Origin of the sequence: uncultured Ruegeria sp., from assembly GCF_947497005.1 — a bacterium.
GTDB lineage: Bacteria > Pseudomonadota > Alphaproteobacteria > Rhodobacterales > Rhodobacteraceae > Ruegeria.
Window position 1 is genome coordinate 1 of sequence record NZ_CANMFF010000022.1, and the last position, 56,921, is coordinate 56,921.

The 56,921-nt window shown below is 53.3% G+C and carries 52 protein-coding genes, 4 tRNA genes and 3 pseudogenes (1 of these 59 running past the window's edge); 35 read left to right on the top strand and 24 right to left on the bottom strand.

All coding sequences use genetic code 11. The features are described from left to right. Window positions 1-120: 120 nt before the first annotated feature. Window positions 121-765: a hypothetical protein gene (locus Q0816_RS22060; RefSeq protein WP_298854696.1), complete on the bottom strand. Its 645-nt coding sequence runs from the start codon at window positions 763-765 to the stop codon at window positions 121-123. Next, entirely contained in the window at window positions 762-1,934 is a 1,173-nt protein-coding gene (locus Q0816_RS22065; RefSeq protein WP_298854698.1) for a site-specific integrase, read from the bottom strand. The genes Q0816_RS22060 and Q0816_RS22065 overlap by 4 nt, the downstream gene beginning before the upstream one ends. 828 nt (window positions 1,935-2,762) lie before the next feature. On the opposite strand from Q0816_RS22065, the gene Q0816_RS22070 reads away from it, so the two are divergent. From Q0816_RS22070 to Q0816_RS22105, 8 genes are all read left to right on the top strand, one after another. Continuing rightward, the gene (locus Q0816_RS22070; protein ID WP_298854700.1) at window positions 2,763-3,152 is read left to right on the top strand and encodes a hypothetical protein; all 390 of its coding nucleotides are present in this window, start codon (window positions 2,763-2,765) and stop codon (window positions 3,150-3,152) included. Between the two features lie 535 nt (window positions 3,153-3,687). Next, on the top strand, window positions 3,688-5,730 hold the full coding sequence (locus Q0816_RS22075; protein WP_298854702.1) for an amidohydrolase: 2,043 nt from the start codon (window positions 3,688-3,690) through the stop codon (window positions 5,728-5,730). A gap of 436 nt (window positions 5,731-6,166) precedes the next feature. After that, entirely contained in the window at window positions 6,167-6,424 is a 258-nt protein-coding gene (locus Q0816_RS22080) for a hypothetical protein (protein ID WP_298854704.1), read from the top strand. Window positions 6,425-7,001: 577 nt separating this feature from the next. Then, on the top strand, window positions 7,002-10,313 hold the full coding sequence (locus Q0816_RS22085) for a hypothetical protein (protein WP_298854706.1): 3,312 nt from the start codon (window positions 7,002-7,004) through the stop codon (window positions 10,311-10,313). Next, a complete protein-coding gene (locus Q0816_RS22090; RefSeq protein ID WP_298854708.1) occupies window positions 10,306-11,190 on the top strand; it encodes a hypothetical protein in 885 nt (294 codons plus the stop codon). The genes Q0816_RS22085 and Q0816_RS22090 overlap by 8 nt, the downstream gene beginning before the upstream one ends. Beyond that, a complete protein-coding gene (locus Q0816_RS22095) occupies window positions 11,177-11,572 on the top strand; it encodes a hypothetical protein (protein WP_298854710.1) in 396 nt (131 codons plus the stop codon). The genes Q0816_RS22090 and Q0816_RS22095 overlap by 14 nt, the downstream gene beginning before the upstream one ends. 12 nt (window positions 11,573-11,584) lie before the next feature. Then, complete coding sequence (locus Q0816_RS22100) at window positions 11,585-12,076, top strand: hypothetical protein (protein ID WP_298854712.1); 492 nt, start codon at window positions 11,585-11,587, stop codon at window positions 12,074-12,076. A 757-nt stretch (window positions 12,077-12,833) separates the two neighbouring features. Beyond that, complete coding sequence (locus tag Q0816_RS22105) at window positions 12,834-13,340, top strand: M48 family metallopeptidase (protein WP_298854807.1); 507 nt, start codon at window positions 12,834-12,836, stop codon at window positions 13,338-13,340. 244 nt (window positions 13,341-13,584) lie between these two features. Here the strand turns inward: Q0816_RS22105 and Q0816_RS22110 are convergent. Next, window positions 13,585-13,659, bottom strand: a tRNA-Thr gene (locus tag Q0816_RS22110). Window positions 13,660-13,742: 83 nt separating this feature from the next. Between Q0816_RS22110 and Q0816_RS22115 the strand changes: the two genes are divergently transcribed. From Q0816_RS22115 to Q0816_RS22155, 9 genes are all read left to right on the top strand, one after another. Continuing rightward, window positions 13,743-13,898: a hypothetical protein gene (locus Q0816_RS22115; protein WP_298854714.1), complete on the top strand. Its 156-nt coding sequence runs from the start codon at window positions 13,743-13,745 to the stop codon at window positions 13,896-13,898. A gap of 6 nt (window positions 13,899-13,904) precedes the next feature. After that, window positions 13,905-15,173, top strand: a complete 1,269-nt coding sequence (gene murA / locus Q0816_RS22120; RefSeq protein ID WP_298854716.1) for a UDP-N-acetylglucosamine 1-carboxyvinyltransferase — start codon at window positions 13,905-13,907, stop codon at window positions 15,171-15,173. Continuing rightward, complete coding sequence (locus Q0816_RS22125; protein ID WP_298854718.1) at window positions 15,170-15,646, top strand: DUF2948 family protein; 477 nt, start codon at window positions 15,170-15,172, stop codon at window positions 15,644-15,646. Before murA ends, Q0816_RS22125 begins: the two co-directional genes overlap by 4 nt. Continuing rightward, window positions 15,647-16,168: a GNAT family N-acetyltransferase gene (locus Q0816_RS22130; protein WP_298854720.1), complete on the top strand. Its 522-nt coding sequence runs from the start codon at window positions 15,647-15,649 to the stop codon at window positions 16,166-16,168. Window positions 16,169-16,229: 61 nt separating this feature from the next. Beyond that, window positions 16,230-17,531 carry a histidinol dehydrogenase gene (gene hisD / locus Q0816_RS22135; protein WP_298854722.1) on the top strand — a complete coding sequence of 434 codons (1,302 nt, stop codon included), beginning with the start codon at window positions 16,230-16,232 and terminating at the stop codon, window positions 17,529-17,531. Window positions 17,532-17,629: 98 nt separating this feature from the next. Beyond that, entirely contained in the window at window positions 17,630-18,109 is a 480-nt protein-coding gene (locus Q0816_RS22140; RefSeq protein WP_298854724.1) for a UPF0262 family protein, read from the top strand. Window positions 18,110-18,112: 3 nt separating this feature from the next. Then, window positions 18,113-18,565, top strand: a complete 453-nt coding sequence (locus Q0816_RS22145; protein ID WP_298854726.1) for a low molecular weight phosphatase family protein — start codon at window positions 18,113-18,115, stop codon at window positions 18,563-18,565. A 2-nt stretch (window positions 18,566-18,567) separates the two neighbouring features. Next, a complete protein-coding gene (locus Q0816_RS22150; RefSeq protein WP_298854729.1) occupies window positions 18,568-18,966 on the top strand; it encodes a ketosteroid isomerase-related protein in 399 nt (132 codons plus the stop codon). Further along, window positions 18,959-19,552 carry a GNAT family N-acetyltransferase gene (locus Q0816_RS22155; RefSeq protein ID WP_298854731.1) on the top strand — a complete coding sequence of 198 codons (594 nt, stop codon included), beginning with the start codon at window positions 18,959-18,961 and terminating at the stop codon, window positions 19,550-19,552. Before Q0816_RS22150 ends, Q0816_RS22155 begins: the two co-directional genes overlap by 8 nt. 62 nt (window positions 19,553-19,614) lie before the next feature. Here the strand turns inward: Q0816_RS22155 and Q0816_RS22160 are convergent, their stop codons facing one another. Continuing rightward, the gene (locus Q0816_RS22160) at window positions 19,615-20,073 is read right to left on the bottom strand and encodes a hypothetical protein (protein WP_298854732.1); all 459 of its coding nucleotides are present in this window, start codon (window positions 20,071-20,073) and stop codon (window positions 19,615-19,617) included. 213 nt (window positions 20,074-20,286) lie between these two features. After that, window positions 20,287-20,589: a DUF1330 domain-containing protein gene (locus Q0816_RS22165; RefSeq protein WP_298854733.1), complete on the bottom strand. Its 303-nt coding sequence runs from the start codon at window positions 20,587-20,589 to the stop codon at window positions 20,287-20,289. 163 nt (window positions 20,590-20,752) lie between these two features. On the opposite strand from Q0816_RS22165, the gene Q0816_RS22170 reads away from it, so the two are divergent. From Q0816_RS22170 to Q0816_RS22200, 7 genes are all read left to right on the top strand, one after another. Then, window positions 20,753-21,061, top strand: a complete 309-nt coding sequence (locus Q0816_RS22170) for a helix-turn-helix domain-containing protein (RefSeq protein WP_298854809.1) — start codon at window positions 20,753-20,755, stop codon at window positions 21,059-21,061. 155 nt (window positions 21,062-21,216) lie between these two features. After that, window positions 21,217-22,092 carry a carbon-nitrogen hydrolase family protein gene (locus tag Q0816_RS22175; protein ID WP_298854736.1) on the top strand — a complete coding sequence of 292 codons (876 nt, stop codon included), beginning with the start codon at window positions 21,217-21,219 and terminating at the stop codon, window positions 22,090-22,092. 90 nt (window positions 22,093-22,182) lie between these two features. Continuing rightward, window positions 22,183-22,401 (top strand): translation initiation factor IF-1, encoded by a 219-nt coding sequence (gene infA, locus Q0816_RS22180; protein ID WP_005978431.1) that lies wholly within the window; start codon window positions 22,183-22,185, stop codon window positions 22,399-22,401. A gap of 11 nt (window positions 22,402-22,412) precedes the next feature. Continuing rightward, the gene (locus tag Q0816_RS22185; protein ID WP_298854738.1) at window positions 22,413-22,991 is read left to right on the top strand and encodes a nucleoside triphosphate pyrophosphatase; all 579 of its coding nucleotides are present in this window, start codon (window positions 22,413-22,415) and stop codon (window positions 22,989-22,991) included. Continuing rightward, the gene (locus Q0816_RS22190) at window positions 22,988-24,010 is read left to right on the top strand and encodes a ribonuclease E/G (RefSeq protein ID WP_298854740.1); all 1,023 of its coding nucleotides are present in this window, start codon (window positions 22,988-22,990) and stop codon (window positions 24,008-24,010) included. The genes Q0816_RS22185 and Q0816_RS22190 overlap by 4 nt, the downstream gene beginning before the upstream one ends. Next, complete coding sequence (locus Q0816_RS22195) at window positions 24,007-24,189, top strand: DNA gyrase inhibitor YacG (RefSeq protein WP_298854743.1); 183 nt, start codon at window positions 24,007-24,009, stop codon at window positions 24,187-24,189. Before Q0816_RS22190 ends, Q0816_RS22195 begins: the two co-directional genes overlap by 4 nt. A gap of 79 nt (window positions 24,190-24,268) precedes the next feature. Beyond that, window positions 24,269-24,343, top strand: a tRNA-Phe gene (locus tag Q0816_RS22200). A gap of 18 nt (window positions 24,344-24,361) precedes the next feature. On the opposite strand, the gene Q0816_RS22205 is transcribed toward Q0816_RS22200, so the two are convergent. Beyond that, window positions 24,362-25,126, bottom strand: coding sequence for a tyrosine-type recombinase/integrase (locus Q0816_RS22205; protein ID WP_367180561.1), 765 nt, complete (start codon window positions 25,124-25,126; stop codon window positions 24,362-24,364). Between the two features lie 423 nt (window positions 25,127-25,549). Next, the gene (locus Q0816_RS22210) at window positions 25,550-29,347 is read right to left on the bottom strand and encodes an AAA family ATPase (protein WP_298854747.1); all 3,798 of its coding nucleotides are present in this window, start codon (window positions 29,345-29,347) and stop codon (window positions 25,550-25,552) included. 1,132 nt (window positions 29,348-30,479) lie between these two features. On the opposite strand from Q0816_RS22210, the gene Q0816_RS22215 reads away from it, so the two are divergent. After that, the gene (locus Q0816_RS22215) at window positions 30,480-31,250 is read left to right on the top strand and encodes a DUF4102 domain-containing protein (RefSeq protein WP_298854749.1); all 771 of its coding nucleotides are present in this window, start codon (window positions 30,480-30,482) and stop codon (window positions 31,248-31,250) included. A 32-nt stretch (window positions 31,251-31,282) separates the two neighbouring features. On the opposite strand, the gene Q0816_RS22220 is transcribed toward Q0816_RS22215, so the two are convergent. From Q0816_RS22220 to Q0816_RS22265, 10 genes and pseudogenes are all read right to left on the bottom strand, one after another. Continuing rightward, window positions 31,283-31,543, bottom strand: a complete 261-nt coding sequence (locus Q0816_RS22220; protein WP_298854751.1) for a DUF4231 domain-containing protein — start codon at window positions 31,541-31,543, stop codon at window positions 31,283-31,285. A 42-nt stretch (window positions 31,544-31,585) separates the two neighbouring features. Then, complete coding sequence (locus Q0816_RS22225) at window positions 31,586-32,875, bottom strand: toll/interleukin-1 receptor domain-containing protein (RefSeq protein ID WP_298854753.1); 1,290 nt, start codon at window positions 32,873-32,875, stop codon at window positions 31,586-31,588. Between the two features lie 45 nt (window positions 32,876-32,920). Next, the gene (locus Q0816_RS22230) at window positions 32,921-34,609 is read right to left on the bottom strand and encodes a serine protease (RefSeq protein ID WP_298854755.1); all 1,689 of its coding nucleotides are present in this window, start codon (window positions 34,607-34,609) and stop codon (window positions 32,921-32,923) included. After that, the gene (locus Q0816_RS22235; RefSeq protein WP_298854757.1) at window positions 34,610-35,539 is read right to left on the bottom strand and encodes a hypothetical protein; all 930 of its coding nucleotides are present in this window, start codon (window positions 35,537-35,539) and stop codon (window positions 34,610-34,612) included. It abuts the gene before it with no gap. A 242-nt stretch (window positions 35,540-35,781) separates the two neighbouring features. Next, window positions 35,782-36,249 carry a TIR domain-containing protein gene (locus Q0816_RS22240; protein WP_298854759.1) on the bottom strand — a complete coding sequence of 156 codons (468 nt, stop codon included), beginning with the start codon at window positions 36,247-36,249 and terminating at the stop codon, window positions 35,782-35,784. After that, complete coding sequence (locus Q0816_RS22245) at window positions 36,249-36,842, bottom strand: 7-cyano-7-deazaguanine synthase (RefSeq protein WP_298854761.1); 594 nt, start codon at window positions 36,840-36,842, stop codon at window positions 36,249-36,251. The genes Q0816_RS22240 and Q0816_RS22245 overlap by 1 nt, the downstream gene beginning before the upstream one ends. Continuing rightward, on the bottom strand, window positions 36,839-37,549 hold the full coding sequence (locus tag Q0816_RS22250; protein WP_298854762.1) for a hypothetical protein: 711 nt from the start codon (window positions 37,547-37,549) through the stop codon (window positions 36,839-36,841). Before Q0816_RS22250 ends, Q0816_RS22245 begins: the two co-directional genes overlap by 4 nt. Further along, a complete protein-coding gene (locus Q0816_RS22255; RefSeq protein WP_298854764.1) occupies window positions 37,546-39,036 on the bottom strand; it encodes a toll/interleukin-1 receptor domain-containing protein in 1,491 nt (496 codons plus the stop codon). Before Q0816_RS22255 ends, Q0816_RS22250 begins: the two co-directional genes overlap by 4 nt. 99 nt (window positions 39,037-39,135) lie before the next feature. Next, window positions 39,136-40,314, bottom strand: coding sequence for a carbohydrate kinase family protein (locus Q0816_RS22260; protein WP_298854766.1), 1,179 nt, complete (start codon window positions 40,312-40,314; stop codon window positions 39,136-39,138). 200 nt (window positions 40,315-40,514) lie between these two features. Further along, window positions 40,515-40,674 (bottom strand): annotated as a pseudogene (locus tag Q0816_RS22265) (transposase); the annotation flags it as partial. A gap of 261 nt (window positions 40,675-40,935) precedes the next feature. Between Q0816_RS22265 and Q0816_RS22270 the strand changes: the two are divergent. Then, on the top strand, window positions 40,936-42,858 hold the full coding sequence (locus Q0816_RS22270) for a cation:proton antiporter (protein ID WP_298854811.1): 1,923 nt from the start codon (window positions 40,936-40,938) through the stop codon (window positions 42,856-42,858). A gap of 321 nt (window positions 42,859-43,179) precedes the next feature. Next, window positions 43,180-43,365, top strand: a pseudogene (locus tag Q0816_RS22275) (transposase); the annotation flags it as partial. A gap of 258 nt (window positions 43,366-43,623) precedes the next feature. Here Q0816_RS22275 and Q0816_RS22280 read toward each other — a convergent pair. Next, complete coding sequence (locus Q0816_RS22280) at window positions 43,624-44,256, bottom strand: TetR/AcrR family transcriptional regulator (protein ID WP_298854768.1); 633 nt, start codon at window positions 44,254-44,256, stop codon at window positions 43,624-43,626. A 227-nt stretch (window positions 44,257-44,483) separates the two neighbouring features. Here Q0816_RS22280 and Q0816_RS22285 point away from each other — a divergent pair, with 227 nt between their 5' ends. Further along, window positions 44,484-45,305 (top strand): enoyl-CoA hydratase/isomerase family protein, encoded by an 822-nt coding sequence (locus Q0816_RS22285; RefSeq protein WP_298854770.1) that lies wholly within the window; start codon window positions 44,484-44,486, stop codon window positions 45,303-45,305. A gap of 621 nt (window positions 45,306-45,926) precedes the next feature. On the opposite strand, the gene Q0816_RS22290 is transcribed toward Q0816_RS22285, so the two are convergent. Both Q0816_RS22290 and Q0816_RS22295 read right to left on the bottom strand, forming a co-directional pair. Continuing rightward, complete coding sequence (locus Q0816_RS22290; protein ID WP_298854771.1) at window positions 45,927-46,766, bottom strand: hypothetical protein; 840 nt, start codon at window positions 46,764-46,766, stop codon at window positions 45,927-45,929. A 1,062-nt stretch (window positions 46,767-47,828) separates the two neighbouring features. Beyond that, window positions 47,829-47,904, bottom strand: a tRNA-Thr gene (locus tag Q0816_RS22295). A gap of 176 nt (window positions 47,905-48,080) precedes the next feature. On the opposite strand from Q0816_RS22295, the gene Q0816_RS22300 reads away from it, so the two are divergent. The 3 genes and pseudogenes from Q0816_RS22300 (at window position 48,081) to Q0816_RS22310 (ending at window position 49,999) form a co-directional block, all read left to right on the top strand. Continuing rightward, window positions 48,081-48,950 (top strand): hypothetical protein, encoded by an 870-nt coding sequence (locus Q0816_RS22300; RefSeq protein WP_298854773.1) that lies wholly within the window; start codon window positions 48,081-48,083, stop codon window positions 48,948-48,950. Between the two features lie 180 nt (window positions 48,951-49,130). Continuing rightward, a pseudogene (locus Q0816_RS22305) lies at window positions 49,131-49,229 on the top strand (integrase core domain-containing protein); the annotation flags it as partial. 113 nt (window positions 49,230-49,342) lie between these two features. Further along, complete coding sequence (locus tag Q0816_RS22310; protein WP_298854775.1) at window positions 49,343-49,999, top strand: L,D-transpeptidase; 657 nt, start codon at window positions 49,343-49,345, stop codon at window positions 49,997-49,999. A gap of 39 nt (window positions 50,000-50,038) precedes the next feature. Here Q0816_RS22310 and Q0816_RS22315 read toward each other — a convergent pair whose 3' ends face one another. Next, complete coding sequence (locus Q0816_RS22315; protein WP_298854777.1) at window positions 50,039-50,302, bottom strand: hypothetical protein; 264 nt, start codon at window positions 50,300-50,302, stop codon at window positions 50,039-50,041. Window positions 50,303-51,089: 787 nt separating this feature from the next. On the opposite strand from Q0816_RS22315, the gene Q0816_RS22320 reads away from it, so the two are divergent. From Q0816_RS22320 to Q0816_RS26140, 3 genes are all read left to right on the top strand, one after another. Then, a complete protein-coding gene (locus Q0816_RS22320; protein WP_298854779.1) occupies window positions 51,090-53,096 on the top strand; it encodes a C1 family peptidase in 2,007 nt (668 codons plus the stop codon). Window positions 53,097-53,388: 292 nt separating this feature from the next. Then, on the top strand, window positions 53,389-53,679 hold the full coding sequence (locus Q0816_RS22325) for a recombinase family protein (protein ID WP_298854781.1): 291 nt from the start codon (window positions 53,389-53,391) through the stop codon (window positions 53,677-53,679). A gap of 199 nt (window positions 53,680-53,878) precedes the next feature. Continuing rightward, the gene (locus tag Q0816_RS26140; RefSeq protein ID WP_367180562.1) at window positions 53,879-54,295 is read left to right on the top strand and encodes an AAA family ATPase; all 417 of its coding nucleotides are present in this window, start codon (window positions 53,879-53,881) and stop codon (window positions 54,293-54,295) included. 88 nt (window positions 54,296-54,383) lie between these two features. Here Q0816_RS26140 and Q0816_RS22330 read toward each other — a convergent pair. The 3 genes from Q0816_RS22330 to Q0816_RS22340 form a co-directional block, all read right to left on the bottom strand. Continuing rightward, a tRNA-Gln gene (locus tag Q0816_RS22330) sits at window positions 54,384-54,458 on the bottom strand. A gap of 90 nt (window positions 54,459-54,548) precedes the next feature. After that, a complete protein-coding gene (locus Q0816_RS22335; protein WP_298854783.1) occupies window positions 54,549-55,538 on the bottom strand; it encodes an NADPH:quinone reductase in 990 nt (329 codons plus the stop codon). Between the two features lie 91 nt (window positions 55,539-55,629). Next, complete coding sequence (locus Q0816_RS22340) at window positions 55,630-56,091, bottom strand: SH3 domain-containing protein (RefSeq protein WP_298854813.1); 462 nt, start codon at window positions 56,089-56,091, stop codon at window positions 55,630-55,632. Between the two features lie 198 nt (window positions 56,092-56,289). On the opposite strand from Q0816_RS22340, the gene Q0816_RS22345 reads away from it, so the two are divergent. Then, window positions 56,290-56,921, top strand: the 5' portion of a protein-coding gene (locus tag Q0816_RS22345; protein ID WP_298854815.1) for a D-glycerate dehydrogenase. It continues 355 nt past the right edge of the window; only the first 632 of its 987 coding nucleotides appear in the window; its start codon is at window positions 56,290-56,292; the stop codon falls past the right edge of the window.

Here is a 56,921-nt window from a genome sequence, read left to right on the forward strand (position 1 = left end):
TTTCGCATTCGTTTGCTCCTTCGAAAAGTTGAGCAAACTCTACATCAGAGCGAGGGAAGTTTCGGGGGGCAGGTCAATTAGGTTAAAAATTGCTGAGATTTGTCGCAGATTATTTTGGCTTCAGTGTTCTTTGTTATCCACGTTCCTGATGGTGGGCTGAAACAGAGGAAAGTTAGCCGTATCGGCCTTGAGCAAAGCTTCCGCTCGGCCAGACTCAATCAGTTTTCTAACAGCGCGTTCACAAGGTTTTCGGGCCCCTACGTTCTTAATGCCTAATTCATCGAGCATTGCTTGAACTGCTTTAGTGTAGTCTCCACTTGGCTTACCATCGTCCCCTTTTCTAGCCATTCCATCGGGAACCCTACCCATTCCAAGAACATAAATCTCCGCCATTTTGTACGCTATTTCATCGGCCGCGTGATTTCTGCCGTATTTGTTTTCAAAGGGATCGACAATTGCAGTTTCGGCTTGGCTTTTGATTTCCAACAGACCATCGATTACGTCCGAAAGTGGACAGCGATTTGTGTCCCAGTCTACCGTCGAGCGGGAGTTATTTCCCCAAATCTCAAGCACAGATTCGGGCAGCTCGGCGAGAGCCTTTTCAACATCCTCGATCTTTTTCAACGCCTCGCGAGCTGTGGCCTTGTTGGAAAATGCTAGGCCACCGGTTTCATTAAACCCAGAACCGAAAAACAAGGACGCAGTTTTGCGCTTCGCTTGATTGTATCCAATCTTCTCCAAAATAGCTCGGACCTCAGGTTTCATACACGCACCATTCGAACAACTTCCCCCGCCTTGCCGGTCGCATAAGCGCCCCAAGCATCCATGACAGCACGACGTCTATCAAACAGGTCCGACCGCGCATATGCACGCTCAACCTGATCTCCATAGGTGTGATGCAACGCAGCTTCTGCCACAGCGCGATCCACCTTCGAGCTTTCGCTGCACCAATCCCGAAAGGTCGAGCGGAACCCGTGGGTTGTCAAACCTTCGCGCTTCATCCGGATCATCAAGGCTTTGAACACCGTATCCGACATAGGTTTTGATCGGCCGTCCTTCCCACGCTGGACGCTGGGAAACACCAAATCACGGTCAAGCCCCTTAACTGCTTCCAAGACGGTCAAAGCCTCCGCACAGAGCGGCACACGGTGTGGTAGGCGCCGTTTTGTCCTTTCGGAAGGTATGGTCCAAATTCCGTCTTGGATCTCTCCCCAGCGGGCACCACGTGCCTCACCTGATCTGACTGCGGTTAGTATGATGTATTCCAGACATCGCGCCGAAACTCCGTCGCGCTCACTCAGGTCTCTCATGAAATCGGGAAGCTTCCGCCAAGGCAGCGAGGCCATATGCTCGGGGCGCTGTTTAATCGTTGGCAGAGCCTTTGCGACGCCGTTGACCGGGTTCTCGTGAGGATAGTGACCGGCACCCTTGGCCCAATCGAATACCGACGCGATCCGTTGCTTAATCCGTTTAGCGGTGTCGTGTTTCTCCGCCCAGATAGGGGAAAGGGCGTTGAGAATATCCGCAGATCCAACCGCTTCAATAGGACGTTCACCGAAAACCGGGAAGACGTCATTTTCCAGTGACGCAATCCATTTCTTCGCGTGCTTTTCGTTGCTCCAAGTCGGCAACAATCCTTTGTGGACCCAGCGCGCGGCCTGTTCAAAGGTCATCGCACCACGCTTGCGAACCGTGTCTGGGTCGCCACCCTCACGCGCGATCTTCCTCAACTCCCGCGCTTGTTCACGCGCCTCCAACAGTGAGACAAGGTTAGCCGATCCCATACCGAGTTCACGGCGCCTACCGTGAACTACCGTACGCAGTATCCAGGACTTCGCCCCTGTTGGGCCAACGCGAAGGTAAAGCCCTTCGCCGTCACCATACATTCCGGGTTCTTGCAGGCTGCTGACTTTTTTGACCGTGAGCTTGGGCATCTGACTTCCTCAATCTGTCCCACCAACTTTTGTCCCGCCATTTGTCCCGCCAAGAGTGGTGGGACAGCGCGAAACTCGGTGATAACACTTGATAACGTATGAGAACGAACGTATCAATATTACAAGAGAAATTGAGACAATTAGAGAAATGGCGAGAACCCGGTTTGGTAGCCTCCTCCGCTACCAAAATCCCACATGAAATGCCTTAAAACAAAGGGCCTTTCAAAGGTGACCGGGGCCAGAGCCCCATATAGACCCCCACATATTCCGCGTATGAATGGTATTCAAGATTCGTCATAGCCGCGGTTGGTGATCTGATTTGCTTCCGAATTTGTTATCTCGTTGAGGAAGCGAAAGTTACGATGCAAATCGAACCCCGCACGTCCAAATTTGAGAAACGAGATTTGAGACTTGAGTGGAAGCATCCAAGGTGTATCGCCTGCCTAGGTTCAGGGGAACTGAGCCTTGAGCATGTGATATCAGACAGCCTTGAAGTCGTCCTCACGTCTCGATTTCTTTACCGGGGGTGCAACAGCCGATTTGGTCCCTCACTCGACGGAGCGGCACACCTCGCTCCTGAACTCAGTAACCCACGGGTCAAACCCCAAGACAGATGACAAGAACGCAAGGCCAGGTTATTATGTCAATATTATTGACATAAAAATGACGGTAATCACGGTTCAATGACTCACGACGAGCCAAAGCCCAAACGCGGTCCAGACGGGAAGTTCCTGCCAGGGCACAAACCGCCAAAGTCGCCCGGTCGACCACGAGGGTCGAAGGGCGTTCACGCGGGCATATAAACTGGCAGGCGAACGTCTTGAACAGATGCTTGGACGCGCCGCCGAAATTATTTCTGACGAACTGGAAGATGGTAATCCCACCATCGCGCAATGGCTCATCGACCGGGTTCGACCGCCAGGACGATCCGACTATGTGCAACTGACTGAAGACATTAGCTTAGATACCATCGAAGACATTGTCGTTACTTCAGAACGCATCGCCATGGCCGTATCCCAAGGTGAAATCAGCTTGCAGGATTCCAAGTGGCTGCAGGAAGCGCTGGGACGACACGTGCAGTTGAAAAGCATAGAGGAACTTTCTGTGTTTCGTGCTCAGGTGGAGAAGCTGCAGCGAACCCGCAGCGGACCACTGACAGTGAACAACTCCCTAGTGCCGAAATGGGGCCGCTTACGTGAGACTGATCAGCAAAACTAACCGAAGTTGGATATGGTGTCAGATGAATGATCTGTCTCGCAAGCTTGAATATCAGGCGAACGAATGGAACGGACAAATCCATGTCTGACTTTGCGGCAGTTACGGCCTCGCTGAAAGCCGCTCGAGATGCTGAAGCGAGACTGGCAGTCGCCATTCGGCATTCGGAGCAGATTGGTGCGCTTCCCCCTAAATTAATGTCCGCAAGGCGAGAACTCTATGAAGCAAGCCGATTGCTGTCTTCAGCCATAGCAAACTTTAAAGAACATGGCTCGTAACAACGGCGACCAAAAATACTGCAGCCGACGACTACTAAGTTTACCAATGGCCGCTTAACGCGACAAAGCTGCCATCTTTGAAGAATGCTCGAAAGCCGGCTCAGAGCCCAAAGCGGTCGGATTCAGTCGTCAAATCGGTGACTCATATTGTTTGGAAAACTAGGCGCTCAATCCAAGGCCGGCACCAATTTTCTTTTCCACCTGAGATCATCGCGATGCTAGGCTCAGATAAATTTCGCCTAACAGAGCATTGAAAAGCTATGACCAAACTGAATGTTACTCGCCGCACTGCAATGACTATCCTTGGCAGCGCGTCGATAATCGCGATTTCCAATGCCGCGTCTACTCAAGCGGCCTCGTCATTGCAGGATTTTGGAAGCCAGCTCCAAACACTGCCCGAGATCACTGTCTACTCAGCGCAGCGCGTAATCACCATGGAGGACAACGACCCGGCAATAAACGCTGTTGCCGTGGTCGGAGACCGTATTCTGGCCGCCGGTTCGCGCGACGAACTCGTTGATCGCATCGGCTCGCAGCCCTTTCGGTTGGACGATCGGTTCTCCGAGAAAGTTATTATTGCTGGTTTGATCGATCAGCATGTGCATCCTTTCCTCGCCGGATTGACCCTGACCTCCGAGATCATATCGATCGAGGATTGGAACATTCCGACTGGCTTTTCGGAGGCGGCAAAGGACGCGGAGGACTATCGATCGCGGTTAGAAGCTGCCGAAGCGGCTATGGACGATCCTGACGCCTTGCTGCTCACATGGGGGTACCACCACTTCTTTCATGGAGAAATCAGGCGTACACAACTCGACAAGATTAGCAGGACGCGTCCAATCATTATTGTTCACCGGTCGGCGCACGAGCTTATCTTGAACACGCCCGCGTTGGAGATGCTGGGCGTCACACAAGAGTACGTCGATGGTTTTGATGGCCTCGCCCGCGAGCAGTCGAGTTTCGAAGACGGTTATTTCTTCGAGGCAGGAATGTTCGCCGTTCTTCCCGCTGTCGCTCCAGTGCTCTCAACACCGGAACGTTTGGGCGCCGGTCTTAGGCTGGCGCGAGAGTACATGCACCGTGCCGGTGTTACTGTTGCCGCTGAACCGGGAGGCGTATTGTCTCGACCTCTTCAAGAAGCAACGAACGCCGTCTTTTCCGGGCCAGACGCGCCGCTTAGGACATACTTCATAGCCGACGGCAAATCACTGGCTGCGATGCACTTTCAAAGTGGTTCGATGATTGAGGAGACCGAAAAGCTGCTGGATTGGGGTGAAGGCAAGACGGCTTTCATACCGAAACAGGTTAAACTCTTCGCCGATGGCGCTGTTTACAGTTTGGCCATGCAGGTCTCGGAGCCTTATGTGGGCGGCGATTTTCACGGCGAGTGGATCATGCAACCGGACGAGTTCAATCCCGTATTCGATGCATACTGGGATGCAGGTTACCAAATACATGTTCACCAGACCGGCGACCTTGCCGTGGACTTGATCTTGGACGCTGTTGAGCGAAACATGCGCCGGATGCCGCGAGCCGATCACCGCACGACATTGGTTCACTTTGGTTATGCGAGAGAAGATCAAGCAAAGCGGATCGCTGAGCTGGGCTGCATCGTCAGCGGAAATCCATATTACGTAACGGCGCTGTCAGATCGATATAGCGAGCTTGGACTTGGTCCAGAACGTGCAGATGACATCGTGCCCCTCGGGCCAATTAAGGCTAACGGCATTCCGATCTCATTTCATTCCGACGTACCAATGGCTCCCGGTGAACCGCTATTCCTTGTTTGGGCAGGGGTAAACCGAACAACACTCTCAGGCCGCGTCGCTGGCCCGGAACACCGCTTGGTGGTCGAAGACGCTCTGCGGGCTGTGACCATTGACGCTGCCCAATCCCTTCGATTGGAGGATGAAATTGGCTCCATCGCTCCCGGCAAGTTGGCGAACTTCACCATCCTTGAAGAAGACCCATTCGAAGTGGAAGCTGACAAGATAAAAGACATTGGTGTCTGGGGGACTATCCTTGAAGGTGAATTATCTCCCGTGTCAGATTACTTCGATCTCGACCGCGCTTCATTATCGCCGCCACGGGATACAATAAATCCGCCAAAAAAGCCGCTGTACGCGCTTGCTGACGTATCAGGCATCGCAACGAAAGGCATGCTTGCTGGATGCTCGTGTTGCGCTTCACCAGTAGCTCAGTCGTGCACGACATCTGCTGCGGGACAAGCCTCGGCAGTTAGCTGTTGCGGCACCAACGCGTTGGGGTGGGCCGTCGTATCCGAATGGGCCTCCAAAGTTTAGATTGGAGCCAGGCTGAGATAGCGTATTCAAATATCCGAAATGTCCGCGCTGCAGTCATTGATGCACCATGCAGCGAATGGCGGATCTGAGCCCAAACACACAGATGCTGCACAACGATCGAACGGCTGGAAATTACCATTCGATCGCTGTTAGATTTAGCGGACTGTCTTTAGCAAAGTTTGCGCTGCTAGCCTTCCGAAATCATTGGCGGCCTTTGGGCTTGCGCCTGTCACTAGGCGGCGGTCAACATGAACCGAATTGTCGGCCTTTTTGTTGATGGTTTCCACGCCAAGCGCGTTCAGTTTCTCGCATACCCACCACGGCATCGGCCCAGGCAAATAACCGATCATCGGCGTTTGCTTGTCAACAGCATCTGGGAACACAGTGATTTTATAGCCGTCGTACAGAAACCCGGCGTCACTTTTGGCAGCGAGGAGTGCTGCAGGACCGTGACAAAGCGCGAGGGTATCCTCAGCTTGATCACGGACTGAAGCTATTGGACGGCGACCACAAAGTGCTGGATGCGGCGCTGGATGAGACGCAACAGGCTCTCGATGAGCTCAATGAAACGAGCGTTTGCCGAGACAGTCTAGCGGATCTGCACAAGGGCAGCCTGGCTCTCAACAATATCCTCAACCGCCACATTTGGGACGAAGAAGAAGTCATCATCCCGATTTTTCTCAAACATGGGTGATAAATATTCCCTGAAAATCAACGCCACCGAAGGTCAGTTAAGGGCTGCGACCCGCCAACCATGCAAACCGCAGAGAACGGCAATATTGAGCCCAGAGCTGATCTATCGATTTTTTGCTGCATGAGCGAAACAATGGAAATTTGCTGCGCTGTCATCAAAAACTAAGCCGCGGCGCGGCGAAGATTTCTGCCATTTTACCACGGAGCAGTGAAAATTCTAACGTCAATTCACCTTTCTGAGGACAAACCGTAATTTCGCTGCGCTAGTCTACTCGGCCCGGTATTGGCGCTTCGCGTCCGCAGCGAAAGTCGTCGAAAGCAAAATTTAGACCTTCGCTGGCAGCGCGCGCGCTGTAGTGGCCAAATTGGCCACTGCTATCATACCTTCTCAAACCACTCACTGGCCAATCGGCAAGCAAATTCCGCGTGAGAAGGTCGAACCACATAACCCAACTCCAAAAAAACGTGAATATTCAGTGAATTCGACACTGCATGCGACTAGTTGGACTGGAATTTTCTACGAATCAAATTTCGTGCTAATCTTAGCTAGTTTAATTTATTGATTTTCGGAGGCTATCATGCGTTTATTGATCGCTATTTTAGCGATTTTCCCCACTTTTGCTTTCGCGGAAGGACAGCAGCGAGCATGGACTGACTACCGATCACAATCCCCACTTATGGATCAGTCGATCGTCGTTGTTCATGAACCCGCGCAAAATGAGACATTCGTCATCCTCACGGAACCGCCGTCAAAAGTCTTCGTCGCACGCGAGACGATATTTTCAAAGGAATTTCCAGAGAAATTGAAGTCAATCCATACGTTCAAGCAGCGTATTGGTGTGGACGGCGCTGTCAAAGACATTCTTCTGACCTTTGAAATGCTAGATGAAGCTAACCTCGCTGATGTCGTTGCTCGGTTGAACATGTTGTTTTACGGCACTGACTATAAAGCAAACTATAAAGCCTTCAGACCCGGGTCTTGGTCATCAAAGATTGGACCTGTGCGGCGGGTTGCTGCACCAAACCTTTCTGTGGGGCCGCGGGATATCGGGACTTGGCTCGTAGACCAGGCGCAGGCCTTCGAACCTCTGGACGGCGAGCCTACACTGTCTTCCCAAACTGCGACGGCAGGCGAGTTATTGAAAAGAAAAGCCAGCGTTTATCGCTCGGTTGAGCCGGGATTGATGTTACTCATCATCGACCGTGGTTTGCCACTCAACGATCAAGTGGTGCAGCTGCGCAAGTTCCTGATCGACACCGATCTCATCCTTGGGGGCATCGTCGACGACCGCGAAACGCCGACGCGTCTTGGTATCGTCGGGCGAGAGCGCGATGAGCCGCTCACGAACGCGCCGCCGCTACGCATAGACACATTTCTGACGCTCGCCGCAAACCGTAGCAAGGATCTAGCGCAAAGCTATGAGCGCAACATGCCGTTTGCAGGGCGCGCAGTCACGCCAGTGGTCACACGGAATGTCGATTTTTTGGACAGCCAACTGCAAAAACTTATTCGTGGATATTCGTGGGGGGCCGATTGGGCACCAATACTGCTCAGTCAGGAATTGACCCACACTGAGTACGGGCACATTCTAAACATCACCGACCAAATGCTGAAAAGTTGGTCGATGGCAGGAGATATTGAATACGCGAATTTTCCCTACTTGCCTCCTGCCGAATTTCCCGACCCGCTCGGTCTGTGGAATGCGCTCGAAGACGCAGGCAACCCGATCAAGGAGTTAACCTTCAATTGGAACACCGCCGGCTCGGCCTTTTGGGCTGAACATGAAGGCTTGTTTATCATGACAATGCCGAAAACCGGTGCTCTTCCCGTGTCTTACATCCCCGATGTCGCCGGAGACGAAGCATCGGATGCTGCTGACGATATTCGCGCCGCCGAAGATCGTTATTTCGCGTTTTTCGCCGGACACCGCGATGCCATGCTCACCCGCGTCGCCCAGTACGCGGCCATTCACCAAATGTTCCAGCGCTATCCGCTTACGGCTGCGCGATCCGAACCAATGGTCGATCCCGCGCAGTACGAGGCGCGATGGTCCGGGCTTGTCGAATTGACCAAGGCGGCACTCGTGGAAGTGTCGGAGTTCAATGAGCCCTTGGCCCAGACCGCCGCACAAGGTTGCGATTTGGAACATTATGTTCAGGCCGCGACCTCTGACGATTTCGACGATCTGCGTCAAAATGCAAAGGACGCATTGGAGCCCTTCTCGCGGGAAGAATTTGACGATGTCGCAATGGCACTTGTCGATGTGCGACAATTCCTAGAAGCGCGCTTTGGCGCGCTGATGGCGGAAGAAGATGCATACTACGAAGCAGGCGCGATCTTCAGTGCAGACGCTGACACCTACAATAATCGTGTCGATCAATGCCAGAACGCTCCACTTCTCGCGACTGGGTGCGGCGAGCTGGATGCTGAATTCGCACGCCTCACTGCCCGGGACGCAGAGCTTACGGCGATGTTCAATGCCTTTGAGATGCGCGCCGCTTTGCGAGACGACTTTATGCGACGGTTTAGAGACTTGCAGTCCAACCGCGAACTTCGGGACGCTCTGAAACTGTCCGGTAGCTGCGAAGCCGCTGTCGTCACAATCCAGAATAGGCTGCCGGTCAGCACGGAAAGCGTCTACATCACGCCATCTGTCGTTATTTCTGTTCCCTGGAGCGACTGGGACGGTGTCGGAGGCCACAACCTCAACGGCCGCACGGTTGATGTAGTGGTGGACAGGAGCCTAAAGTCAGGTGAGGTCAAAATCGACCCGAGCGGCAACGTTGTTCGCGTGTCCGAGGCGGGCAAAGCGCATAAGGCTGAGATCGCACGCGAGTTCGAGCGCAGGCGGACTGCTTACATGCAAGGCTCGCCTCGATTCCAGAAAAAGTTCGAGACCGACCTAGCTTCTCTGACGGCACGCGCTGCGGTTCCACCAAAGCCATTTACCGCAGCGACGCTACAGCGAAATGCGGTCGCCACGCCTGGACGCGGCGCGCGTCGGTTCGAAGGCGACACACATTTCTTTGTTGACGCAGTGAAAGTCGAACCGGAGGCAGCGAAGATGGTCGAGCTAACTAGCCTGGCGCGGGCGCAAAACGCCGACGTTGTCATGGCGCGTAACGGTCGGCAGGTGCTCGTCTACGATAGCTCAGGCAATCCGCCGATTGTGTACCAAACGCATTCCCCGTCGGCAGCCCTGAGCAAGGTGCATGAACTGTCCACGGCCAAGGCGACGTCCGCGCGCGGTGACGGTCCCATTCGGATTGTCACCGAGGGGATTTCGACCGCAGAGGCTAAGGCGAACACAAAGATCCTTTCAATAAAGGATCATTTGGAAGCCGGTGCGCGGACAGCGCTTGAAGGCGGTGGATCCGGCAAGCCGCCGCCGGGTGGTGGTGTGGCAAAATACCTGTTCCCGGACGGCCCCCGCCCTGACGGTGGGGGCGGGATCTTCGGTCGCATGCTGACGCTTCGTGAGGGAGATCCCATCCGTCTGGGTTTGTTTTTTAAGCGCAAGAAAATCGATTGGAATGGTGCCGTCATTAAAAGCGCCCAGCTTGACGGCAACCGGGTGATTAACAGCATTGAACTCAACGTGGCCAATCAGCCGTCGCGCATGACACTGGTTTACCGCGCGATTTTCGGTCGACAGGCCACGGTGGAGGATGCGGCAAAGTTGGATGCTGCGGCAAAGTCGGCGCTCGATACCGTAAAGATTAAGAATTCTGAACAGATCGGAGACCTCATCACCACAAACAGAGAAGAATTTCTGAAACAGTACAAAGCGGGCGAGGTGGAGCTGCAAATCAGGATTCAGTCGGTTCCGGATTCGTTTGTAGTGACAAACCTTTACCCATCTGCGCCCTTGGACAAGGCCAATGGCTAATACTTCACTCGACTGGACACGCGGGCTTGGTGACATCGCGATACTTACTGCTGTTCCCCTGACGCTAGACGATTTTCGCGCCGACATTGCGGCGCGATCGCATCGTGACGTTCGTGCAGTTCGCGGGGATTATGCCGCGACCGGCCTCGCTGGAAGGCGAGATGACAGCTTGGAGGCCGCGTGGGGCGGTGCCCGTGCGCAGGTTGCGGAGCTTGTCACGCGTCTGTTTGAAGGGTTGGATCCCTCCCGCTTTGCCTATGTCACGACAGATGCCAGAAGCGAGGACATCTACAAGGCTACGGCGACGGGTGCGAAAGTTCTGTTGGTTCTTGCCCACTGGCGCGGGCCCGGTGTTGCGGAGAACGACTTGCGGTTGGGGATGCTGAAGAGGATCGAAGACACCCTGCCAGAGGTCGGCACTTTTTTACGGGTGCACCGTTATTCTGACCACCTTGAAGACCTTGCTTATCTGGCAGATGCACTCTCCGACTGGGTGCATCAGACTCCAAGTCTTGCGATTACTCGTCGTACCGCTCTGGAAGATGCGGCGCCGGATCACGTTGTGCCGGGAAACTGCCTTGAACTACGCGACGGCTTTCACAAGGCCGAGGACGTTGCGTTACAACTTGACGAAGCCTGGAGTGGCGTTTGTGAGCTTGTGATTTGCCACTCGGAGTACCTTGCTCTGGCGCTGAAAGAAGGCCGCGACGACCGGTTGATTATCACTAATCAAACCGCGAAGGATCCGTTTCGCGTTTTACCTGAAGTGCGCGAGATGTTGCTTCGGGCCCAGCTTAGCCCGTTCGCTTATTGCGATGAACGGGCGAGTGTTTTCGAAATCTTTGAAAGAGGACTCCGCGAACATGCATTCCATTGACACTCCAATCGGCCGCGCCGCGCAGAAAGCCCTCGACGGGCTGAAGACCAACGACATGGGCGGCGACCGCGCGAACCTTTTAGCTCCATTTGAAACCGGGCGCGCGGCGGCGCGGCTTTGGTTGAACACGGTCAGCTTCATTCTGGTTGGTGTCGCGGTCTCCCTCGTCATCCTTGTGATCATCTACCGCTCCGACCCAACGGCGCTTGCGGCGTTTTCGACACTTCTCGGACTTGATGTCGCGGCGGCGGTAGCGCTCATCCGGAAAAATGCCCGTGATCTGGCCGAAATGGATTTGGCGCAGGACCTGCTTCAAGGGCTGCCGAACGAACATCGCAAGGACCTGCTACTCGCAATAATTTCAAACAAAGAAACTTCGTAAAAGGAGAATTAGATGGCTGACTACAAATTCTGGTTTACTCTGGCGGTGGCAGCGGGCGTCGGTGTTTTTGCCTTCGCCTTGCAAAATCGTGTGGGCGGTCTCGAGCAGGGGCTTGAAAGCGAGCGGGTGCTTCGCACCGATTTGCAGGAATCCCTTGACGCAACTCGCAACCAGCTCACAGCGATGGAGACCTTACATGCGCAAGGGGTTCAGACGCTTAGTGACAAGATCGACAATTTGGCGCATCCGGTCAAAATTGCTGACACGTTGCTCGAAGGTGATCGTAAAGCGGCATTGCTTGATGCCATGTGGACCGAACACGGTGGATCGCTTGCCGGAAGTAGCGCGCTTGCGGCGCATGTCGCACAGATCATAGCTAACGAATACAGCTCTGAACTGACAGGAAACATTGAGTCGATTGAAGCGCAGGATATCGCAGAAGTACTTGCAGAAAGCGTTGTGTTTGCAGAACTTGTCGCTAAGCTCGCGGCGGATAGAAACTAGACCTTATAGTCTATACAGCGTAAGGATAAGCCAACACCCACTACCAGACAGGTTCTATCAGAGTTCAACGTTCGTTGACGAAAAGCCATGGTTGCGTTGGCGTTCTTTGTACCAGCAATTTTGCATGCGAAATACGACCACGACAAATAACAGCGCTCAACAGAAATAGCGACATCTATGCGCTGTTGCGCCCTCGAAAACGGACATTAAGGCATCCAGTTTGAACTATCGCTTATCCCGAGTCTCGATGATTGATCCCGGTTGCGGCGAAAACACAGCTTGATATCCACCTGTTTTGTAGAGAATGAACGTCTGGTCTGGGGAAACCCCCTGCGAGGCAACAAATAGCACGCCGCAAGCGCGAGCATTTTCTGCGTGAGCAAAGGCTCGACAACAAATGTCCGGTGAGTCCGCCCTGCGGTCGCTCAAGCAAGTCGCAGCGAATGTCTGCATCAAGCCTAAAGCAGACCTTTCACCTTCAGCCATTGCCCCTTTGGTTGCTGCCTGCATTAACATGTCAGCATCGGACAATGCTCTCTTGGCACTTTCCTGCGTTTCGATGGCCAGCACCTCCTCGCTCTCGGATAGATAGAACTGGCGGAACCTGTGAACCGAACTCTTGCTGATGCCATCGAAACGTCCCGTAATGCCCCTCACTCCATCGTCAGTTTGATGATGAAGTTGATCAGGGCTTCCCGCTCTTGATGCTTCAGGACACTGAACGTGTGAGCCATGCTCAATCCTCCTCTATGCCCACCTGCGACCACGAGAATACGTGTCAGGCGAACAAATCTTCTATCTGGGCCGTAGATATGTGCTCAAGGTTATTGATGCTGAGGGTGGGCTGGAAACAGTTCGCCTCAAGGGAAACCGTTTGGAGGTCGTAGCTAAGACCAGAGATCAACCCAAAATACGCGCCCGTGTTCGCGCATGGTACCGTGTCAAAGGGCGTGATTATATTGCCCGTCGGCTCAAGCTCATGGTCCCATCGTTGCCATGGGTTGAAAAAGAGCCGCCATTTCGGTTTCTGGAAATGTCACGCCAATGGGGAAGTTGCACCCCCAAGGGCGAGATCATTCTGAACCCGCATCTGATTAAGGCCCCACGCCAGTGCATTGACTATGTCCTCGTCCATGAAATGGCGCACTTGAAACACCATGATCACAGTTCTGATTTTTGGGCGATCATTGACACCTACGCAGGCGAGTGGCGAGCGGCCAAGCGTCATCTAGATGGGCTGGTGGAAGTGCTGTTGCGAGACTAGGTTTTTGGCTCATGTACTACTGCGAAACGCTTATTTGGTGCTTAGCGAGGAAGAATTGCTGTGGCAGCTACACGCGAATGACGATCAGGTTGCTGCAGGCGAGTTGGCTCGGCGTCGGGTGTTGAAAGCGGTGTCGCAGCATAAATGAGAGGGTAACGGGAACCCTGCGAGGACCCAAGCCAATATATCGGCAAATGTGCTCGCCGATATTATCTCTAAAGCGCTGTAATTGTTAGGGAAATTTTGGTGCTGCTGGAGAGAATTGAACTCTCGACCTCTCCCTTACCAAGGGAGTGCTCTACCTCTGAGCTACAGCAGCGCTGTGGGCGGGTGATTAGACTCAAACGAAACGCGGCGCAAGGGTGTCTGGACGGTTTTTTTCGCCTCCTGTAGAGAAAGACCATGACGGATAAAAATTCACCCAAAAAACAAGGCAAACCCGGGGATGCGCGCGAACAGCGGCTGAAGGCGGCGCTGAAGGCGAATATGGCGCGGCGCAAGGCGCAGGCCAAGGCGCGGGCGGCATCCGGGGGTAATGCCGACAAGGATGAGGGATAAGAGCAGATGGATTCGATTCTGGTGATGGGCAACGGCCCGCTGAACGGTCAGATACCGATTGCGGGGGCCAAGAACGCGTGTCTGACGCTGATGCCCGCGACCTTGCTGAGCGAAGAACCGCTGACGCTGACCAACGCGCCACGCCTCAGCGACATCAAGACGATGACGGCTTTGCTGCAATCGCTGGGGGCCGAGGTGTCGTCGCTGCAAGACGGTCAGGTGATCGCAATGTCGAGTCACAACCTGACCAGTCACACTGCAGACTATGACATTGTGCGCAAAATGCGTGCGTCAAACCTCGTTTTGGGCCCTTTGCTGGCGCGGTTCGGGCAGGCCGTTGTGTCGCTGCCCGGTGGTTGCGCGATTGGCGCGCGTCCGATGGATTTGCATGTCGAGGGGCTCGAGGCGCTGGGTGCCGAGATCGAGCTTAAGGATGGTTATCTGCACGCCAAGGCTCGGGGCGGTCTGAAAGGCGCAGTACATGAGATGCGCTTTGCGTCTGTCGGTGCGACCGAGAATATCGTCATGGCCGCCACGCTGGCCAAAGGCACCACGGTTCTGAAGAACGCCGCGCGCGAACCCGAGATCGTCGATCTGGTCGAATGCTTGCGCAAGATGGGCGCACAGATTTCGGGCGAGGGGACCCCGACAATCGAGATTCAGGGCGTCGATCGTTTGCACGGTGCAACCCATCAGGTTGTCACTGACCGGATTGAGCTGGGCACCTATATGCTGGCCCCTGCGATGTGTGGTGGTGAGGTCGAACTGCTGGGTGGGCGCATGTCGCTGGTCGATTCTTTCGCGGCCAAGCTGGACGCCGCAGGGGTCAGCGTTGCTGAAACCGAAAAGGGCCTGAAAGTGGCCCGCAAAAATGGCCGGGTGCGGGCCGTGGATGTGGTGACTGAGCCGTTCCCGGGCTTCCCGACCGACCTGCAGGCGCAGATGATGGCGCTGATGTGTACGGCCGAGGGCACTTCGGTACTTGAGGAGCGCATTTTCGAGAACCGTTTCATGCATGCTCCGGAACTTGTTCGCATGGGCGCGAATATCGAGGTACATGGCGGTACCGCGACCGTGACAGGCGTCGAACGCCTGAAAGGTGCGCCGGTGATGGCGACAGATCTGCGCGCCTCGGTCTCGTTGATTTTGGCGGGACTGGCGGCAGAGGGTGAAACGACGGTCAGTCGGGTCTATCATCTGGATCGCGGATATGAGCATGTGGTGCGCAAGCTGGAAGGCGTGGGTGCAAAGATTGAACGGATCAAGGGCGAATGACAGACGCAAGTTTTGAAGACGGGCGCGAAGCCCCGCTGAATCTGGGGGCCGAGGATGCAGATGACCTGCAGGTCATCTCGACCCTGGCGCAGGATGCGGTCTTTCCGGTGACCGAAATGAAATGGCAACCATCGCAGCGCCGCTTTGGCCTGTTGCTGAACCGCTTTCGCTGGGAAGACAAAGACGCCGCTGCCCGCCGTGATCGCCCGTTTGAACGGGTGCAGTCGGTGTTGGTCTTCGATTCAGTTCTGTCGGTGGCCAGTCAGGGCATTGACCGCAGCGAGAAAGACATGGTTATGTCCTTGCTGTCGATCGATTTCGAACCGGGCGCGGATGGCGCGGGCCAGGTCTTGCTGACCCTGGCGGGCGATGGCGCGATCCGCCTGAAGGTCGAGGCGCTGGATGTCACGCTCAAAGACGTCACACGCCCCTATCAGGCTCCATCCGGTCAGGCCCCGCATCACCCCGAATAGATGCAGAATAAGCGGGGTATTTCTCAGGCGTTCTACAAATCGCCCGAAGGCGTCGCGCTGCGCCCTGCTACCGTGTTTGACGTGTTTGACCTCAGCCGGGTTCTGATCCGGTCGATCACGCAGCTTTGCGTGGCCGATCACAACAATGATCCGGAACATCTGAAGCAATGGACCGCAAACAAGGACCCGGCCACCATCCGGGGCTGGTTCAGGCCGGGGTCTCAGATCTGGCTGGCCGAACGGCATGGGCAGGTGGCTGCTGCAGGAGGCTTGTTTGAGACGGGGAAGATAACCTTGTTGTATGTCGACCCGGATCACACAGGTTTCGGTATGGGCGCCGCGCTGCTCAACCGGCTGGAGCGGCAACTGACCGAATGCGGCTGCACCGAGGCACATCTGGATGCTACCCGGACCGCGCGGGAGTTCTATTTGAATCACTGCTGGCAACCCGAGAACACACCAGGCGACTGGAACGGAATTCCGCAATTCCCCATGCGCAAATCGTTGCACCCCGGGGACTGAGGGTTGAGGCCGCGCCCCACGGGCGATATGTCCCGTGGCGCAACGCCCGGAGTGCCAGATCATGCCCGTCTTCCTAGATATCACGTCTTCCGATTTTGAAGCCGCTTTTCAGACCTTGCTCTCGGCCAAGCGCGAGGACAGCCCGGATGTAGACGCGGTCGTGGCGCAGATCATCGACGACGTGCGCAACCGGGGCGACGCGGCGGTCATCGAACTGACTGCGAAATTCGACCGGCTGGACCTGACACCTGCAACGCTGGCCTTTAGTGCACAAGAAATCGAGGATGCGGTGACGCAGGTTTCGACTGCAGACCGAGTCGCGCTGGAACTGGCCGCCATTCGCATCCGGGCCTATCACGAAAAACAGCTGCCTTCAGATCACAGTTGGACGGACGAGGCCGGAGCGACCTTAGGCTGGCGCTGGTCTGCGGTCTCTGCCGCGGGGCTTTATGTGCCGGGTGGGCTGGCCTCTTACCCGTCGTCGGTCCTGATGAATGCTATCCCGGCAAAAGTGGCGGGCGTGGAACGGCTGGCTATCGTCGTGCCCACGCCGGACGGGAAGGTGAACCCGCTGGTGCTGCTGGCGGCACAATTGTCGGGCGTGGACGAAGTTTATCGCATCGGCGGAGCGCAGGCCGTGGCGGCGCTGGCCTATGGCACCGACACCATCGCGCCGGTCGACAAGATCACCGGTCCGGGCAATGCCTTTGTGGCTGCTGCCAAACGGCGCGTATTCGGCAAGGTTGGCATCGACATGATCGCGGGCCCTTCGGAAATTCTGGTCATCGCGGACAAAGATAATGACCCCGACTGGATTGCGCTGGACCTGCTCAGCCAGGCCGAACATGACGAAAGCGCGCAATCGATCCTGATCACCGATGATGCTGAATTTGGCCAATCTGTTGCACAGGCCGTCGAGAAACGGCTTGAAACCCTGCAACGCCGTGCCATCGCCGGGGCCAGCTGGCGCGACTTCGGCGCCATCATCACCGTGCGCAATCTGGACGAGGCAGCGACGCTGTCGAACCGTATCGCCCCCGAACATCTGGAGCTTTGCGTCGCCGACCCTGCAGCACTCAGCGCTAAAACCATCCACGCTGGGGCGATCTTTCTGGGCCAATACACGCCCGAAGCCATCGGCGACTATGTCGGCGGCCCCAACCACGTACTGCCGACCGCACGTTCCGCACGGTTTTCTTCGGGGCTCAGTGTAATGGACTTTTTCAAACGCACCACGCTCAGCCAGATGACGCCCGAAGCCCTGCGCGCCATCGGCCCCGCCGCCGAACAACTGGCGCAATCCGAAAGCCTCGAGGCGCATGGATTGTCGGTAACCGCACGCTTAAAACGGCTGAACGGCTGAATTGATGCAAAGACCCAGACCTTATGGCGCTTCTGTACGTTGCCCAACGAAATTCGTTGTTATAGGTCTGTGCTGACGTAAGGATTGTGACCGTAAAGATGACCTACATCTCGCATATCGAACTGGATGACCGAAACCTGCCGCCGCCAACGCCCGAGATCGAGCAGGAGCGCAAGGTTGCCATATATGATCTGCTGGAAGAAAACAGCTTTGCACTGCCCAAACGCGATGACCGTGTCATCCCTGATGGGCCGTATCACGTGCAGCTGTCGATCCGTGACAAACGGCTGGTCTTCGATATCGAAACAGAGGCCAACGAAAAGGCTGTCGAGTTCCATTTGTCGCTCGGCCCGTTCCGGCAGGTGGTCAAGGATTACTTCCAGATCTGCGAAAGCTATTTCGACGCTGTAAAGTCGCTGCCGCCCAGTCAGATCGAAACCATCGACATGGCCCGGCGGGGCATTCACAACGAAGGCAGCCGCGTATTGCAGGAGCGACTTGAGGGGAAAGCCGAAGTGGATACTGACACCGCCCGACGCCTCTTCACGCTGATCTGCGTGTTGCATTTCGGGAGCTGACGCGTGAAGCCTCTGCCGCAGTCGGTCCTGTTTTGTTGCGACCACAACTCGGTTCGGTCGCCGATGGCCGAAGGGCTGATGAAGAAGTTTTATGGCACGGGCACCTATGTGCAGTCGGCAGGCGTTCATAACGATCTGGAAATCGACGGGTTCTGTATCGCCGCCTGCCAAGAAGTCGGTGTGGAACTGTCCCGCCATCGCTCTCGCTCTTTTGACGAGATGCAGGAATGGGGCGACGACCTCAGCTCATTTGATCTGATCGTGGCGCTTTCGCCTGCCAGTCAGCGTCTGGCGCTGGAGCTGACCCGGGTTTTTCATCTGGATGTCGATTATTGGCCAATTATGGACCCTACCGGGATGGGCGAGACCCGCGAACAAAAGCTACATCACTACCGCCAGACCCGCGATCAGATCATCAAGCATCTGAAAGAGCTCTGGGGCGAACCTACGGAATGATCATGAACCAGACCGTCAAAACCTATTTCGAAGCCTTCAACGCGGGTGACGTAGATGGCATGCTGACCTGCTTGTCCGATGACGTGGCCCATCACGTGAACGAAGGCCAGATCCGCACTGGCAAGGACAAGTTCGCGGCTTTCAGCGCTCATATGAACCGCTGTTACAAAGAGAATCTGACCGACATCGTTGTGTTCGAGGCCGAAGGCGGCACCCGCGCGGCGGCTGAGTTCATCGTCAACGGCACCTATCTGAAGACAGACGAGGGCCTGCCTGACGCATACGGTCAGACCTACCGCCTGCCCGCCGGGTCGTTCTTTGATCTCAAAGACGGCAAGATCACCCGCGTTACCACATATTACAACTTGGCGGACTGGACCAAACAGGTCTCGAATGGCTGAAGTCACCTCCGTCCGTCCTCTGACCGGAGCGGCGCTGGAGGCCGCTCTGGATGATGTCGCCCGCCTTCGGATCAAGGTATTTCACGCCTGGCCGTATCTTTTTGACGGCGATCTCAAGTATGAGCGCAAATATCTGCAATCCTACCGCGATAGTGACAAGGCCATTGTGGTCGGCGCCTTCGACAAAGACCACCTGATCGGCGCGTCAACCGGCGCACCCCTGATCGATCACGCCGAAGATTTTGCAGCGGCTTTTGAGGGTACCGGCCTTGATCTGAACGATATCTTCTATTGCGCGGAATCGGTGCTGTTGCCGGAATATCGGGGGCAGGGCGTCGGCCACAAATTCTTTGACGAACGCGAAGCCCACGCCCGCGCGCTGGGCTTCACCAAATGCGCCTTCTGCGGCGTTCAGCGCCCCGCCGACCACCCGATGCGCCCCGCCACCTACCGCCCATTGGACACCTTCTGGCAGGCGCGAGGGTATCAGCCTTTAACCGGTGTGATTGCGCAATTCCCGTGGAAGGATATCGGTAAGGAGGAGGAGACTCTGAAGCCGTTGCAGTTCTGGATCAGGGATTTGTAGAGGACTGCTATGCGGACAAAGCAGGCGTCTAACCAATACAGCCGAATGCTCTGGTACGATATTCACTCAGGCAAATGGAAACCTTCCACAACGTAGTAAAAATTCTCATAGGCTGCGAAGTGCTCAGCCTTGACAGCATCTTCCTTATTGCCTCTCTTGCCCTCAGGTGTGATCCAATCAAGGCTGAGCGGCAATGCCGCTTCGCAAAGCTGGTGCAACTGCGTCCTTGCCAACTCAACCCCAATCTCTGTTGTCACCAAAGTATCGAGGTCTGTGGTTCGAAGGAGGTCGATAATTTGTTGTAAATCATCACGCTGCGCGTCGCTTGGGAAAGCGTCAATAAGCGCATCTAGCGCAGCGAGGTCCTTTGAAGACTCTCCACCGCAGGCCCATTTAATCGCTACCGGAACAAGAACAAACTCAAAACCAAAAAAAGCACTAGAGGCTGGATAGCTTTCGCCGGATAGCTGAGCAGGTAAGCTGAGGCTGGCTGAGACCGCCATGGGAAGAAAAATCCGCATTCTGCATTCCTACCATTACTTTGTCTCAATACTATCGGGAAATCAAAAAGCCCTCGCAGACACTATTCGCCACCGTAGCGATGGGCAACATGGGTTCAGAGCGGTCATCTGGAGTTTTCAATTGAACATTGAGTCAGTCCCGAGGGCCTTCATGTCTGCTATGCGGACTTTGCCGACATTGACGTCAGCGACGCTGAAGCGCCCAATGACAGTTTAGTTTGGCGTTGTGGCACCTTCGAAAATAGCTAAATCACAGGATGCAACCTTGTCGAGTATTTCCTTGTATGGACGATGTTCCGGTCCAAGGTAGTAGTCTTTGGCTGCCTCTTTGCTGGGGAATTCCATCAAGATTAGGCGTCCCTTGGGCAGGTTTCCTTGTATCACTTCAAAGTCCTCAGTAACGGCAAGAGGTTTACCGCCATACTTGAGCAAAATCGCGTGCGCCTTCGGAAGATAGTCTCGGGCATGTGTTTCTGCATCTTCGACGCGGAGGAAAGTCAGCATGTAGGCGGGCATGGTTTGATCCTTTGAGGGCCAGTGTATCTCTGGTCCACAAGCTGAACATTGGTTACAAAACATCAAGTAGGCACCTTAAGGTAACCATGGAAAAAGTGGAATGAAGCCGATAAGCAAAGAAGAATACGACCTGAAATGCTCTACGCGTCAGTTGTTTGAACTAATGTCGGAGAAGTGGGTGCCAGGGTTAATATATACGCTTTCTCTTGGTCCCCAACGCCCCGGAAAATTGGCCGGGCGTTTGCAGGGCATTTCAAAAAAGATGCTAACGCAAACCCTGCGCAATCTCGAAGACTGGGGTGTAGTTAAGCGCACGGTCTATGATGTGGTCCCGCCACATGTGGAATATTCACTGACGTCGTTGGGTGAAAAGATGGTTGAGCCAATTGCCCTCGTCCACGACTGGGCTCAGGAAAACCGAGAGGACATAGCCAAAGTGTTCGGCAATCGGCTTGCTTCCAAAACGTCTTGAAACCCAAATCTATTTCGTCGTTTCCTTTTGACCAAAAAAGCACGACCGCTTTGGGCTCAAACCGGTCATTCCCCTAGGAACGAAGAATTAACCTGTACACTTCGCGGCGGTCTCTTCTAGTCTCGCGCCGAGCAGACCCAAAGGAATAGGCCGCCATGAAAGTCGCAACCGCCGCTTATAATCTCGACTGGCTCGACAGTTGGGCGCAGTACGAAGACAAGCTGAACCGCTGGGTGTCCGAGGCCGCAGGGCAGGGGGCCGAGTTGCTGGTCTTTCCCGAATATGGCGCGATGGAGTTGTCGACCCTCGACGGGACCGATGTTGCAGGCGATCTGGAGCGCTCAATCCACGCCGTATCCGATCAGATGGAGGATGTACAAAACCTTCATTGCCGTCTCGCCAAGGCGTACAAAACCTACATTCTGGGTGCTTCCGCCCCGGTAATTGACAGCGAGGGCCGCCCGGTGAACCGTGCGGCGTTCTATGCCCCGGATGGCGGCTGCGATCATCAGGACAAGCAGATCATGACCCGGTTCGAGCGCGAGGATTGGGATATCGCTCCGGGCGGTCCGTTGAAACTTTTCAACACTGCATTGGGCAAAATCGGAGTGTTGATCTGTTATGATAGCGAGTTCCCATTGCTGGGCCGCGCGCTGAGCGAGGCAGATCTGATCCTTGTCCCGTCCTGTACCGAAGCGTTGTCGGGTTATTGGCGTGTGCGGATTGGCGCAATGTCAAGATCGTTGGAAAATCAATGCGTTACGGTAATGGCTTCGTTGGTCGGAAGTAACGGCTGGTCCCAGGCGGTGGATATGAACACCGGAACGGGTGGTGTGTTTGGCCCGCCCGACAAGGGCTTTCCAGCCACCGGTGTTCTGGCCGAGGGGCTTTTGAACCAACCCGGATGGACTTATGCGGATGTCGATCTGTCCGCCATCGCCGAGGTCCGCGCCGACGGGCATGTGCTGAACAGAACCCACTGGGAAGAACAGGGCCCCCGAGTCGAATCGGTCACAATATCCGCCCTTTAGGTGATTCCGCCCTTGAAATAGCGATAAAATAAGCTCATTTAGCGCACATCCCCGCAGATTCTGCGGGCGCAACGTAATGATGGAGACAACATGGCCAAGGAAGATACGCTCGAATTTCCCGGTGTCGTGAAGGAACTCCTGCCTAATGCGACGTTTCGGGTCGAGCTGGAAAACGGCCATGAGATCATCGCACATACGGCAGGCAAGATGCGCAAGAACCGCATCCGTGTTCTGGCCGGCGACAAGGTGCAAGTCGAAATGACCCCCTATGATCTGACCAAGGGTCGGATCAACTACCGCTTCAAGTAACGCCTGCCGCAATGGCGCTTATTCTAGGATCGGGCAGCCCCAGGCGGCTGGACCTGCTGTCACAGCTTGGCGTGCAGCCCGATGCCATTTGCCCCCCTGATATCGACGAAACGCCTTTGAAAGGCGAGCTTCCGGTTCCGTATTGTAATCGCATCACGCGCCAAAAAGTTCAGGCGATTCAGGCTAATAGCGGAGATGTCACCCTTTGCGCAGATACCACCGTAGCTTTGGGGCGCCGCATTCTGGGCAAACCTGAAAATGCGGGTCAGGCCGCGGAATTTCTGCATGCTCTGTCCGGTCGGCGGCATCGCGTGATTACCTCGGTCGCCGTACGACGGGGAGATCGCATACTGCAACGGGATGTCGTCTCTCAGGTCAAAGTCAAACGCCTGTCAGATGTCGAGGTCAACGCGTATCTGGCGACCGGAGATTGGCAGGGCAAAGCAGGCGCTTACGCCATTCAGGGGCCCGCAGGCGCTTTCATTCCCTGGATTTCAGGATCGTTCACAGGCATCGTAGGCCTGCCCCTGTCCGAGACCGCGGCTTTGCTGCAAGGTATCGGCTATCCACTGTATCGCGAGGCACCATGAAGGGTCGCACCATCGTTCTGGACCATATCCAAGACCGCGAGGCCGCCGCTCTGATGGTCGATGGCAAGCTGGACGATTTCCTGATTGCCGCTGACGCACCCACGCCGGGTACCATCTATCGCGCTCGAGCTGAACGCCCGGTCAAGGGGCAGGGGGGCATGTTCCTGACGACACCCGACGGGCCTGCTTTCCTACGACAGATCAAAGGTTTAGCGCCCGGTGACAAGTTGTTGGTGCAGGTCGGCGGCTATGCTGAACCCGGCAAAGCCATCCCAGTGAGCAATCGTATCCTTTTCAAAAGCCGCTACGCCATTGTCACACCTGAAGCTCCGGGCCTGAACATCTCGCGCAGCATCAAGGACGAGGACATACGCGATCAATTGCTTGAGATTGCTCATGCGCACATGGGCGACAGCGCTTATGGCCTGATCCTTCGCTCCTGCTGCGCGGGCGCGGATGCTGAAGATATCGCCGAAGATATCTCAGCCATGTTGACGCAGGCCGAACAGGTGATGAGTGACGAAGGGGCCGAGCCTGAACTGCTCAGCGAAGGCGACAGCCCGCATATTCTTGCCTGGCGTGACTGGACTGACCCGGCCGAAGTTATAACCCGGGCCGGCGGTTTCGAAACCCACGGTGTTCTGGACGCGCTGGACGTGGTGCGCAGCAAGTCCGAGCCTTTGCCGGGCGGCGGTCACCTCTATATCGAGCCCACACGCGCACTGGTTGCCGTTGATGTGAATACCGGAGCGGATACGTCGCTGGCGGCGGGCACCAAAGCTAACTTTGCATGCGCCAAACTGCTGCCACGGGCCTTGCGCGTGCGCGGGCTGGGAGGGCAGATCACATTGGATCTGGCACCTATGTCCAAAAAAGAGCGACGCGGGTTTGAATCCGCTTTGCGTGCTGCGTTCAGATCAGACCCGGACGAGACGATTCTTGCCGGCTGGACCCCTCTGGGTCATTTTGAGTTGCAACGGAAACGTGGCCGCGTCCCTGTAGCGGAGATCCTGAATTGAGCTGCCCGATTTGCAGAAAAGATACCGCGCAGAAATTCCGTCCATTCTGTTCAAAGCGATGTGCCGAGATTGATTTGGCCAAGTGGCTGAACGGCTCGTATGCGGTTCCGTCACAGCGCGAAGAGGACCTTGAAGCCGAGGTTGACGCGCAGGAACTCACGCCAAAGCGACCGCATTGAAAAAATGTGAAAAAGCCTCTGGACACTACCGGTAGCAAGTCATAGAAGGCCTCCACCCAACGACGAACGTCGTTCCCGTGCCCGGGTAGCTCAGGGGTAGAGCAGTGGATTGAAAATCCTCGTGTCGGTGGTTCGATTCCGCCCCCGGGCACCATCCCTTCACATAAGAGATTTATTTCAAGGACTTAGAGACAGACCTTGCCCCACCTGGCAACATGGGGTTGGAAAGTGGGACACTTTTGTTCCCTTTTTGAACATTTGACATGCGGCGTAGGGCGCTTTCGGCACAGGTCTTTTGGCTTGCCGCACGGGTGTACCGTGTCACCTCTTTTGACGTGCGGTGCCCGGTAATGGCCATGATCTCTTGTTCGGTGCAGCCCAGTTCCGCGAGTCGCGCGGCGGCAGCCTTGCGTAGTCCGTGGACAGAACAGTTCTTCAAACCGGCCTCATCGCACCACTTGCGGAAACGATTGCCAAAACCGTTTGAGGTAAACGGTCGATTGAACGCCGTAACCAAGAATGTCAGATCGCCGGTTTGGCTTTCGTCCAGAATCCGTTGCAACTCGGGGATGATAGGGATTTCCATCCGAACAGGTTTGTTTTTGCGATTTTTGTGTTGGGTAAATGACAGCCACCCGTCTCGAACGTGTTGCTTGCCGAATTGTACCAGATCGGCGCGGCGCTGCCCTGTGTAGAGAGCGAGCGCCAATGCGAGGCGGGCAGAAGTACCGACAGCGCGGGTGTTTTCGAATTTCTCAATTTCGTCCAGCGTCCAAGAGTGAAACCCGTCTGCATTGCCTGCCAGGTACTCAACACCAGAAGCAGGGTTTTTGCGGTGCCGTCGGGTAGCGTTGGGGTACCAGAGGGCGTGTGCTTGAATGCTCCGACACGAGACGGGTCGGGGTAACCTGCCACGAGCAAAGAACAAGCGTATCAATCATCTACGTTTGCCAAACTGCTGTTATCAGCGTCAGAAATCGAGCTTCGAAGAGTAAGGTGCGCCTGCAAGCCGAGAACTGAAGGAACCCAGGGCATGGAAACGTGCTCATGCCAACAACACTCCGATTAGCCAAATGAAAAAGAGTGCCGGTGCTCGAGCTGCCATCAAGGCAATGAACGATCTCCTGGAGGGGATGGAACCGTGCCATCTTCTGACATCTTCACGACACCGCCGCCGTATTTGTAAGAACGCACTTCCAAGTCCTTCATCGTGAACCGGACATACTGCGTCCCTTTTGCTCCGTGCCTGCCGTATGATTGCGGCATGGCGCGCCTGCTAAAATCACAACCGGCATCACTCTAGCCTCGCTAGCCTGACGCCACACGAGTACACCGTATGAAAGTGGAGCGGCTTCAGCGTCTACCGAAACAGATGAAACTCGTCGCGCTGGTCAATTGTTAGCGTGCGGGGGAGACGCGCGGCGACGTCCTCGATAAAATCTTCCGCGGTGCCGACCGGTATCGAGTGGCTATGAAAGCTTCCCAATGCTGTCGCAGCATCTAACCGCATAGGGTTGCCACCAAGTGCAAACGCAATGTATTCGCTTCCGCCACCAACGTTGTACTCCAAAAGGACGCTACCATCGTGTGCATCGGCTACTGTGATCGTTTTCGAGCTGGCCACCACGATTTTGTTACCGCAAGGTGTGAAAGCAATTCGTTTGGCGCCAAAGTTCCCAAGGCTGATTTTCGTTATTTGTTCCCCGGTTTCAAGCAAGACGATATCAACTACTGAGCCCTCGGGATTTAAAGCCGCCATTCTTCGCTCGTTTCGTGAGAACGCTACGCGGCTGCAATTGAAACTGCACAAAGGTTCGAGTGACGAGGCGTCGCGCAGAATTGTTTCGTTGTTGGCCGCGGAAGCGATGTACTTGCCGCTGGGTGACGCCAGCACTTGGTGGATTGGGCCAGTGTTACCGTCCCGCCAGGAAGGCGGTTTCCCGGTTTGCGGATTGTCCTGAACCTGAAGGGTACCATCTTTTAGCATGAAAGTCGGTGATGGTGCGCCGGAAAACGTAAGCTCAAGTTGCCCTGTCGAGAGGTCCCAGGCCTCGATGGAGTGATCAACCAGCCCGAGAGCCAATTTCCTATCATTTGCAAAAAAGCACGCGCATGAACAGCGCGCGCGCCCTCCCTTAATCCGGGCAACAACGGACCCGCCTGAGGTATCGAAAACCGTGCAGTTAAAATGATCCAAGACTGCAAGCAATGACCCGTCGTCTGAGAAAAACATCTCGAAGCTTGTAGGATCCGCTTCGAGGTTTTTTGATACAACTTCGCCCGTTGAAGTATCGAGAATCCACGTTCCCTCGTAGTCAACAGACATGGCCGCGCGACCGGTTTCTGCGTGCAGCGCTGCGGACGCAGCCTTGGTAACTCCCTGAATGCTCAAATAACGCGTTTTATCATATTGGTGATAAACTACGGAAGTCAGCGTTAGATCGCGACTTGAGTTTTCTTTCGTCAGAGTCACATCAAAGGAATGCACTTCCAGATTAGGGTCCGCGGCCCAGTAGACTATTGATCCATGGTCCCAATCGGTGGCCATGATTTGGCTTCCATCCTCTGCGAAAGAGATTTGCTTTACCGAAGAGGGGCTTATGAGATTGAAGTCTTCGGTATCGAGTTCGGACTTCATGCAGCGAATCGTGCCATCCGCCAATGCAAGTGCCAACCGCCCATCAGGTGCAAAATCCATCGAATAGACGCCGCCATCTGCGAGTGACCTTGGAGGGGGCGAGAAAGCGCGAAGGAGTTTTCCGCTACTCACTTCATGGACGAAAACGTCCCCATTACTTCCAAGCCCTGTACCTGCAGCCCACCTTGCGCCATCGTGCGAAAAGGCTAGGCAATTTACCGGCCGAGTAGGGAAGGCACTTTGCCGTCGCCGTGAAAACATGCGAGAAAATAGGCTTCGTCTGTCCTGGTACAGTTGTTGCTCGTGCGATTTAGTACCTGATGCGAGGATCCAAGTTCGCACTCGCCCGAGGGCACAGCCGGTAGCTAGCACATCGCCGTTCGGTGATAGAGAAAAGGCTGTAACAGGCATGTCTTCTTGTGCGATCGCCGCAACTTCGACGCCCGTTGCGACATCAAATACTTTCACAGTGTTGTCCGAAAACCTCGTTGCAATGCGCTTGCCATCGCCTGAGAAAGTCAGTTCTGCCGAAGGCCATGGATGTTCGGGAAGCTTCGTGACAAGTTTCCCGCTTTCCGCGTCCCATATTTCCACCGAATGTTCGCCCAAAGGAACTGCAAGGAACCGCGCGTCGGAGGACAAACTGATATCACGATACATCACCCGAATGCCTTGGTTCAGGGGCATCTCCAAGACCTGACCCTCGCGAAACACAAGACAAACGCCATCTTCTGTGCGAAGAGCGAATACGCCCATTTTCTTAGAGAAGGAAACCGCAACGGCGCGATATTTTCGGACGTTTGTTCGTTTCATCTCGCGCCGTTTAATTTCGGACTCGTGCAATAGCTGAAAACACTGCCTAGAGATGGGTATTTCGACATCCATACCGACCCGAGGCAGTCCCTCAAGTGCAAGCAGGCCGGCAGTTACGTGGTCTCCAGACTTTTGGAGTTGTTCGCCACGTTCAGAAACGGATCGGGCGTTGCGAAGCCAGTATTCGCGGTGGTGCCTTCGGGACTCCCCGATAAAAGCCGATTCTTCAGAGGTAAGCAGCCCGGGAGCGGCTGCCAGAATCTCCTTGCCACGTGACGCCATCCACGCTGGAAGCAACCTATTGTTAGATTCACCGGATTCCGCCCAGCGTTTCTTCGCGCTCCGAATTTCGTCTCTCAAAGCAAAGAACTTCTCGAACTGAGCAATCCAGGTCGAGAGGGCAGGCCACGCTTGGATCAGCGCTTCGTGAGCGAGTTCGAAGAAGTCTCCGCTACTAAGCGACGTCGTACGCGAAAGTAGCCGCCTGTCTGCGAGGCGCTCGGCAAGCCGGCGCGTGGTATCGCCGAGCCCAGCCGCCGCGACTCGCAGCTTGCTGGCTTGGCCGTCCTCCGTTACAGTCACAAGTTCGCGAAAAAGGTCAGGCAGTGCCGTTCTCATGTCTTCGGGCAGCCCAACCTCCTCCTTGGCGATGTAGCTGGCGAGGACCGCTTGAAGAAGTGGTTCGTCCGCCGCGCTGTTCCGGCTTGCCTCCGGTGCTGCGAGGCAGCGCTCATCTGGGCGGTACAAATTGCGTAGCGCGAATGCTAGGAGCGGAAGCGCTCCGCGCTCGCTTACACCTGCATCGATTAGTTCGGATGCGATCGAGTCGTTGACGGCCGCGCCGACTAGCGCCGCCGGGCCGCGGACAATCTCGGAAATCGCTTCTGCTCCCGGTGGTGCCAGAGTGAAGATATTGCCTCGGAGCAGTCCGGCGAATTCTTCTGTCCGCAAGACATCGGCGAGGAAGTCTGCTCGAATGGTCAGCAACAGACTGACACCGCCCTTTGCCGCCAATGTCTCCATTATGGCGAATGTGCGCTTAAGCTCTGCGGGCTCCAAGCGGCGCGCCTCTTCGAACTGATCAAGCACTAGGAGGCGTCGCTCTATCTCCCCATTGTTACTGCCCGCAGCGTTGAACTGGCTGACAAGCAGTTCTGGGCTTTGGAGCCAGCGTTCAGCGAGCAGGTTTGGCCTGTCGCGATCCTCAGGCTCAAGCCAATCCTGAAGTGCTTCAACCGTCGCGCCCACTGGGTCGCGTAGGTCGAGACGTGCATAAGCAGTCTTCCAGCCAGCTCGCTTCAGGCGAGGGACCACGCCCGCCATGGCAAGCGACGATTTTCCCGTGCCCGATGCCCCGGTTAGCGCAACTAACGCTCTCTTTTTTTCTGCGCTTTCGAGCCAGTTGCAGAGCTCATTCGTCTCCGACCGTCGGCCGAAAAACACGGGCTCGTCCCCCGCCCCGAGGGCACGAAGTCCGGGATAGGGTTCACCGTCGAAACTTGGTGTTGTGCGAGAGCTTTGCTCGGTGCGGATTTCTTTCAACCTATCGTACACTAACTGATCTAGCTGTTGGCGGACTCTCTGGCGGAAATCGTCAATGTCGTTGTAGTTGTTGACCGTCATAAGTCTGGTTTCACGCAAACGTTCCACAAAGGACTCAAGAGCTTGGCGCTGGTCGATCTGTTCGCCTGCCTCCTTTTTGGACATGGCCGGCGGCGGATATGCAGTACATTGGAAAAAGAGCACTGTGGCATGTGAGGATGCGGCAAGCGCGTCGTCGAGCTCCCATTCAGTGCCAGATAGGTACGGCGACCCGTCTGGCCGCACTGAGTCTAGCAGAGGTGTTCCCATCCGCGATTTGACGATGCCGACCACAATATCGCACTCCGAGGGCCGGGGTAGCCATCGATCGACCGATGCTTGCGGAGGTATGTCCGCGACCATCGGAATCTGCCGATCAGGATCGTCGTAGCGGTGCAGGATGACATTCAATTCGTCGATTACGAATGGGCTCTTGGCAATTTCGCGTTCTACGATGCTCTGGACAATTGCACGTTCTTCCATAACGTCAGAAGGCGAGGATACGAAAATCCGCAGATTAGGCCGCGTGAGATTACCACCGTTAGCCACTGGCTTGGCCCCGTGATTCCATCCGCCGCGCTGATTGACGTAGCGGCGGGCCAGCACAGCACTTTGAAACCGGCATGGACGAGCTCACGCACTTGCTAATCATACCTAAACTCTGAGGCTAAGCCATCCCTTGGTCAACCTTCTTAAACTCAGAGGGTACAAATCTCGGAGACAAACCGGTAGCGAATTTGCTAATTTTACAGTCTTTCGGGTCTCAAGAAATGAGGGGCCCTTAAGTCGTGCCAAGCTACAGACTTGAACACGAAACAAGTGGGACACTTTCTACGAATTCTTATGGAAACATGTGGGAAGATTTCGTGTCCCACTTCCTATTAGGCGATTGATTTCGTGTAAGAGAGTGATGCCGCCCCCGGGCACCACTTAATTATATTAACCTACAGATTTTTATGTAAAATTCGAATCAAAGACGAATTATATCCACCTAAATATCCACCTATGAGACCATGGTGCTCGCAATTCTTAATTCGGTTTCGCAGTCCATTCCTTGCTGAGGGAGTAGGCGGGAAACCGTTTCGAGGGTTCGAATCCCTTCGTCTCCGCCATCCACCATTTTGATTCAATTGTGTTCGGTGTTATTTGGCCCCATATGGGGCTGTTTTTGTTGGTTTATCTGCATTCGCTGTTGCTATTGGTTTTTCTTCGATTAGACTCGTTTCTATTCATTGCGTGGTAGTAATTGTGGTATATTATGGCGGCTCTGAGTGGAAAGCTGACGAAGAAGCTGGTGCGGTCCTTGGGGCCCGGTCGTCACGGTGATGGGAGCGGGTTGTACCTTGTTGTTGATCCATCTGGTGCTCGGCGCTGGATTGTTCGGGTGACAGTGAAGGGGCAGCGCAACCGCGAAGGCAAGCCACTACGGACGGATTTTGGACTCGGCGGCGCTGATGTCGTTACACTGAATGAAGCGCGTGACCGAGCCCTGGAATATCGACGCCTCGCGAAGCAGGGTATCAACCCGCGTTACAATGGGCGCCAAGAAGTTCCCTGCTTCGAAGAGATTGCCCGGCAAGTTCACATTGAACGCCTGCCGACGTGGAAGAATCCGAAACACGGCCAACAGTGGATCAACACGTTGGCCGAATATGCCTTCCCGAAGATTGGCCGCTTGCCGGTCTCTGAGGTTGGTCAACCAGAAGTGCTTCAGGTCCTGTTACCTGTTTGGACCGAAAAACACGAAACGGCCAAACGTCTGGCCCAGCGGATCAAAGCCGTGCTTGACGTTGCCAAGTCGAAGGGCTTCCGAGATGGCGAGAACCCGGTAACGACGATCCGCGACGCCCGCGTTTTGCCGCAGGTTAAACGGAAGGTGCAGCATCATAAAGCGATGCACTGGAAGGATGTATCTGCGTTCTATGCAGAACTGGCGACGAAGGATGCGATGGCCGCAAAGGCGCTTATGTTCACATGCTTGACAGCTAGCCGCACGAGCGAGGTTTTGCATGCCCGTGACACTGTCTAGCCATTCCAGGGCTGACCTCACCACCTGTCCGATCATCTCACCGACCGGAACACCCGCAGGCTGGCAGTGACGCCGCCGACGACCGCGACACCGCCCGCTGAGCCAACCACTGCGCTTCCAAGCCTGATAAGAGAAGCGACCGGGATTGCCGCTGCGATCACGATCTGAACGACCTCTAAAATTCGGTAGATGCGTTGTGCGGTGGCGATACGATTGTCGTACCAGACGATTTGGTTTTCGAGCCTTTGATAGCCGCTGTCATCCTTCGAATTAGGCACGGATTCTGCAACCATTCTATTGCCATCTGTTTGGCCCTCTCGAGAAGATAAAGGCGATCATTGAACCCTGCCGAAATGTCCGCTTGAGAATACAAGGTGTTCGATTACTTCAGGATGAAACGGATAGTGAATGGGTCGTCCCCATAGTGAAACCTCGACGAAGCCGCCAGCACGGGAGAAAGCCCCGGAATAGACGGAATCGTGGAACTCGGCAGATAGTGACAAAAACGGTAGATCATTTTTAAAAACCTCTACACCTCGATAGTCGCCCTTCAGACTGAAACCTTCGGCTGTGCGACCAATATCAGAGGAGGTTTCAAGCATTGTGGTTTTCCCGTCTAGATCAACGAGCAAGACCGTCGAAGGGCGGGTCAAATCGCGCGAAAGGATGCGGCTGCCACCGGGGAGGAACGCCCCGCTGAACCAAGGATCTGATGTACCCCAGTCGGCGCCTGATCTGCGCAACAGGCGGATCGGGAAACCCGGCGCTTCGTAATATGCACGTAGGACTGCGATGTGTGCATCAAAACTTCTTGGCGTGCGGTGCCAAGCGTCGAGCGCGTGTCGCAACGCCTGGGTCGGGTCACTGACCAGCGAGTCATAAGCTTTGGAGACGGACAAGTTGGCCAAGGCCCGATCACGTTCCGCGACGGCGGTATTGCGCTGAAGCACTGCGAAACCCGCCAGCGTCGTGGACGAAACCACTGCGGCCCCGGAACCTATGAGCCAGCGTCGAGTCCGCAGTTTGGTGTCCTCATGACTTGCAGCTAAGTAGTCGGAAAGCAGCCGGCCAATATCTTCCGCTCCCGTGGGGCGTTTCCTACGCCAGGCCTCGGCCATTTCGAGCGATTTTCCACGCAAAAGCTCCGCCTTGGGTCTCTCTTTGCTCCACGCCAGCGCGCGCAGTTGAAGTCGGGTCTTCTCGCGTACCCAGTCGATGTCGGTTAGGAGCGCGTCCGCCAGTGCCATGATGTTCGCGTCAAAGTCCTCATGCAAAAACACCGAATGAATCTTGGCGAGTCCTTGAGGTATATTGTCCCAGCGTACGGTTTCGATGGCGACGGGAAAGACACGCTTGGAGAGGCTGTTCGCTAGTGCAATTTCGTCTGCACAAACGGAGGATTCCGCCGACCTACTGCTGAGCACAAAAATGACACTGTCTGACATCTGGATGAGTTCCGTAATGCGCTGCCACCATTGCTCACTGGGCAGAGTGTCATCAACGTCGCGAAGAAACTCGATCCCAGCGCCCTCCAGCGCTGCAATGATGCGATCTGCTTCAGCACGGTCTGAACGTGAATAAGAAAGAAAGACCTTTGTTTTGGCGTTTTTTGAGGAAATTTCCATTGGTAAGAGCCTAAGAATCCAGAAATACACGCCGAGTCATGAGAACTAGTCGACTGCACTGGATCGTGTTCGACCCTGGCTTAAATCATCTCGAATCGCATTCAATATTGCGACAATCCAAATAGCTTCGTTTGCAGCATGATGACCTGGCTCACCGTCGATTCTGTCCAGTTCGTCGCTGCCCGCATGGTGCAGCCCAATCATCTTAAGTTTGGCATTCAATGCAACGCCGCCTGAACTACCTTTTATCGTACCCGTTGTGTAGTGAATACGACCAGGAATAAGCGTGTCAGAACCGCGATCATCCCCATCGTGCATCAGAAGATCTGTATTCTGAAACGAATAAGAAGGCTCATCAGGGTTGGGGTGGGAAACAACAAAAACTTCGGCGGGTGGGTCTTGTGGCGCAGGCGGCAAATACTCGATTATCTCAAAGTTTGACGCGTCGATGGGTAAAGCATCCTTGAACGAAAACAAGCAGGCGTCATGATGTCGGAAGGGGGAGGACCAAATGACTTCATCAATCTCATATTCCTGCTTTGGATTGTCTGACAACGTAAACCGGACCGCAGCATCTTGCGGGCGAAGTGGTCGTAAGGTCTCATACTCCTGTGGGTATTCGCTAATCACATGATCATTAGTAAGCCCTAGTAGCTTACCATCGAGCTCGGGTGCCAGATCGCCCCCATTCATAATACAACACGTCCCGCGCACCGCACCAGAATGTAAATCCACAACAGACACGATACTGTTGCCAATCTCGAGAAATTTTAGCATCCACCCGCGGCCACGCAACAATGCATTCGAGAACTGAGCCTCGAGATCGCCTTCATTCGTTTGACGTTGACGCCTGATATCACTGGCGTCCATATGAACTTCGCCATTCGCCTGATTCAGAATTGCTCGTTCCAGGCCTGTCACAAGCAACTTCGCTTTTTTCGTCGAGCGCGGTAGTGCCCAAACTGTTTTAAATTGCCGCAGTGTCGAACTGAGTTTGAAAACGTCAACATCGTGTGTTGCTAGCATTCCACTGACCGCATCAGAAACGCCGTTCCAGTCTTCTCGGCTAATCCGGGCCTCTGCGAGCGATGACCAAACATAGAATCCACGGTCTTCCTCAGGCAATCGCGCTGTGCTTTCTTCGATTTCATCTGCAAGAGCGTCAAAATCCAACTCAAACGGCAACTCGAACCCTTCGATCCTTGCACGTGTACCCACTGCGAGCAGATTGCCAATCAGCCAGTTGCGTTTTTCTGCAGCACCGGTGCAGCCTTCTTTGTATCTCTGAAGGGATTTTTTCATATGTAGCTGGGCTGCAACGCGATTTCCCTTCAATGCGTTTAAGAAAAGGTCCTTATGCGCCCTGCCAGAAATGCCTTTGGCCTCTGCGAATAGGACTGGATCATCTGCAAATTCAATGGCCAAAACGTCAAGGAGCGCGATTCCAGAACCATACCGCCCTAGTTCAATGGACACTTGTGCCATATCGAGCCGGTTCTTGCTTGATAGTCGATTGGCAACGTTCATGCTTTCTAGAAAATCATCTACTTCTTCGAAAAACCGCTCTTTCATAGAGACACTGACAACCATCTGTAGATCATCATCACTCAGCTCATCATCTTCTTGCTCCAGTAGTCGATGGGTCAAGCCATGAAGTGACTTGGCTGAAGCTGTACGCCGGCCATCCTGTGCCCGTTCTACGAATTTCAAGACTTCATCATCGAGACGAGACATCTAGAGAAGCTCCCGCAACACATCACGCATTGTCTTCTTGGGCGCATACTTTGTGAAAGAGTGGGTCCAGAGCCCACCATTGTTTTGTCGAATGTCCTCGATAACTTCGCCGCCGCTTTTTAGATAGTCGTTGCGTAATTTCGGATCAGCACGCGCAACAATATCCACGGGATCAAAAATGTTTACCCAGCGAAGACCGATTTTTTCGTAGGCATAACCGTCGTGGCGAGTGTAGCCTGGCTTCAAATGTGTCTGTACTTCTGACAACCCCAAAGGAGAGCCGACAGTCATCAGATGCTTGATCTGGGGACAATCTGGCACGTTCTTAAGGCAATCATATGCGATCACGGTTCCCATAGAGTGGGTGATTAGAATAATTGGTCCGCGAGTTTCGGCGGCCTTCAGTTCGTCTACGAACCTACCGCGGATTACATCTCGAACCTTGTATGTCTCGCCTGGGCGCGGTGAATGGGCTACGTTATAAAGGTAGTGATGCGTGTCCCTCACAGCTGCACGCATCAGCGGTTTTTTTAGAAACCAGGGCAACGGGATTGCTTCTGCTTCGATTCCAGAAAGATCCGAAGGCAGTGGTACCCTCTCGCTATCAAGCAGAGCTTCTGGGTCAACATTCATGTCTTCCGCAAATGTGCGCAAGAACGCGTCATCCACCTCACCCAAATCAGGACCGCCGCTTGAAAGAGCTCCCGTGCTTTCCAGAGACAACTCCGAACTTTCAGCAATTGACGCCCAACCTAAAGGTGTCGCGTACATGATATCCGCCCAGTGCACCGATTTAACGTATGCGCGGGTTTTGAGGTCAACACCTTCATTTCCGGCGTAATCTGTGGCAAGTGCACTGTACCAGTGATGGATCAGCACGTCTTTTTCTGGCATGTTTGAAATGCCATGCACAAAGATAACTGTTGTCATGTGTCCCTACCGACCTCTGAAATGGGTTTCAGTTTGAAATGTATATTCGGGAGCGATCTGAGGCCCAAAATGTAGCTGAATATGAATTTTAACGAGTAGTTTGACTGAAAACGAAAAGTTTTCAAGGAAAGTGAATAAGCGAAAGACATTCTAGACACGACGGTTACAACCTCACAAAAACGCCTCAGAAGCAAACAAAAAGGTCAACACCCAACACGTAGTAGAAGTAGTCCATCAACGTCTTACTTCAGTTCAATTGGCAGGTCTGACCAAGTGACTGTTTTTAGATTATTTTTCGAAACCCATTCGGGCATCTTAGCAGGTTTTCCATCTTTAGTGTGAGTAGCAATAACTGTCTTGCCAAGAGAGAGGCTTTTCTCCACCTCCCACTTCACCCATTGGCTCTGAGCAGTGTTGTCTGAGAGATGGACAACACAGACTGAGCTGCGCTCGATACGCTCTGTGATTTTCTGCCGAATGTACTCGGCTCGCTCACTATCGTAAGGAACTCGAACAGAGTGATCATTGAACTCAATGTCACTATTGTCATTTTTGGCATTTGCCCTGAGTAAATTCACTTCATCCAAATCTTCAGTTGCAAAGCTGATGAATACGTTCCGTTTTCCGCCCTGTAGGGAGCGTTTGGCCTTCTCTTCGAGAGCACTGATGTTGCCTAGTGTGTTCCAACCACCGCCGCTGCCTCCGCCCATCATGATCCCCCTTCAAATTTGAACTCATTGCAGGCAATGCACTTACCACACGGCTCTAGATTTCCGGCGTGGCATGAGTAAGTGTCTTTTATGCCTTTTTGACGAGCAAGTTCGACGACTTCTATTTTGTGAAACATTGATAGCGGGGCGAGAACTTTTATGTCGCGTCCCATGCAGCATCGTAACATGTTTTCAGCTTCACTCAGAAATCTTGCTGTTTGATCTGGAAACAAGCTGGTGTCCTCGTGCAACAAACCGATTGAAACTCCATCTGCTGAGACCTGACTGGCGTAGGCCGCCGCTGTTAGCAAAAACAACATATTCCTACCCGGCGTAAATGCATCATCAGCAATGTGGAGACTTTTGTCTGTTAAACCCGAACGGATGAGCTCTCCATACCCTCCAAGATTGGCGACATTCGGTTTTGGGAGGCTCAAATCTGACATGGCATTGATACATGCTTGAAGTTCGAGATCGCGGGATATTTGGCCATAGTCAACAAAGAGCGGAAACTGTTGAACACCTTCTTCATCCGCCAATTTTGCCATAAGCGTTGAGTCCAAACCCCCAGATACTAGGCTGACGATACTCATGCGGCTAAGAGCTCCTTCTCCATATTCTTCAAGACCCGCATTACTACCCAAATCGCCCAGTCGAGAAGTCCAACTTTGACACCCATTCCCAAAGCGTGTGCAGTCATTACGGCCTCATGCTTTCGATATGTTCGCAATGTAGAGATTGAGCCGTTGTTAGGGTCATAGATTTCCATAATCTTCATATAGTCCACCACATGTCTGTCTATGATCGCGAGGTCAAAACTGTGGTAAATGTTACGAAGAAACATACTTGCCTGTTTCGGCCCTATGCCCGGTGCATGGGTAACCAGCCAGTTTCGAGCTTCTTCTGGTTCACTGATCGTAGTTAACAATTCACTGAGATTTTCTGCTTCTAAATGGACGCGAGCCGCAAGCTTTGAGAGCTGATCAGCCCGTTTGTTCGGGAAGCGGTACCTCTTCCATTGATCACCTACCCGGAGTGGCTTCTTCAAGAGCACCAATAGCTTTTGGCACAACTCGTCTTCATGTCGAGTGCCGCTCAGCAAAACACCGGATTCGGCGATACTATCAGCAGCTGAAACGGCTAAATCATACCGAACTTGACTGCTCAAAATGCAGCAAGAAAGCTCATACCACAATCCTGCTTCATCCAGTTGCGAATTGCGAGCCGCGATCTGTTGCTCGATATCGGTATGTACCGCTTGAACCGCAGCAACAATTCTATTTTGGTCGGGGCTCATCATCGAAATAGTCCTGGGATTTTAGTTTTGGATTGGCTGACCTTCTCTTCGCCCAGCACGCGTTCTGCAAAGACTTCTAACTTTCCATCGTCTGTATGTATTCTTAGCCCGTTTAAGAAATTTGCATAAAAATCCAAATTATGTAGACCAACTTTCCCCGAAATTCCTATATCTTCGTCACCTGTCGAACGAATTGCATCTTGAGTGATCTTTGAATCTGCCATCAAGGCCTGGTATTCAAAAAAATCAAAATGCTGCGTATGGTGAAGCGTCCGAGCTTTCGCATCTACAACATACCTACACCACTCGAGCCCGTCAAAACTGTCCGCGCCTGCGGCGGTATATATCACAATGCTGACAGGGTTTCCGGTTCCCAGGACGTGAATCGGTTGGTAGAAAGGAAGCGTCTGAAGTTCTTTCCGGATGCTGCCCAGCGTGGTTGCGCATTCAAAAATGCCGGGGCCAAGCTCTCTCTCAGGCACAGCAATCATCGGAGGTTGTAATTCTTCAGCAATTTGTTTGACAACCTTTGGCAGGTCTTGAAGGTCGTGCCCGTAACCACTTTTCGCCTTTGGAGAGTGAACAATCGGAATAATGGGTGCCGAGGTTAGTTTTTGATCAAGCTTTGACTGTTCGATGATCTTCGCAGCAGACGAATACATACTTCGCTGCGGGGGCTCATGCGAAGTTGGTTCCGAATAGTCGAAGGAAAGTACCCAGTTGTGAGGAATACTCGATAAAGCCTCACTAAAATCAGAACGGCACCACGTTTTGTCATCGAGTCTTACTGCTTCGTAGTTTCCCGAGTCCACCATCACGAATCCACCACGCTTGGAGAATTCTCTGATCCGGTTCCTCAGTTTGCGGAGCTCTTTCTTATCTTTGCCTCTTGGATAGTTTCTATCGACGAGATCGTATGCAGAAACCAGAACTGTTTGGCACCTAGTCTCGTCTTTGGGGGCGGTAGCTCCAGTTCCAAAAAGGGTTAACAGCTCAACCGCCTCAAATGGGTCCAACCGGGTCTCGTAGGTTGAAGTCGAATGGAACAGTACTGGAAGTCGCAATAAGTTGTCTGCCAAGAGGGTTGTTCGTTCAGGTGGGCTTTTGGGAGCAACCACCTTTGAAATCTTCCTTTGCAATTGGCGAAGCCCAGGATGGTCTGCCTCGCCATCCCAACCTATGAGATCAACTGTGCTCCACTCTGCATGATAGTCCGGAGCCTCGCATTCTTCTATGCGAGCCGGGATAAGCACGGCGCCAGCCTTTTCTGCGATTTCAAGCTCGCTGTAGACTCGATTACTAGATCTGGCAGCTGCCGACCAAATTGGTAAGACACATGCTGCTTTCTTAATTTCAGAAGGTATCACTTCTTGGAATCTGCCCGTTGCATCGTCATCCCACCAGACCGTCCAACGTTGCCTTAGAATTTTCACAAGTTCCTCAACCAGCGAGAAATCAGTGCTGGAGTAGATCAAACAAATATCGGCCAAATGTCACACCTTAATTCACTCTCCTTAGAGTTTAACAGCGTTTCTCAAATAAACGCGAGAGTGTTCTTGCTTAAGTGGGTGAGTATTTACTCAACCATTCTATGTAGACCAACATGCCTGATACAGGGCAGTTGCGAAGTCAGATGTGACGTTCACGCCTTCGTCCAAGAGCTTCAGCATCGAATGCTGGTCACTGATCTCCAATAGCAGCGTTACAACCCGGCCGTCGCTCACGGCTTTGATGCATCTTTGTATCGCAGGTTCTTCTGGTTGATCTGAAAGTACAAGAAGCGATCCCCAATCTTCGTCAAAACTTCTAGGTCCATCAATCAATGGGCAAACAACCTCCGCCCCCAACTCCCTAAGGCGAAAACATGCCTCCTCCAGAGTATAACGTCTACCAATTGTATCAACCTTCCCCTCTAGCCGAAGTGGCAGCGCGTTAGTCTGCCCAACTGATACCAATTTGACGTCACCAAAGTTTTGTTCTGGTAGACTCCGTGTGGCAACATAAAGAGAAACATACTGTGATGCTAAATCAGCGGCCTCGGCGGGGGGTCTTTGTTCTTCGGCCCAATAGTAGGCGAAAATGGCACTGAAAACGTCCCCAGTTCCAATTTTAAATACACTATCGGATCGGTAAGCCGGAATGGATCGCTCCGATCCGTTGTCCTCAAAAACAACGGCTCCGAATGGCCCTCTTTTTAGGACGACTACATTGGCAAAGTGTGTTGAAACAATCTCTCTACACGCCTCTAAAGCGTTGAGTTTCGGAGCGATCGATATTGCCTCCGCTGCGTTTACAATAAGAGCGAGTTCTTTCGCTGTTGAGCCGTTCCTGTAGAATGGAGCGGGACTTTTGGAGGTTTGTGGATCATACACCGCTCGCTCAGCTTTAACGATGGCATCTCCATCCAAGAAACCAAACCGCAAAACTGCCTTGCCCTCCAGATGGATTGGGTCATTTTGAAATATTTTGGCTGGCGTTGGTTCAATGTGAGGCGTCGAAAGAGGGTGAAAATAAGCAAACACTACCCCATTTTGACAGGGTGATCGTCGGATCTCTATTCCAAGCGCTTTAAGCCTATCGATACCTGCCTGTTTGTCACACTTTGCATATGTGTGAAGCACACTTCCTGGTGAGAGCTTAGAAACAGCGGCGGCCGCCCTTCCTCCAGATCCGAACTCCTCGTGCCAGCTCGGAACAACGCAGATTTCTGTGTAGAGGCCGCCCGCGATCTGCATTTCAATAATCCAGGTCTCACCATTCTTCGGCATTCAGCGATTTACTGAACCCAAGTTCATGCCAAGATTCAACAAATCGAATTGTTTCGAGCTGAACCTTATCAAAACTATTGATGATGGTCATTCAAGCTTTTTCTGTCGAAGTGCTGGGCTCAGGACCCATTTATCTCCGGTTAGCGGCATGCTTCACCGCTCTATAAGTTAGCGTTAGGCATACCGACGTCCTGCACCTACTCCCTCGGAGCATCCGACCGTCTCGAGCCATTGCGGTTGATGAAGATCCATACCGCTCAACACACGCCGGTCGTCAACACGTGGCTTGCCATGACTTTTCGGAAAGTGCGGTCTCAACCGGGCCATCTGCTCGTCGGTTAAACAAAACAAGTCGCTCATCACGCCCTCTGAAATTCAGAAGCTTGAATCAGCTGGGCGCGTCGTCTGCGACCAAATCAATGGATCCAGCGCCCAGTCTTGAAGTGGTTGAATTCAAATTGAAAATTTGTGATCCAAGGCCACAAAACCCCTTACTCATTACAGGATTGATTCTTCGCACAAGGCACACCTTTGTTCTTACGTGCAATTTGTGCTCAATTTGATACCATCGGACGTGATACATCAATTTTTTGCATATCGCCTTAAATGGGCAATGAATTTATGAATGAGTTCCTTTACCAAGCTACAGTCTATTTGTTTGCCGCAGTCCTAACCGTATCTGTCTTGAATCGAGTCGGCCTCGGTTCTGTGTTAGGTTATTTACTCGCAGGAGTCGTCATTGGACCAATTTTTGGCTTGGTCGGGCCTGAGAGTGAATCGCTTCAACACGTTGCTGAATTTGGCGTCGTTATGATGTTGTTCCTAATTGGCTTAAGCATTGCACCAATTGAGCTTTGGAACACGCGTTACTCACTTTTGGGATTAGGCGGCAGTCAGATTATTTTTACAACGGTGGTCATTATGCTGCTGACATCGCTTGCGGGCCATCCGTGGAGCGTGTCTCTCGCCGTTGCTCTGACCCTGTGCCTCTCTTCTACAGCAATTGTCTTGCAGACGCTCTCGGAAACCAGTCAGTTACATTCAAGTGGTGGTCGCGCCGCATTCTCTGTGCTGCTTATGCAAGACTTTGCAGTAATACCGATACTCGCCTTCTTGCCTTTACTGGCACTGCCGCCACTACCCCTTATTTCAGAAGATGGTTCGATGGACCGCCGTGTTGCTGATTTCGATGAGTACGCACATGGCAATCTCTCTTTGATTGAAGGTCTTCCCGGATGGGGCGTTACAATGATTACTATTGGTGCAGTTGCCTTTATCATTTTGTTTGGCAGATTTTTTGCAAATCCACTGTTTCGATTTGTCTCAACAGGCAATAAACGTGAGATGCAGACGGCTCTAGCCCTCAGTGTTGTTGTCGGCATTTCATTCCTCATGAGCCTTGTTGGACTTCCACCTGCGCTTGGTGCATTTGTTGCAGGTCTAGTATTGGCAAATTCGGATTTTCGAGACCTAATTGACGGTGTTATTCAGCCGTTCAAATCGCTTTTTATGGGGTTGTTCTTTATTACCGTGGGCGCAGGTATTGACGTCGGTTTGTTCTTTAGTGATCCTCTAAATTTTTTGGCGCTAGCTCTGCTTCTAATAGTCGTTAAGGGCATTATTTTATTAGTATTGGGGTATTTCTACCAACTTCCAAGTCGCGATCTTTGGATTTTCACGATAGGTCTCGCACAAGCCGGTGAATTTGGGTTTGTACTTCTCGCATTTTCTACACAACAAAATGTGATCCCGCCTGATTTATCGCAAAAACTATTGATGGTAATAGCATTGACGATGTTAATGACCCCCATATTTTTGGCTTTAACTCGGCCTGTCACAAGGCTGGCAATTGGGAGTGGCGCGCCGATCCAGCACGGCAGGATAAAGGTTTTCATTAGCTATTCTAGAGACAACAAGGAAGAGATGGAAGACTTCAAGATCTTTTTAGAGAGCCAAAGATTTGAGGTCATTTACGATTCTCGCAACATCCCCTTTGGAGAAGAATGGAAAAAAGAACTTCGGTATTTGATCGAGCAAGCTGACGTAGTAATATGGCTTATAAGTCCGCCATCGATTAAATCCTATTGGTGCAATTGGGAGCTGAGGCAAATTGAAGAGTTAAAAAAGAAGCTTGTACCAATTTTTATTGAAGACGTCCCGCTGAATTTGGTTCCAAAAGAAGTCAGGGCTAGGCAGATTATGCCCGGATCCGGTTGCTTCAATCTTGAAAGCCGTGACCACAAGATTTCATTGGCTCAGTTGCTGGCGTCGGACTACGACTGGATAAAGTACCATACACGGCTTGGCGATCGGGCGAGGGTTTGGGACGACGCTGACCGCAGCGCGGATAGATTGTTGACTGAAGCAGAGTTGCAGGAAGCCGAGGAATGGTATGCTCAACGCCCTCATGCTGCTCCCGAGCCCACTCCAGTTATAGATGATTTCATTCAAAGCAGTAGGCTTCATTTACACGGAAATATGTCAGACAAAAATGACCCTGCTTTCTCTACTACTCCTAAAACCAAAAGACCGCTTAAGCCGTGATTTTGAGCGTCCCCAACTGAACTGGTCTAGCCCCGGTGCATGTTCTCGTGGAAGACGCGACTCGTGAGGTCATGTCGATGGGCAGGTTTAGATTGCGGTTTGTCCTTAAGTTCCCATTGCTGGGACGTGAGCTATTCGCTGACTGATAAAAGGACAATTGTGAGGTATTTTCTGTGGTATGGGTGCAAATCAATAAGATATAAATGATTTTTAACAATATGTTATGTGTTAAGTGCGCAGGACTTCGTCTCCGCCACTACTGCACAATATATCTATAGGTTTTAAATACTTAAGCCTTCCACTAAGGTGTTACCCCACGTTATCCCCGGTCGGAAGCAGCGCAAGACAACGGTGAAGTACGACAAGCGCCGATACAAACGCCGCAACCGGATCGAGATCATGTTTGGCAGGCTTAAGGATTGGCGCCGTGTGGCAACCCGTTACGACAGGTGCCCCAAGGTCTTCCTCTCAGCAATCGCCCTCGCAGCTCTCGTCATCTATTGGCTACGAGTCCTGACCCTAATCATGTTTGCAAATGTGTCTGATATAGGAATTTCGGGCATAACAGCGATGCGGCTTTTCTACAATTACGACTTTTTGAGCCGTAACCAACAAATCGATAGACAAGTGCTGCTGCCAACGGATGGTTCGGTGATAGAGTCGTTGCCTTTTCCGGTTCGCAGATGGTCAATGCAACGAGGCGTAACGTTCGAAACTTTGTAGTAGATCTGGTGCTCGCTGCCACCAAGAGTTGCGGCATAGGTCTCACACGATGACGCGCATCAGCTTGCGCAATTCATCTGCCAGTTCAGTGTCAGCATCCTCTTCGCCAGAGACAAAGCGTACCAAAGCCGCCTGAAAAAGACCATCAATAGCGGCATACGCCGCATTGGGCGTGAGTTTTGGTGTGCTGTTTCCCAAACGCGCATAGCGCTCAATTATTCTCCAGACCATGTTTTCCAAATCAGAGTCAATTTGCTTCACATCTGTCCAAAGCACCTTGTCAAACAAAGCTTGCGAACGAAGATCGTACCAAAGGCGATGTATTTTGGTTTCGTTCAACAAGGTTTCGGTGAGCTTTTGGAGAAAGGCGTTGAGCAGATCTTCTTGAGTTCCCGCAGTCTCGATAGCCAGATCATAGCGGCGCACGCATACCGATTTGTACTGCCGGATGCATTGAACGATGAGGTCATCCTTGTCGTTGAAGTAGTAGCGCAGGACACCGTGTGAGAAATCGGTATTGTCCGCGATGTCTCTCAGTGACGTTCGGGCGTACCCCAATTCAGCGAGCGTAGTCAGTGCGGCATTTGCAAGTTCTGCCTGACGACTCGCAAACTTATTGACCTTTGCATGCGCACGCTCGCTTGCGTCATCCAAACGGTTTCGGGGTTTGGCCATTAAGAACTCCAGACTTGCCGGTGTTTTGAGTGGTTAGCTCTGCTTTTCAGCTACTTACCTGAAAACACTTCCTACCATTGGATTCCAGCGAAATTCAAATGTAAAATAAAAAACCTTACAACTGTAAAAAAATTTCTATGTGTAGCGACAGCCAGACACGCTGGCCGTGGAAAATGGCGAGAGCCGGCCACTTCTCAATTGGTCAGAAACTTCTTAGGAGCTTCAAAATGAGCAAGCTGCATATCAAGACGCAGGACGGTGTTGCTTCGGTGGTCATCGATAACCCGCCAGCAAATATATGGACGGTAGATGTCATCAATGAAATGAACGCTTTCATCCTGTCGCTGAAAGACGACAGGGAAACAAAGGCAGTCGTGTTCCACTCCGCGAACCCGCATTTCTTCGTTGCCCATCTTGATTTGAACACGATCAATGGCACTCCGGGCGGTCAGGCTGGGATCATCGAATTCAGCCACATGATCAGCAGAATCAAAGCCATGAAACAGGTGTCGATTGCCGTAGTGGACGGTATCGCGCGTGGCGGTGGCAATGAGTTTATCATGGCCTGCGATTTTGCTTACGGCACAGAAAATGCAGCCTTCGCGCAGCCTGAAATTGGGGTCAACATTCCAACCGGCGGTCAAGGCGCGGTGCAATTCGCCCGGCGCATGGGAAAAAACAAAGCATTGCAAGCTCTGCTGACAGGCGCGGATCTTTCGTCAGAGGAAGCTGAGGCGGTGAATGTCATAACCAAGTTTGTACCCAAATCGGAGGTAGATACGTTTCTCGATGGAATTCTTGGTGCGATCAGAAACTTGGAACTACGCGACATCGTCATGTACAAGGAGATTGTTGCGGTTTCGATCAGAGATGAAGCTGCGGGAGCAGAGCTTGAACTTCGTCATTTTCTTGAACGCGCTCGAGAAGAAAAAACGCAGGCGATCATCAAGGCCTTTCTGAAGCACGGTGGTCAAACAGAGCGAGAGGCGACAGACTTTGCAGGGGTTTTTGCCGACACTGCCGCTGAGCTGTCCGGGTTGATGGCTTAACTCTGTACAGTTACTTAAATGAAGTTCGATCATGGATGGTAACCTCATCCATGATCGAAACGAGGACGTTCGCAGCATCACAGGTTTTTGCGAGAATGGGTTCACGCCTGCCAATCTCCGCGCTGCCGCAACCATCGGTACCATTTGGTTTGAGCAGTTCTAAACGTCGCGTCTGCAGCGAATGGCCGGTTTGATGAAGCTGCACCGCAGCAGTTGGCCACGGGGCGAGGTCGGCTTTCGGCCGTTGACGCCTGTCGCGGCACCTCCATTATCGTGAGTTTGCAAAGTCCGCTACCTGCGCATTGTTGCAATTGGGGCATCCCTGCTGCTTGATCAACTTACGTCACTTCCTTGCCTCTTTATGGAAGAGGGCAGAAGTGACGAATTGGCTTACGTGGGACAAATCAACAGGACAAGGAAATCCGGTCAGGACGTAGCGTTTGAGTTTACGCTCGATAGCGAGGTGCCGCCTACCTCCAGCTTATTGGGCCCCTCCTTGGAGACACAGAAAGACGGTCGTGGCCTCGGAAACATCAATAAAAATTCACACCTCGAACCATCGCATTTTTCACCTGTGCCTGCCGTCGGATTTTGCGGTGCAGCAAGGAAACTGTACTTTGACTACTCTGAGTTGGCTGAGATTATATTGGCAGTCATGTTCGAGATGGCACGCACAGCCTCCTTAGGAATTCCTCCCTCCCCAAGAAATCGTTCTTCATTTGAACTTGCGGCTGCAACAACACCCCATGGAGCCAAGTCTTGTGACTCCAAAAACACTGGGCAGGCAAAAGCTGATCGCCAAAGCCAATTGTCATTCACCTCGGAAGTTGACGTCTCTCCAGACACTCCGCTTCTTTGTATTGATCCAACTTGATCACTTGAAACCTCGTTGTTCTCATTAAAACACCTTCCAATTAGGCCTTCGCCCGGCCGCATACTCGGGATAGATTCCAACGGTTTCTCAGGATCCGAAATGTGAGCAATCGGAACGAGCTCAATGGCAGTTTCGTCGGTGATGCTAGCTCTATAGACAACGATGGACCAATCTTCAGTGTCCTCAAACTCGAAAGAAGAGACAATTGTCGTACCGATAAACTGAAATAGAACGTTTACAACCTCCTCATCTGAGCGCGTTCGATCAAAGTGATGTATCTGGCCCGCAAGGTTTCCTCCCCACAAAGTAGCCAAATATAGGGAGGCCAATCCTTTTATTGATCGTTCTTGTTGCTCGGCGCTATGCGCTGATTGAATCGCTTCTACAATGCGATCAATATCATGGCGCAGAATTATTGTTGGGGCGCTTTCACCGTAAAGTACCCAATTCATGTCTTCGTCGGACCACTCCAAGGCTTGCCCAATTAGTCCCAAAGTTTGACTCGTAATTTTGTGGCCGCCCGTCCCAGAGAGGTATCGGTTCAGTGTAGAAACACTACCTTTGTGCCACCCGTTGATCTTCAACATTCTGTCCCTCAATTGCTCAACACTAAGTGCGAGTCGGGCCATGTCGCGAACCATCAATCTGGCTAGGCGGGGGTAAAGTTCGGGGTCAGTGAGCGGATTTGACGGTTTTTGGTCCATAACGCCTCGGATGAATTCTTGAAAGACTGGAGCAGCGCAGAAGCCCGTTCCGGAACGGCATTCAAACAGGAGCACTAGAATGCCGAAAGAAAATACCCGTTTCCCTCCGACCCGCAAGTGGCCTTACCTGGCGCTAGCCGTCATAACGGCTCTTAAGATGCTTGGAGTTTGCGACCTGGTTATTGGCGCCGCAACTACTCTTTGCTACTATTTACTTTGGCGGCAATGAAGCAAAATGCGCGGACCGCTGCCCGGTCCGCGCCCTCCAGCCGTCATCGCAGTTTCCCGCACCTCACTCTTGATCCCAATGCCAATGCCCGGGCGGCAGATGACATGCCACTGTCGTATCAGTGAGGCGCACAACCCGATGAAATGCACCACGCCGCAGTAAGTACCTGATTTCAAGACGCTACTACCTGTTTTCGTGGTTTTGCACCCCGTGCAGCGGCACCGAATATCGGCTCGAGCGCAACCATCGGGCCGGCCCAGCGTTCGATATTGGGGATCGGCTCACCTCTAGTTCGGGCCATCACCAATGAAGACAGCCATCGAAGCTGACGGGACATTCAAGCAGCATCGCTTCCCCTCAGACACCGTCCCTATCACCCTTTTTCAATCCCCGGTGGATCGCGCGACCATGATCGCCCAAATGGCAAAACTCCTTGGCGAACATCCGCCTCGACCGCTTTTGTGAAGTTTGCGTGCATGTCTCGCTGCGCAGCAAACTTTTGTGTTCCTGACCAATTTTTCAGGATATTGATTGGAATCGGGCCTTTGGGGAAGGTTTACAGCACTTTGCAACCTGTTCGTCAGCCGTAATTGGATAAATCGTACAATTAAAAGACTAACTTCATCCAACAGCCATCGAAAGGTGGTCTATAAGGTGGTCTGAAGATATACAAATGCGCTTAAAATATTGAATTGCATAAATATTTTGAATTTAGTTGGTGCCCCCACACGGACTCGAACCGCGGACCTACTGATTACAAATCAGTTGCTCTACCAGCTGAGCTATAGGGGCGCTAGCTGTCGATTACTTCCTCTGGCTGAGGACTTCAAGCCTCAATTTTAACCCAAACTTGGGGATTGCTCGATTTCCTGAGAAAGTGCAAATACGTACGGTTAATCCGTTGCAAACATCTCACTGGAAGTAGCGGGTGCGACTATGCAGAAAAGCCTGAGGACGAAGGAAACGAGATGCAGGTTGCTATCCACGCCGGGGTGGCCTTTACGGATGAAGGGCTGGTGTCGTCGTCGCTTATGGCGAACAAGCGATCTTTGGCGGATTACAATACTGCAGCTTTGGGGCCGCGTCGATCCCGTCAATTCGTCAAAGTGATATCTGACTCGATTTTGCAGGGCTCGCCCAACGCAGAAGTACGGAACAATCTGAATGGGCTTTTTACCGGAGATCAAAATCCGGACCGATTAATTTTGTCGAGCGACAAGTTCTTTGGACCTAGGCGCACCGCGCTGCAACACGGTCAGATCTATCCATTTGCTGGAAAAAGAACGGCTTATACGGAATCTCTGCTTGATGGCGCTCAGGTCAAAGTGTTCGCAGGGTTAGTGAACCCGGGGATTTTTATTCCAAAGATCCTGATGTCCATCCACGAGGATCATCGACAGGACATTCTGGCCAGTACCGATTTAAGCTGCCTCAGCTGGCTGAGTATGATCGAAGACCTACGGGATCTTGCACCTCAGGTCCAACTGACTCTGTGGGAGAATGAGCATTCTCCGCTGATTTGGGGGGATATCATCCGCACAATGGCCGGATTGCCTGATGGAGCTCCGGTTCATGATGAATTTGCCTTCCTGTCGTCCCTTCTGACGGAAACAGGACAACGGCATGTATTGGATATTGTGAGAAAAGGGGAAACCATCGATCCGAACAACCGCCGGGAAGAGATGGCAGGTGTTTTGGAAGAATACGCCCGCCCGGAGAAGATCGAAGAAGAACTCGATCTGCCTGGTTGGAATGCTGACGTAGTTGATGCGTTTACGGATCTTTATGAGCAGGATCTGGCCGCGATTCGGGCTATGCCGGACATTTGTGTTTTGTAAATCTGACCCCTTTGCAGCGCTGTCGCACACAAGATCAGCGATGACACATTCTACAAGTACAAAGCGAAGTCTGCCGGTATGAACATGCTGGATGCGAAAAAGTTACGGTCACCGGAGGATGAGAACAACGGTCTGAAACGAATCTTAGTGGGCGAAGGATCGAACAATGCCGCGCTACATCCGATGCAGAATGCCTTTATCCAGTCATTCAATGGCCGCTTTCGGGGCAAATGTTTGAACAAACACTTCTTTGCGCAGACACTGAGGTCAATTGTCAACCTGGACAAGCTGAGAAACCACTTGAAGCTCTAGCTTCTAAAGGCATTATTGTTATCCTTTGATTGCTGGGCTGTTGCGCCGGCAGAACATGATTGAAGATCTGGACCTGGACCATGCTGACGAGACGCCATTTCATACAAACAACCACCGCGCTGTTTTCAGCGTCGGTATCCAGCCCGCTGTTGGCTAATACTTGGCCAACGGGTTCGCAAAAATCTGCCTGGGACGCCCAGGTCACACCGCCTGGGTATGATGCCGCCACGACAAATCCTTGGGGAGTACACGAACGTTTTCTGCCACGACGGGTCACCGCGAATGATGGCCTAGTGCCTGGTGATATTCATGTCGATGCGGTAGCGCGGTATCTCTATCATATCGAAGAGGGTGGCACGGCGATGCGTTATGGCGTCGCCATAGCGCGCGGAAATTTGTACGAGCCGGGAACGTATACGATCCGGCGCAAGGTTAAATGGCCGCGTTGGACCCCAACAGCGTCCATGATCGAGCGCAATCCGGAGTATGCGCAATTCAGGGATGGGATGGATCCCGGGCCGACCAATGCGCTGGGGTCCCGAGCGCTTTATCTGTATGTTGGCAACCGCGACACCTACCTGAGGATCCATGGCACGCCGCAATCCCGAAGCATTGGCGGACGCGCCAGCTCAGGCTGCGTTCGCATGATCATGGCCCATATCAACGACCTCTATCCAACTGTAAAAGTGGGCTCGACTGCGTATTTGTATTCTGCCGAGGACACGGTTTCTGGCTGAAAAGCGACACGGGATAGGGTGGTTATTGATCACCTGTCCTTACGCTTCACGCGCGGCGCAGATCTGGCCGCCACTTGTTGCGCGCAGGGGCACCAGCGTTGTTTCGACCGGTCCGCTGTAGTCATACCAATAGCAGTTGTCCTGCGGAACCAGTCGTGCCGTCGTCAAATCCTGTCCGGGTGCGGCCAGGGCGACAACGGTCTCGGGGAGGTTTCCTATCTTGTTTGCCGCATCAAACTGTGCCGAACACCCGGCAGCGATGGACAGCGCTGCAACAACAGCTAAGATTTTTTTGTTCTGCATGTAGCCATTTCCGACCGTTGTTTCGATTCGTTGCAGGAAAGGTCGCACTGGTGTTGATGGCCCGCAAGCTGCAATGGCGTTGGCATGTTCTGCAAGCCAGCACATATTTTGGAAATCTTCGACAATTTGGCCGCGAAACGCTGGTTGCTGTACGGCACAAACGATCTGAGACGAGGATCAATCCGGCAATCCAGCTACCTGTAGATCACTGACAAACCTGTCCTCTGCCGTTTTAGTATCGTCAAGGGCACGGGACTGGCCGGCACTTAGCTGACGGTGAAAGTACTTTTCATCCTTTACTGATCAGCGGTCAGTTATCAGCGGCAGAAGCTCAATGTACGCTTCAGGCCAGGAGAGATCATTGATGGCGGGCATTAACGACATTCGGCAGAAGAGCGCCAAAGTTTGTGTAGTCTGCACGGCCGCACTGTTTCATAGCATGATATACAAGCAAACCAGTGAACCAAGGCGTTTGAATAGACGGGCCAAGGTATTCTGCGAGACAATTTGAATTGCCCAGCGAGAGCCCAAAGGGTTGCAGGACGCGTGAAAGCCCGCTTTCGGAATATACAGCACTATGCATTTGAACGCGATCAACGGCCGGTCTGGGCCACCCTTGCCATAGGGACCGGCGGCGCTGTGATTAGGGCGAACTTTGGCGCTTAAGCACTTGAAACTGGGCGGCAACCAGTTTCACCGCAAACGGTCATAGCCTTTATCAGGAAACACTCTTTTGCGCGGGTGACTATTCTGGGCTACAGTGTTCCGGCAAATATTGATCAAATATATGTTTGAAGAACAGGATGTTAAGCAAACCCAGCCGGAGGGATTCCCCGTGAGCAAGCGCCCTACAAAATCACGCAAGTCCAAAAAAACAACTCCAAAGAAAGCAGTCGATTCCTCCAAAACCCTTGATGCCGCTCCAAGACTGGCCAACAGGGTCCTCAATGTCCAACCGGACGCAACCGACTTGCGCGATCGCATCTATGAACCCGCTCTGCTTGACCTTGCCTTGAAGTTGGATCCGCCAGCAGCCGACATGAGCCCAATCCGAGATCAGGGTCAGGAAGGTGCCTGCACCGGTTTTGCACTCTCAAGCGCCATCACGTTGATGAACCGGGTCCGTCATCAACGCATCGATCCGACCGCCTTTGTTCCAATGGCAAGTCCCCGAATGCTGTATGAAATGGCCAAGATCAATGACGAGTGGCCAGGTGAGGACTATGAAGGCTCCAGCATTCGCGGAGCGCTCAAAGGCTTCTACAACAATGGGGCCTGCAGCGAAGACGTGGCCCCTTATAAGGACGGTCAAAACAATTGGTTCCTCACCGTCAAACACGCCAAAGACGCCCGCAATATCGGCCTTGGCGCCTATTATCGTCTGCGCCCGGAAATAATCGACTACCACGCCGCGCTCAATGAAGCTGGTGTGATTTACGTTTCCGCGCAAATCCATCGAGGATGGCAAAATCCGTCAAAAGGCGACATCAAGCCTTCTCATCTGACCGAAGGCGGTCACGCCTTCATCATTGTCGGCTATGACGATAGGGGGTTTCTCATTCAAAATTCATGGGGTGAGACCTGGGGTGGGTTCGGCGATCGCTCCGGCATCGCCAGATGGCGCTATGAGGATTGGGCTGCCACCATCATGGACGCTTGGGTTCTGCGCCTTTCCGTGCCAACACCCGATGCCTTCGATCTCACCGTAACCGAGCCGACGCCGGAAAGCGAAAGCCTCTTTGGCACGCAAAACGTTCGCGCCCCGCGCCACGAAGACATCATCGGTCACGTCATTCATCTCGATGACGGCAAGCTTGTTGAAACCGGGAAATATCCGACACCGCTCACAACCATCAAAGAAACTGCCGACTTTCTTGCCGATGAAGCTGCAACTGCTGAACGTGGTTATCAACATCTGATGTTCTACGCCCATGGCGGGCTCAACAATTCAGCGGCCTCGGCGAACCGTGTGCGCAAAATGAAAGAAGTTTTCAAGCGAAACGGAATCTACCCCATTCACTTCATGTGGGAAACCGGCTTCTTTGAATCGCTCACCGACGTCATCTTCAATTCGCGCGATAAGGCAGAGGCCCGTGTCGGCGGGCTTTCTGACTTTTTCGATCGGGTGCTTGAATCCATTGCTCGGGGACCTGGGACAGCCGTTTGGCGCGATATGAAATGGGATGCCGACCAGAGCTTTAAAACTACCGGTGGAGGACGAAAGGCTCTCAAGGTTTTGCTCGACGGCAACTCAAAACGCTCTAGCCCCCTCAAGGTTCATCTGGTTGGCCACAGCGCCGGCTCTATCCTGATTGCCCATCTGCTAGAAGCAATGGACGTGATGAACCCGCTTAACACACCTGTGGAGTCCTGTTCTTTGATGGCCCCGGCTTGCACAGTCGATCTCTTCAAGAAAAGCTATCGCCCCCGGATCAGAAAACCCGGTGCTGCCTCGGGTGTCAAAAATCTCTTTCAGTACAATTTGATCGACCAGCGCGAACAGAATGACAGCGTAGGACCCTACAGGAAGTCGCTGTTGTATTTTGTCTCCAACGCCTTCGAGGATGAAAAGAAAATGCAGATTCTTGGTATGGAGAAATTTGTCGATGAAGTGCCCATAAAATCCGGCCACACCATCCATTATGCAGGCCGTGCCCCCAGTATTACCGATAGTGAAACGCATGGCGGCTTCGACAATGATCGCAAGACCATGAATGACATTCTCAAAAACATCCTGGGCAAAAAGCCAACCGCGGCCAAAAGCTTCCAGCCTGAAGATTTGACAGGGTACTAGGAAGATTGGGCGTTCCGCAAAGCTTTTAGGATCTTGCAGTACACGAATAGTGACCGAACCGGAGGACTTTTGGAAAAGGACTGAATAAGAAAACAAATGGCGCGGTCAATTGCCTGTGGGGCAGCCGCAGAAAGCAGCACCCTGTTCCGGGCGATTTCGTTATTTCCTAAGGTCCGGGGCAAAAACGAAGGTCTACGCAGCAGATATCCGGGACAAGATCGCAGCCTCTAAGCGCAAGGGTCTGTGGATGGGCGGGAATGTTCCGCTTGGGTATCAGGCGGATGGGCGAACGTTGAAAATCGACGACAAAGAAGCTGAGACCATCAGGACGCTCTTTGATCGCTATCTGGAGCATCAGTCCATTCTTGATGTGAAAGAGCAGGCGGGGGCACTGGAGCTCCGTTCGCGCCGCCGGGAACGCCCGGGTGGGCGCGTGACAGGCGGTAAGTTCTTTGATCGCGAACACATCCATCATTTGATCAGCAATCCGATCTATGCCGGCCGAAGGGGGCGCGTGTCTGGTGGTTTCTTAGACCATTCCAACATTGCGCCTTGCAGCTCCGCAGGTTCGACAGCGATTTGAGGTTGATGGCCTTGTCCGCTTTGCTTCGAAAAATCGGTCAGTGGGATCTCTATGCCTGCAGAATGCGTACAAGTTTCGAATATCTTACACTTCCTCTCCAATGATCTCATCTGCCGTAGACAGCATTCGGAGAAGCGCTTTGCGTAAATAGCTAACCTCAACTGAAATGCAAACTTCGTCGCGACCGCATAGGGTTGGCATGCTGATTGCCCCGCCCGCTCATGGTAAAACCGCAATAATCGCCGCGATATGTGCGTATGTTGCGATGGGGCGTCCTTTCGCTGGTCAGCGAATCCTACGCAATTCCGTGTATTACATCGCGCCTGAGGATGCGCAGGGTGTAATGGACCGCGCGTATGGTCACATAGTCGGCGTCCCCAAAGGAAGTCTGCCGTCTTATGTCGTTGATAAAGCGCCCGATCTCCGCGACGAAAGTCACGTTTCGGGCATTGTCTCTGACGTGCGTAAGATGAAATCGAAATCCCAAACTGAACATGCTATCGTTGTCATAGATACACTGAAGGGACGTGAGTCTTGCTTCGCTCGGAGAGAAACAAGTTTGAGAGCCGGTTTGATTGTCCTTTTGTTTCCCCAATGGGGCTCTGGTTCACGTTAGCTGTACGGCTCTCACGTGACAGCCGGGCAATCGTGCCAGCATCGATTTTAAACCGATCTACTGATTTTATTGAATTTTTCATGGAAAGTGGCTGGGGTGGTAGGATTCGAACCTACGATACACAGTACCAAAAACTGCTGCCTTACCACTTGGCTACACCCCAACGGTGAGCGGCTGTCTACGATTGTTGTTGGCGGGGTTCAAGTGTGTTTCGCCAAAAAAGTCGAACGCCGTACAATTTTTTTCAGGCGCGTCATTTAGTATCGATCAATACTGCTCCGGTGCGATTGCCGTCCTGCACCATTGTATGAGCGATAGCGCATTCCTCTAGGGTGAAGACCTTCTGAACCGGGCAGGTCAAAGCGCCGTCAACCAGGGCCTGATGAAGGGTCTTCACGGCAGCGGCACGCGAATCCGGCGGGAGAAGGTAAATCAGAATAGTCTCAAGCGTCATGGCTTTGAACATCATAGGGCCAAACGGAAAGACGGGCGTCATGTTTCGGGCCGACCCATAGGCGTTGATGCGCCCGTTTTCGGCAATGACGGCGGCATTTGTTTCTATGTTCTGCCCAAGCTCGACATCCACGATTCGGCCAATAGTCTGCCCATCATTTGCATCAAGGATCTGATCGGAAAGATCGTCACTGGCGTAGTCGAGCACAACGTCTGCCCCTGCTGCTGTGACCCGGTCAAAGTTGCGGGGGCTGGCTGTCGTGACAACCCGCGCGCCGGCCCATTTGGCAAGTTGAACGGCCAGAAAGCCAACAGTGCCTGCGCCACCGTGGATTAGAATCGTTTGCCCATTGGGGGTGCCACCTGAAAACACGGCATGGCTTGCGGTGAGGCCCGGGATGCCCAGAATCGCGCCTGTTTGCAGCAATACTGTATTCGGCAGTGTGATTGCCTGAGCATCGGGCAGAGTAATATGGCTGGCGGCGGTTCCGAAAGGGCGTTGCCATTGTCCATTCCAGATCCACACGCGCTGGCCAATCCGTGATGCGGGCACTCCATCCCCCACAGCCGATATGACGCCAGCTCCGTCGCTATGCGGGATGATCACTGGAAACGGCGGTTCCGTCACGCCCGGCCTTGTTCCAGCGCGGGCTTTAACGTCGGAAGGGTTTACACCTGAATAGGACAGCTCGACCGTCACCTCGCCCGGTCCGGGTGGGATGGGCTCGAGGTCCTGTATCCGCAAGACATTGGCCGGGTCTCCGAAGGTGGAATATGTAACTGCTCGCATGATCGCCTCCGTTTTGTCGAGTTTCACAGTATTTCGACGGGAAACTCAAACACCTTGTCGCGTGCTACTAAAGGAGGGGGCAGCCCTTTTCCTATTCGCGAACTTCAGACGGATCGACACCCCAAAGGTTTGATTTCAGTGTCCAGCCACGGTACCCACCGGCGGTTATCCGACACCAATCCAGCGAGCAGGTTCCGAGGCGAGCCACGACCCCGGTCTCGAAATGTGCATTGACGGGCGAGGTCGGGTCAGGTCGGGCATAAACGGGCAACATTTCGGATTCGATCAGCACCGTTCGAACACCCGACAACAAGGCATAGTGAACCCAGCCGCCCGCGCCGTCGCGGTCCTGAACCCTTCGCCAATTGCCATATTCGGCAGTGATCTGCAGCGGCATTCCGCGCCGCTTGAACACCCAGTCGATTCGATGGGTCAAAGATGGGCCCCGCCGTACATTGCCTTCGGCTGCTTTCATTGACACATAACGGGGCAGAGGCAGGTTGGTAACTGATCCGCGTGTGACCTCGGCATGTGCGGCCCATGCGCCGAACATGACCAGAAATACAGATAGTGCCGCCAGACAGCGACGTTTTACCGGTCGAATACCACTCACTGACTGCCTGCTCTTATGCCTGTTGATCCGGTTTTGAAAAAAGGTCGACTCAATGCCAAAGGGGTTCTTGTGCCCCGCCTTATCCTGCGCCACGATGCCATGGCGCGCGTCCGTTTGCAAAGCAGTGGGAGGGCCGAGGTGCCAAGAGAACGTTTGAGTGTTGTCGTTACGCGACGGTTGCCCGAAGCGGTCGAAACCCGGCTGAGTGAGTTGTTTGATGTGCGCCTGCGCGACACCGACATTCCGATGACGCGTGAGGAACTTGTGGCCGCTGTACAGGAAGCCGATGTGCTGGTGCCCACAGTAACCGACACGATTGATGGCGGCCTGTTAGGTCAGGCGGGCGAAAACCTGAAGCTGATCGCAAATTACGGGGCAGGCGTCGACAATATCGATGTGTCTACGGCGCGGCAGCGCGGCATTCTGGTGTCGAACACACCGGGTGTTTTGACTGATGATACCGCCGACATGGCTATGGCCCTGATATTGGCTGTCACCCGCCGCATCCCCGAAGGATTGAGCGTGATGCAGCAGGGCGACTGGGCTGGCTGGGCACCTACCGCGTTTCTGGGGGGCCGCATCGGAGGTCGTCGTCTGGGTATTCTGGGCATGGGTCGGATCGGACAGGCCGTGGCGAAGCGTGCAAGCGCGTTCGGAATGCAGGTCCACTATCACAACCGCCGCAGGTTACGCCCCGAGACCGAGCAAGAACTGGAGGCAACCTATTGGGAGAGTCTGGACCAGATGGTTGCGCGGATGGATGTAATCTC

What these genes read in the sequence shown, in the direction of transcription:
- Q0816_RS22060 (WP_298854696.1), bottom strand. Translation starts at nt 765, where the DNA reads ATGAAACCTGAGGTCCGAGCTATTTTGGAGAAGATTGGATACAATCAA.
- Q0816_RS22065 (WP_298854698.1), bottom strand. Translation starts at nt 1,934, where the DNA reads ATGCCCAAGCTCACGGTCAAAAAAGTCAGCAGCCTGCAAGAACCCGGA.
- Q0816_RS22070 (WP_298854700.1), top strand. Translation starts at nt 2,763, where the DNA reads ATGCTTGGACGCGCCGCCGAAATTATTTCTGACGAACTGGAAGATGGT.
- Q0816_RS22075 (WP_298854702.1), top strand. Translation starts at nt 3,688, where the DNA reads ATGACCAAACTGAATGTTACTCGCCGCACTGCAATGACTATCCTTGGC.
- Q0816_RS22085 (WP_298854706.1), top strand. Translation starts at nt 7,002, where the DNA reads ATGCGTTTATTGATCGCTATTTTAGCGATTTTCCCCACTTTTGCTTTC.
- Q0816_RS22090 (WP_298854708.1), top strand. Translation starts at nt 10,306, where the DNA reads ATGGCTAATACTTCACTCGACTGGACACGCGGGCTTGGTGACATCGCG.
- Q0816_RS22095 (WP_298854710.1), top strand. Translation starts at nt 11,177, where the DNA reads ATGCATTCCATTGACACTCCAATCGGCCGCGCCGCGCAGAAAGCCCTC.
- Q0816_RS22100 (WP_298854712.1), top strand. Translation starts at nt 11,585, where the DNA reads ATGGCTGACTACAAATTCTGGTTTACTCTGGCGGTGGCAGCGGGCGTC.
- Q0816_RS22115 (WP_298854714.1), top strand. Translation starts at nt 13,743, where the DNA reads ATGACGGATAAAAATTCACCCAAAAAACAAGGCAAACCCGGGGATGCG.
- murA (WP_298854716.1), top strand. Translation starts at nt 13,905, where the DNA reads ATGGATTCGATTCTGGTGATGGGCAACGGCCCGCTGAACGGTCAGATA.
- Q0816_RS22125 (WP_298854718.1), top strand. Translation starts at nt 15,170, where the DNA reads ATGACAGACGCAAGTTTTGAAGACGGGCGCGAAGCCCCGCTGAATCTG.
- Q0816_RS22130 (WP_298854720.1), top strand. Translation starts at nt 15,647, where the DNA reads ATGCAGAATAAGCGGGGTATTTCTCAGGCGTTCTACAAATCGCCCGAA.
- hisD (WP_298854722.1), top strand. Translation starts at nt 16,230, where the DNA reads ATGCCCGTCTTCCTAGATATCACGTCTTCCGATTTTGAAGCCGCTTTT.
- Q0816_RS22140 (WP_298854724.1), top strand. Translation starts at nt 17,630, where the DNA reads ATGACCTACATCTCGCATATCGAACTGGATGACCGAAACCTGCCGCCG.
- Q0816_RS22150 (WP_298854729.1), top strand. Translation starts at nt 18,568, where the DNA reads ATGAACCAGACCGTCAAAACCTATTTCGAAGCCTTCAACGCGGGTGAC.
- Q0816_RS22155 (WP_298854731.1), top strand. Translation starts at nt 18,959, where the DNA reads ATGGCTGAAGTCACCTCCGTCCGTCCTCTGACCGGAGCGGCGCTGGAG.
- Q0816_RS22160 (WP_298854732.1), bottom strand. Translation starts at nt 20,073, where the DNA reads ATGCGGATTTTTCTTCCCATGGCGGTCTCAGCCAGCCTCAGCTTACCT.
- Q0816_RS22165 (WP_298854733.1), bottom strand. Translation starts at nt 20,589, where the DNA reads ATGCCCGCCTACATGCTGACTTTCCTCCGCGTCGAAGATGCAGAAACA.
- Q0816_RS22170 (WP_298854809.1), top strand. Translation starts at nt 20,753, where the DNA reads ATGTCGGAGAAGTGGGTGCCAGGGTTAATATATACGCTTTCTCTTGGT.
- Q0816_RS22175 (WP_298854736.1), top strand. Translation starts at nt 21,217, where the DNA reads ATGAAAGTCGCAACCGCCGCTTATAATCTCGACTGGCTCGACAGTTGG.
- infA (WP_005978431.1), top strand. Translation starts at nt 22,183, where the DNA reads ATGGCCAAGGAAGATACGCTCGAATTTCCCGGTGTCGTGAAGGAACTC.
- Q0816_RS22185 (WP_298854738.1), top strand. Translation starts at nt 22,413, where the DNA reads ATGGCGCTTATTCTAGGATCGGGCAGCCCCAGGCGGCTGGACCTGCTG.
- Q0816_RS22190 (WP_298854740.1), top strand. Translation starts at nt 22,988, where the DNA reads ATGAAGGGTCGCACCATCGTTCTGGACCATATCCAAGACCGCGAGGCC.
- Q0816_RS22210 (WP_298854747.1), bottom strand. Translation starts at nt 29,347, where the DNA reads ATGTCCAAAAAGGAGGCAGGCGAACAGATCGACCAGCGCCAAGCTCTT.
- Q0816_RS22215 (WP_298854749.1), top strand. Translation starts at nt 30,480, where the DNA reads ATGGCGGCTCTGAGTGGAAAGCTGACGAAGAAGCTGGTGCGGTCCTTG.
- Q0816_RS22220 (WP_298854751.1), bottom strand. Translation starts at nt 31,543, where the DNA reads ATGGTTGCAGAATCCGTGCCTAATTCGAAGGATGACAGCGGCTATCAA.
- Q0816_RS22225 (WP_298854753.1), bottom strand. Translation starts at nt 32,875, where the DNA reads ATGGAAATTTCCTCAAAAAACGCCAAAACAAAGGTCTTTCTTTCTTAT.
- Q0816_RS22230 (WP_298854755.1), bottom strand. Translation starts at nt 34,609, where the DNA reads ATGTCTCGTCTCGATGATGAAGTCTTGAAATTCGTAGAACGGGCACAG.
- Q0816_RS22235 (WP_298854757.1), bottom strand. Translation starts at nt 35,539, where the DNA reads ATGACAACAGTTATCTTTGTGCATGGCATTTCAAACATGCCAGAAAAA.
- Q0816_RS22240 (WP_298854759.1), bottom strand. Translation starts at nt 36,249, where the DNA reads ATGGGCGGAGGCAGCGGCGGTGGTTGGAACACACTAGGCAACATCAGT.
- Q0816_RS22245 (WP_298854761.1), bottom strand. Translation starts at nt 36,842, where the DNA reads ATGAGTATCGTCAGCCTAGTATCTGGGGGTTTGGACTCAACGCTTATG.
- Q0816_RS22250 (WP_298854762.1), bottom strand. Translation starts at nt 37,549, where the DNA reads ATGATGAGCCCCGACCAAAATAGAATTGTTGCTGCGGTTCAAGCGGTA.
- Q0816_RS22260 (WP_298854766.1), bottom strand. Translation starts at nt 40,314, where the DNA reads ATGCCGAAGAATGGTGAGACCTGGATTATTGAAATGCAGATCGCGGGC.
- Q0816_RS22270 (WP_298854811.1), top strand. Translation starts at nt 40,936, where the DNA reads ATGAATGAGTTCCTTTACCAAGCTACAGTCTATTTGTTTGCCGCAGTC.
- Q0816_RS22280 (WP_298854768.1), bottom strand. Translation starts at nt 44,256, where the DNA reads ATGGCCAAACCCCGAAACCGTTTGGATGACGCAAGCGAGCGTGCGCAT.
- Q0816_RS22285 (WP_298854770.1), top strand. Translation starts at nt 44,484, where the DNA reads ATGAGCAAGCTGCATATCAAGACGCAGGACGGTGTTGCTTCGGTGGTC.
- Q0816_RS22290 (WP_298854771.1), bottom strand. Translation starts at nt 46,766, where the DNA reads ATGTTGAAGATCAACGGGTGGCACAAAGGTAGTGTTTCTACACTGAAC.
- Q0816_RS22300 (WP_298854773.1), top strand. Translation starts at nt 48,081, where the DNA reads ATGCAGGTTGCTATCCACGCCGGGGTGGCCTTTACGGATGAAGGGCTG.
- Q0816_RS22310 (WP_298854775.1), top strand. Translation starts at nt 49,343, where the DNA reads ATGCTGACGAGACGCCATTTCATACAAACAACCACCGCGCTGTTTTCA.
- Q0816_RS22315 (WP_298854777.1), bottom strand. Translation starts at nt 50,302, where the DNA reads ATGCAGAACAAAAAAATCTTAGCTGTTGTTGCAGCGCTGTCCATCGCT.
- Q0816_RS22320 (WP_298854779.1), top strand. Translation starts at nt 51,090, where the DNA reads ATGTTTGAAGAACAGGATGTTAAGCAAACCCAGCCGGAGGGATTCCCC.
- Q0816_RS26140 (WP_367180562.1), top strand. Translation starts at nt 53,879, where the DNA reads ATGCTGATTGCCCCGCCCGCTCATGGTAAAACCGCAATAATCGCCGCG.
- Q0816_RS22335 (WP_298854783.1), bottom strand. Translation starts at nt 55,538, where the DNA reads ATGCGAGCAGTTACATATTCCACCTTCGGAGACCCGGCCAATGTCTTG.
- Q0816_RS22340 (WP_298854813.1), bottom strand. Translation starts at nt 56,091, where the DNA reads ATGTTCGGCGCATGGGCCGCACATGCCGAGGTCACACGCGGATCAGTT.